General features: G+C 73.6%; 57 protein-coding genes, 1 tRNA gene and 1 pseudogene (2 of these 59 only partly in view). 27 read left to right on the forward strand and 32 right to left on the reverse strand.

Annotated elements, in window-relative coordinates:
* The 5 genes from JE024_RS27845 to JE024_RS27865 all read right to left on the reverse strand — a co-directional run.
* Positions 1–1,021: the 5' portion of an MATE family efflux transporter gene (locus tag JE024_RS27845; RefSeq protein ID WP_205376216.1), read on the reverse strand. It extends 305 nt beyond the left edge of the window; only the first 1,021 of its 1,326 coding nucleotides appear in the window; its start codon is at positions 1,019–1,021; its stop codon lies beyond the left edge, outside the window.
* Positions 1,006–1,548, reverse strand: a complete 543-nt coding sequence (locus tag JE024_RS27850; RefSeq protein WP_205376217.1) for a hypothetical protein — start codon at positions 1,546–1,548, stop codon at positions 1,006–1,008. Before JE024_RS27850 ends, JE024_RS27845 begins: the two co-directional genes overlap by 16 nt.
* The gene (locus JE024_RS27855) at positions 1,487–2,305 is read right to left on the reverse strand and encodes a multinuclear nonheme iron-dependent oxidase (RefSeq protein WP_205376218.1); all 819 of its coding nucleotides are present in this window, start codon (positions 2,303–2,305) and stop codon (positions 1,487–1,489) included. Before JE024_RS27855 ends, JE024_RS27850 begins: the two co-directional genes overlap by 62 nt.
* Positions 2,299–3,204: a multinuclear nonheme iron-dependent oxidase gene (locus JE024_RS27860; protein ID WP_205376219.1), complete on the reverse strand. Its 906-nt coding sequence runs from the start codon at positions 3,202–3,204 to the stop codon at positions 2,299–2,301. The genes JE024_RS27855 and JE024_RS27860 overlap by 7 nt, the downstream gene beginning before the upstream one ends.
* Before the next feature lie 341 nt (positions 3,205–3,545).
* The gene (locus JE024_RS27865) at positions 3,546–3,836 is read right to left on the reverse strand and encodes a hypothetical protein (RefSeq protein ID WP_205376220.1); all 291 of its coding nucleotides are present in this window, start codon (positions 3,834–3,836) and stop codon (positions 3,546–3,548) included.
* A 199-nt stretch (positions 3,837–4,035) separates the two neighbouring features.
* On the opposite strand from JE024_RS27865, the gene JE024_RS27870 reads away from it, so the two are divergent.
* The 3 genes from JE024_RS27870 (at position 4,036) to JE024_RS27880 (ending at position 6,339) form a co-directional block, all read left to right on the forward strand.
* Positions 4,036–4,278, forward strand: a complete 243-nt coding sequence (locus JE024_RS27870; RefSeq protein WP_205376221.1) for a hypothetical protein — start codon at positions 4,036–4,038, stop codon at positions 4,276–4,278.
* A gap of 50 nt (positions 4,279–4,328) precedes the next feature.
* Positions 4,329–5,147, forward strand: a complete 819-nt coding sequence (locus JE024_RS27875; RefSeq protein WP_205376222.1) for a S8 family serine peptidase — start codon at positions 4,329–4,331, stop codon at positions 5,145–5,147.
* A 250-nt stretch (positions 5,148–5,397) separates the two neighbouring features.
* Complete coding sequence (locus JE024_RS27880) at positions 5,398–6,339, forward strand: cyanobactin maturation protease PatG family protein (protein ID WP_205376223.1); 942 nt, start codon at positions 5,398–5,400, stop codon at positions 6,337–6,339.
* 52 nt (positions 6,340–6,391) lie between these two features.
* Here JE024_RS27880 and JE024_RS27885 read toward each other — a convergent pair whose 3' ends face one another.
* The 3 genes from JE024_RS27885 to JE024_RS27895 all read right to left on the reverse strand — a co-directional run bounded on the left by JE024_RS27885 (position 6,392) and on the right by JE024_RS27895 (position 8,906).
* Positions 6,392–7,360: a DMT family transporter gene (locus JE024_RS27885; protein ID WP_205376224.1), complete on the reverse strand. Its 969-nt coding sequence runs from the start codon at positions 7,358–7,360 to the stop codon at positions 6,392–6,394.
* 32 nt (positions 7,361–7,392) lie between these two features.
* Positions 7,393–8,091, reverse strand: coding sequence for an ArsR/SmtB family transcription factor (locus tag JE024_RS27890; protein ID WP_205376225.1), 699 nt, complete (start codon positions 8,089–8,091; stop codon positions 7,393–7,395).
* Between the two features lie 149 nt (positions 8,092–8,240).
* Positions 8,241–8,906 carry a TetR/AcrR family transcriptional regulator gene (locus tag JE024_RS27895; protein WP_205376226.1) on the reverse strand — a complete coding sequence of 222 codons (666 nt, stop codon included), beginning with the start codon at positions 8,904–8,906 and terminating at the stop codon, positions 8,241–8,243.
* 63 nt (positions 8,907–8,969) lie between these two features.
* Between JE024_RS27895 and JE024_RS27900 the strand changes: the two genes are divergently transcribed.
* From JE024_RS27900 to JE024_RS27910, 3 genes are all read left to right on the forward strand, one after another.
* Complete coding sequence (locus JE024_RS27900) at positions 8,970–10,121, forward strand: acyl-CoA dehydrogenase family protein (protein WP_205376227.1); 1,152 nt, start codon at positions 8,970–8,972, stop codon at positions 10,119–10,121.
* 115 nt (positions 10,122–10,236) lie between these two features.
* A complete protein-coding gene (locus JE024_RS27905) occupies positions 10,237–10,524 on the forward strand; it encodes a YiaA/YiaB family inner membrane protein (RefSeq protein ID WP_205376228.1) in 288 nt (95 codons plus the stop codon).
* A 117-nt stretch (positions 10,525–10,641) separates the two neighbouring features.
* Positions 10,642–11,289 (forward strand): TetR/AcrR family transcriptional regulator, encoded by a 648-nt coding sequence (locus tag JE024_RS27910; RefSeq protein WP_205376229.1) that lies wholly within the window; start codon positions 10,642–10,644, stop codon positions 11,287–11,289.
* A gap of 169 nt (positions 11,290–11,458) precedes the next feature.
* Here the strand turns inward: JE024_RS27910 and JE024_RS27915 are convergent, their stop codons facing one another.
* A complete protein-coding gene (locus tag JE024_RS27915; protein ID WP_205376230.1) occupies positions 11,459–11,920 on the reverse strand; it encodes a MaoC family dehydratase in 462 nt (153 codons plus the stop codon).
* Positions 11,921–12,071: 151 nt separating this feature from the next.
* Between JE024_RS27915 and soxR the strand changes: the two genes are divergently transcribed.
* Entirely contained in the window at positions 12,072–12,551 is a 480-nt protein-coding gene (gene soxR, locus JE024_RS27920; protein WP_205376231.1) for a redox-sensitive transcriptional activator SoxR, read from the forward strand.
* Positions 12,552–12,608: 57 nt separating this feature from the next.
* Here soxR and JE024_RS27925 read toward each other — a convergent pair whose 3' ends face one another.
* The 5 genes from JE024_RS27925 to JE024_RS27945 all read right to left on the reverse strand — a co-directional run bounded on the left by JE024_RS27925 (position 12,609) and on the right by JE024_RS27945 (position 18,934).
* The gene (locus tag JE024_RS27925; protein ID WP_205376232.1) at positions 12,609–13,682 is read right to left on the reverse strand and encodes an RNA ligase (ATP); all 1,074 of its coding nucleotides are present in this window, start codon (positions 13,680–13,682) and stop codon (positions 12,609–12,611) included.
* Between the two features lie 395 nt (positions 13,683–14,077).
* Positions 14,078–14,689 carry a hypothetical protein gene (locus JE024_RS27930; RefSeq protein WP_205376233.1) on the reverse strand — a complete coding sequence of 204 codons (612 nt, stop codon included), beginning with the start codon at positions 14,687–14,689 and terminating at the stop codon, positions 14,078–14,080.
* 116 nt (positions 14,690–14,805) lie between these two features.
* A complete protein-coding gene (locus tag JE024_RS27935) occupies positions 14,806–16,191 on the reverse strand; it encodes a serine-threonine protein kinase (RefSeq protein ID WP_205376234.1) in 1,386 nt (461 codons plus the stop codon).
* Positions 16,192–16,261: 70 nt separating this feature from the next.
* Positions 16,262–17,593: an erythromycin esterase family protein gene (locus tag JE024_RS27940; RefSeq protein ID WP_205376235.1), complete on the reverse strand. Its 1,332-nt coding sequence runs from the start codon at positions 17,591–17,593 to the stop codon at positions 16,262–16,264.
* A gap of 96 nt (positions 17,594–17,689) precedes the next feature.
* Positions 17,690–18,934: an exo-beta-N-acetylmuramidase NamZ family protein gene (locus JE024_RS27945; RefSeq protein WP_205376236.1), complete on the reverse strand. Its 1,245-nt coding sequence runs from the start codon at positions 18,932–18,934 to the stop codon at positions 17,690–17,692.
* Between the two features lie 165 nt (positions 18,935–19,099).
* Between JE024_RS27945 and JE024_RS27950 the strand changes: the two genes are divergently transcribed.
* The 5 genes from JE024_RS27950 to JE024_RS27970 all read left to right on the forward strand — a co-directional run bounded on the left by JE024_RS27950 (position 19,100) and on the right by JE024_RS27970 (position 24,784).
* Complete coding sequence (locus JE024_RS27950; RefSeq protein ID WP_205376237.1) at positions 19,100–19,864, forward strand: SDR family oxidoreductase; 765 nt, start codon at positions 19,100–19,102, stop codon at positions 19,862–19,864.
* Positions 19,861–21,513 carry an AMP-binding protein gene (locus JE024_RS27955; protein ID WP_244883098.1) on the forward strand — a complete coding sequence of 551 codons (1,653 nt, stop codon included), beginning with the start codon at positions 19,861–19,863 and terminating at the stop codon, positions 21,511–21,513. The genes JE024_RS27950 and JE024_RS27955 overlap by 4 nt, the downstream gene beginning before the upstream one ends.
* Before the next feature lie 48 nt (positions 21,514–21,561).
* On the forward strand, positions 21,562–22,155 hold the full coding sequence (locus tag JE024_RS27960) for a TetR/AcrR family transcriptional regulator (RefSeq protein WP_205376239.1): 594 nt from the start codon (positions 21,562–21,564) through the stop codon (positions 22,153–22,155).
* Between the two features lie 137 nt (positions 22,156–22,292).
* Positions 22,293–22,442 carry a hypothetical protein gene (locus JE024_RS27965; protein ID WP_205376240.1) on the forward strand — a complete coding sequence of 50 codons (150 nt, stop codon included), beginning with the start codon at positions 22,293–22,295 and terminating at the stop codon, positions 22,440–22,442.
* A 125-nt stretch (positions 22,443–22,567) separates the two neighbouring features.
* Positions 22,568–24,784: an FG-GAP repeat domain-containing protein gene (locus JE024_RS27970; protein ID WP_205376241.1), complete on the forward strand. Its 2,217-nt coding sequence runs from the start codon at positions 22,568–22,570 to the stop codon at positions 24,782–24,784.
* Between the two features lie 129 nt (positions 24,785–24,913).
* On the opposite strand, the gene JE024_RS27975 is transcribed toward JE024_RS27970, so the two are convergent.
* The 11 genes and pseudogenes from JE024_RS27975 to JE024_RS28025 all read right to left on the reverse strand — a co-directional run bounded on the left by JE024_RS27975 (position 24,914) and on the right by JE024_RS28025 (position 33,496).
* Positions 24,914–26,128: an acyl-CoA dehydrogenase family protein gene (locus JE024_RS27975; protein WP_205376242.1), complete on the reverse strand. Its 1,215-nt coding sequence runs from the start codon at positions 26,126–26,128 to the stop codon at positions 24,914–24,916.
* Positions 26,129–26,136: 8 nt separating this feature from the next.
* Entirely contained in the window at positions 26,137–27,156 is a 1,020-nt protein-coding gene (locus tag JE024_RS27980) for a phosphotransferase family protein (protein WP_205376243.1), read from the reverse strand.
* Positions 27,157–27,327: 171 nt separating this feature from the next.
* Positions 27,328–28,242 (reverse strand): MBL fold metallo-hydrolase, encoded by a 915-nt coding sequence (locus JE024_RS27985; RefSeq protein WP_205376244.1) that lies wholly within the window; start codon positions 28,240–28,242, stop codon positions 27,328–27,330.
* Positions 28,243–28,469: 227 nt separating this feature from the next.
* A complete protein-coding gene (locus tag JE024_RS27990; protein WP_205376245.1) occupies positions 28,470–28,766 on the reverse strand; it encodes a hypothetical protein in 297 nt (98 codons plus the stop codon).
* Positions 28,767–28,988: 222 nt separating this feature from the next.
* Positions 28,989–29,306 (reverse strand): DUF202 domain-containing protein, encoded by a 318-nt coding sequence (locus tag JE024_RS27995; RefSeq protein WP_205376246.1) that lies wholly within the window; start codon positions 29,304–29,306, stop codon positions 28,989–28,991.
* 58 nt (positions 29,307–29,364) lie between these two features.
* Positions 29,365–29,754, reverse strand: a complete 390-nt coding sequence (locus JE024_RS28000; RefSeq protein WP_205376247.1) for a YidH family protein — start codon at positions 29,752–29,754, stop codon at positions 29,365–29,367.
* 109 nt (positions 29,755–29,863) lie between these two features.
* Positions 29,864–30,364, reverse strand: a complete 501-nt coding sequence (locus tag JE024_RS28005) for an NUDIX hydrolase (RefSeq protein WP_244883243.1) — start codon at positions 30,362–30,364, stop codon at positions 29,864–29,866.
* Between the two features lie 228 nt (positions 30,365–30,592).
* Positions 30,593–30,994 (reverse strand): annotated as a pseudogene (locus JE024_RS28010) (ASCH domain-containing protein); the annotation flags it as partial.
* Between the two features lie 54 nt (positions 30,995–31,048).
* Positions 31,049–31,408, reverse strand: coding sequence for a hypothetical protein (locus tag JE024_RS28015; RefSeq protein WP_205376248.1), 360 nt, complete (start codon positions 31,406–31,408; stop codon positions 31,049–31,051).
* A gap of 159 nt (positions 31,409–31,567) precedes the next feature.
* Positions 31,568–32,965, reverse strand: a complete 1,398-nt coding sequence (locus JE024_RS28020) for a GntT/GntP/DsdX family permease (RefSeq protein ID WP_205376249.1) — start codon at positions 32,963–32,965, stop codon at positions 31,568–31,570.
* Between the two features lie 9 nt (positions 32,966–32,974).
* The gene (locus JE024_RS28025; protein ID WP_205376250.1) at positions 32,975–33,496 is read right to left on the reverse strand and encodes a gluconokinase; all 522 of its coding nucleotides are present in this window, start codon (positions 33,494–33,496) and stop codon (positions 32,975–32,977) included.
* 229 nt (positions 33,497–33,725) lie between these two features.
* Between JE024_RS28025 and JE024_RS28030 the strand changes: the two genes are divergently transcribed.
* The 4 genes from JE024_RS28030 to JE024_RS28045 all read left to right on the forward strand — a co-directional run bounded on the left by JE024_RS28030 (position 33,726) and on the right by JE024_RS28045 (position 37,999).
* On the forward strand, positions 33,726–34,427 hold the full coding sequence (locus JE024_RS28030) for a FadR/GntR family transcriptional regulator (protein WP_205376251.1): 702 nt from the start codon (positions 33,726–33,728) through the stop codon (positions 34,425–34,427).
* A gap of 242 nt (positions 34,428–34,669) precedes the next feature.
* Positions 34,670–36,124, forward strand: a complete 1,455-nt coding sequence (locus JE024_RS28035) for an amino acid permease (RefSeq protein ID WP_205376252.1) — start codon at positions 34,670–34,672, stop codon at positions 36,122–36,124.
* 163 nt (positions 36,125–36,287) lie between these two features.
* Complete coding sequence (locus JE024_RS28040; RefSeq protein WP_205376253.1) at positions 36,288–37,373, forward strand: S-(hydroxymethyl)mycothiol dehydrogenase; 1,086 nt, start codon at positions 36,288–36,290, stop codon at positions 37,371–37,373.
* On the forward strand, positions 37,370–37,999 hold the full coding sequence (locus JE024_RS28045; protein ID WP_205376254.1) for an MBL fold metallo-hydrolase: 630 nt from the start codon (positions 37,370–37,372) through the stop codon (positions 37,997–37,999). The genes JE024_RS28040 and JE024_RS28045 overlap by 4 nt, the downstream gene beginning before the upstream one ends.
* Here the strand turns inward: JE024_RS28045 and JE024_RS28050 are convergent.
* The 3 genes from JE024_RS28050 to JE024_RS28060 form a co-directional block, all read right to left on the reverse strand.
* Positions 37,972–38,910 carry a pseudouridine synthase gene (locus JE024_RS28050; RefSeq protein ID WP_205376255.1) on the reverse strand — a complete coding sequence of 313 codons (939 nt, stop codon included), beginning with the start codon at positions 38,908–38,910 and terminating at the stop codon, positions 37,972–37,974. The two genes, JE024_RS28045 and JE024_RS28050, sit on opposite strands and share 28 nt — an antisense overlap.
* 90 nt (positions 38,911–39,000) lie before the next feature.
* Complete coding sequence (locus tag JE024_RS42370; RefSeq protein WP_372449850.1) at positions 39,001–40,272, reverse strand: pectate lyase; 1,272 nt, start codon at positions 40,270–40,272, stop codon at positions 39,001–39,003.
* A gap of 249 nt (positions 40,273–40,521) precedes the next feature.
* Positions 40,522–40,609 (reverse strand) — tRNA-Leu (locus tag JE024_RS28060).
* A 188-nt stretch (positions 40,610–40,797) separates the two neighbouring features.
* Here JE024_RS28060 and JE024_RS28065 point away from each other — a divergent pair.
* From JE024_RS28065 to JE024_RS28075, 3 genes are all read left to right on the forward strand, one after another.
* The gene (locus JE024_RS28065; protein WP_205376257.1) at positions 40,798–42,123 is read left to right on the forward strand and encodes a M20/M25/M40 family metallo-hydrolase; all 1,326 of its coding nucleotides are present in this window, start codon (positions 40,798–40,800) and stop codon (positions 42,121–42,123) included.
* 164 nt (positions 42,124–42,287) lie between these two features.
* The gene (locus JE024_RS28070) at positions 42,288–42,521 is read left to right on the forward strand and encodes a chaplin (protein WP_147990618.1); all 234 of its coding nucleotides are present in this window, start codon (positions 42,288–42,290) and stop codon (positions 42,519–42,521) included.
* Positions 42,522–42,675: 154 nt separating this feature from the next.
* On the forward strand, positions 42,676–43,452 hold the full coding sequence (locus JE024_RS28075; RefSeq protein WP_205376258.1) for a chaplin: 777 nt from the start codon (positions 42,676–42,678) through the stop codon (positions 43,450–43,452).
* A 94-nt stretch (positions 43,453–43,546) separates the two neighbouring features.
* On the opposite strand, the gene JE024_RS28080 is transcribed toward JE024_RS28075, so the two are convergent.
* Positions 43,547–43,735, reverse strand: coding sequence for a DUF5703 family protein (locus JE024_RS28080; RefSeq protein WP_100106356.1), 189 nt, complete (start codon positions 43,733–43,735; stop codon positions 43,547–43,549).
* A gap of 47 nt (positions 43,736–43,782) precedes the next feature.
* Here JE024_RS28080 and JE024_RS28085 point away from each other — a divergent pair, with 47 nt between their 5' ends.
* Complete coding sequence (locus JE024_RS28085) at positions 43,783–44,442, forward strand: hypothetical protein (RefSeq protein ID WP_205376259.1); 660 nt, start codon at positions 43,783–43,785, stop codon at positions 44,440–44,442.
* 168 nt (positions 44,443–44,610) lie between these two features.
* Here the strand turns inward: JE024_RS28085 and JE024_RS28090 are convergent, their stop codons facing one another.
* Together JE024_RS28090 and JE024_RS28095 are read right to left on the reverse strand one after the other, a co-directional pair.
* The gene (locus tag JE024_RS28090; protein WP_205376762.1) at positions 44,611–46,962 is read right to left on the reverse strand and encodes a helix-hairpin-helix domain-containing protein; all 2,352 of its coding nucleotides are present in this window, start codon (positions 46,960–46,962) and stop codon (positions 44,611–44,613) included.
* 143 nt (positions 46,963–47,105) lie between these two features.
* A complete protein-coding gene (locus tag JE024_RS28095) occupies positions 47,106–48,089 on the reverse strand; it encodes an aldo/keto reductase (RefSeq protein WP_205376260.1) in 984 nt (327 codons plus the stop codon).
* A gap of 129 nt (positions 48,090–48,218) precedes the next feature.
* Between JE024_RS28095 and JE024_RS28100 the strand changes: the two genes are divergently transcribed.
* Positions 48,219–49,268: an LLM class F420-dependent oxidoreductase gene (locus tag JE024_RS28100; RefSeq protein WP_205376261.1), complete on the forward strand. Its 1,050-nt coding sequence runs from the start codon at positions 48,219–48,221 to the stop codon at positions 49,266–49,268.
* Positions 49,269–49,481: 213 nt separating this feature from the next.
* Positions 49,482–50,267: a ferritin-like domain-containing protein gene (locus JE024_RS28105; RefSeq protein ID WP_205376262.1), complete on the forward strand. Its 786-nt coding sequence runs from the start codon at positions 49,482–49,484 to the stop codon at positions 50,265–50,267.
* Between the two features lie 37 nt (positions 50,268–50,304).
* Here the strand turns inward: JE024_RS28105 and corA are convergent, their stop codons facing one another.
* On the reverse strand, positions 50,305–51,297 hold the full coding sequence (gene corA, locus JE024_RS28110; protein ID WP_205376763.1) for a magnesium/cobalt transporter CorA: 993 nt from the start codon (positions 51,295–51,297) through the stop codon (positions 50,305–50,307).
* A 201-nt stretch (positions 51,298–51,498) separates the two neighbouring features.
* On the opposite strand from corA, the gene JE024_RS28115 reads away from it, so the two are divergent.
* The 5 genes from JE024_RS28115 to JE024_RS28135 form a co-directional block, all read left to right on the forward strand.
* Positions 51,499–52,983: a sensor histidine kinase gene (locus JE024_RS28115; RefSeq protein ID WP_205376263.1), complete on the forward strand. Its 1,485-nt coding sequence runs from the start codon at positions 51,499–51,501 to the stop codon at positions 52,981–52,983.
* On the forward strand, positions 52,980–53,396 hold the full coding sequence (locus JE024_RS28120; protein WP_147986481.1) for a roadblock/LC7 domain-containing protein: 417 nt from the start codon (positions 52,980–52,982) through the stop codon (positions 53,394–53,396). The genes JE024_RS28115 and JE024_RS28120 overlap by 4 nt, the downstream gene beginning before the upstream one ends.
* Positions 53,393–53,752, forward strand: coding sequence for a DUF742 domain-containing protein (locus tag JE024_RS28125; protein ID WP_205375408.1), 360 nt, complete (start codon positions 53,393–53,395; stop codon positions 53,750–53,752). The genes JE024_RS28120 and JE024_RS28125 overlap by 4 nt, the downstream gene beginning before the upstream one ends.
* Positions 53,733–54,350 carry a GTP-binding protein gene (locus JE024_RS28130; RefSeq protein ID WP_205376264.1) on the forward strand — a complete coding sequence of 206 codons (618 nt, stop codon included), beginning with the start codon at positions 53,733–53,735 and terminating at the stop codon, positions 54,348–54,350. The genes JE024_RS28125 and JE024_RS28130 overlap by 20 nt, the downstream gene beginning before the upstream one ends.
* A 180-nt stretch (positions 54,351–54,530) precedes the next feature.
* On the forward strand, positions 54,531–55,644 hold the 5' portion of the coding sequence (locus tag JE024_RS28135) for a selina-4(15),7(11)-diene synthase (RefSeq protein WP_417842524.1). Its footprint extends 35 nt past the window's final position; 1,114 of the gene's 1,149 nt are visible here — the first part of the coding sequence; it begins with the start codon at positions 54,531–54,533; its stop codon lies beyond the right edge, outside the window.

The following is a 55,644-nucleotide window of genomic DNA, read 5'->3' on the forward strand; positions in this document are numbered from 1 at the left end:
GCGCGGCCTCGCCCCGCAGGCCGTACAGCCAGGCGCCGGGGCCGAAGGCGGCCACCAGCAGGGCGCCCGCGACGGCCGAGGAGATCAGCGCGAACCGGCGGCGCAGCGCCGCCCACTCCCGCGCGGACGCCTCGTCCGCCGCCGCGACCATGCCGGTGGCGTTGGCCAGCGCCCCCACCGGCAGCAGCATCGCGGCCACCAGGACCAGCCCGGCGGAGAAGCCCGCGAGCTGTCCGGACCAGGCGGCCCGTGCGGCCAGCAGGACGACCAGGACGAGTTCGAAGCCGAAGCGGGAGAGGGCGTTCAGCCACTCCGTGGCCATGTTCCGCGCGGCCTGCCGCAGCCACCGCAGGATCTCGGCGGCCCGGGTGCGCACCGCCAGGTGGTCCCGCAGCAGCCACAGCGTGACCACCCACTCCAGGACGGCGATGGCGCAGGTGGACGCGTACCCGCCCGCGAACCCGAGCCCGAGGCCGTACACGAACCACACGTCCAGCGCCGCGTTCAGCACCACGGCGGCCGCGTACAGCCGCAGCAGGGGCCGCCCGCGCCGCAGCGCGAACAGCACCATGGCCCCCACGAACTGCGCCAGCCGGAACGGCGTGGCGACCAGCAGCCAGAACAGCGCGGCTCCCGCGTGCTCCCGGACGGCCGGCGCGGCGATCAGGGCGTCGGCCACCCACGGCATCAGCACCAGCCCGAGCGCACCGATCACGGCGCCCAGCAGTGTCGCGCCGGCCAGCCCGCCCTGCACCGCGCGCCGGCGGGCGTGCGCGGTGGCGGCGCCCGCGACGAGCAGGCCCACCACGGGGCCCATGGCCATCGCGGTGAGCGAGTCCACCAGCAGCAGCCGTGCCGGAAGCGCGGCCGCGGCGACGGCCTCCTCGCCGAGCCGGCTGACGACCCACAGATCGGTCTGCGCGATCGTCTGGCCCATGACCGACGCGAGCATGATCGGTCCCATCAGGGACAGCACCCGGCGGCCGAGCGGGACGCCGGAGGCGTTCACCCCGTCCGCCACACGAACTCCCCGAAGTCGCCGCGGGGCGACAGGCACCAGCGCACCCCCTGCTCCGGTTCGAGCCCGGGGACACGGGCCAGCTTGACCCGGGCCCGGTCCAGCGGGCCCGCGCCCTTGACGCCGACCACCACCTTGGGGGCGAGCAGCGAACTGGTCAGCGCCAGCCCGCGCTCGCCGTACCCCGACGCGGCGAACCACCGCGCCGCCGCGGCGGCGAGCAGCTCGGTGTGGTCGGCCTCGTCGAGCGGCACCTCGCGCTCCGTGAGGTGGTCGAGGAAGTGCAGGTGCATCCGCCAGTCCAGCACCCTGTCCCCGGCGTCGGCCCACTCCAGGAAGGCGTCGTACACCCGCACGGTGTCGCCCAGGCGGGCCGTGAGCGCGGGGACGCGGTCGAAGAGCTGGTGCCACCGGATGCGCAGGGCCTCCTGGGCGATCAGACGGGCCCGGCCGCCCGCCGGCAGCGCGTCACGCGCCGCTGGGCTGAGGTACGCGTCCAGCAGCGCGGACGGCCGCACGTGCTCGCTCAATGTCCGCTCTCCATTCGTCCGGCACATGGTTGGCGTCCCGTTCGACCACCAGCGTGGCGTCCGGTCGCGCGTGCGCGGCCGCCCGGGTGAGCAGGTCGAGGGTGCGTGCGCTCAGTTCCACGTCGTGGCTGTCGATGATCAGCGAGGGGTCGACCGGGGAGGGGCGGTAGCCGGCCAGGTGGTACCGCCGCCCGACACCGGGCAGGGCCGGCCACGCGTCCGCGGGTTCGCCGGTGTTCAGCTCGGCGACGACGGCGTTGGAGAGGTCCAGCAGCACCTCGCACCCCGACCGCTCGACCAGTTCGGCGTACGCCTCGGCCTGCGGGCGGGCGCCGGGGGCCTTGGAGGGGAAGTTCTCCAGCGCCAGCGTGCAGCCCAGCCGCTCGCGCCACTCCCGCGCGCGGGTGACCACCGGCTCCCAGTCGCCGTAGTCGGCCTCGTGCGAGGTCGGCAGCGGACGTCCGCGGTGGACGAAGTGTGCGATGTGGTCGCTGACGTAGAGGAAGCCGCACTCGCGCTGCCAGCGGTCGACCAGCCCGGCGTAGAACTCCAGGCGCTCCGGCTCGGGGTCGAGGAAGCGCGACAGCATGATGTGGCAGCCCACCGGGAGATCGCCGATCACCTCCCGGAACGCCGCCGGATCGATGTGGGCGAAGCCGTCCACCAGGACCTCGACGAAGTCGACGTGGCCCGAGTCCCGCAGGGAGCAGGCCAGTTCGAGGGTCTCCGGTGAGGTGACGTTGACGCCGATCAGCATGAGGCCAGTCTCTCCTTCGCGAAGCGGAGCAGGTCGTACTTGGCCACCACCACGCCGTCCCGCTCGGACACGGGGACCTCTTCGAGGCTGAGCACGATGCGCTTGCCCTGCTCCCGTACGTCGGCGACCCATGCGTCGAACAGCACGGCGTAGGGCAGTCCGCGCTGTTCGCTCGCCTCCGGGAGCTTGGGGATCCAGGTGCGGCACAGCTGGCGCAGATAGCCGCGGCAGTGCTCGGCGCCGTAGTCGTGGGGACCGCCGGGGACGCCGCCCGGCGCGGAGGCGCTCGCGGCGACGGCGGCGGCGCGGGCGAAGTCGGCGTAGTACAGGTCCTGCTGGTCGGTCCAGCGGGCGTCGGCGTGCTCGACCACGATCTGCACCGGGCGGTCATCGGGGAGCAGCCGCTGGTGCACCACGGTGTCCAGCAGGGCCCAGACGCCTTCGTGGACGGCCTCCGCATGGCCGTCGTGCAGGGTGCCGTCGCGGCCGGTGCGCACGCCGGAGAGATGCACTTCGGCGACCTCGCTCCAGGGCACGGCGCCGAGCAGAAGTTCCTCCGGCATATGGCAGTTGACCGCGTCGATGTACAGGTGGGCCAGATCGACGATGAGTCCGGCTCCGGTGGTCTCGCAGATGCGTGAGACGCAGCGCCAGGTGTCGAGGATTCCGCGGGCGCCGGCGGAATAGCAGTTCGCGTTCTCGATCCAGACCGGGAGCCCGGATTCGCGCCCGAGGCGGGTCAGGAAGCGGACGGCGCGGCTCTCCTCCTCCGCCGTCCCCGTGAAATGCGAGTGCAGTCCGAAGGAGCCGCCGCCGACGGCCCGGTCGCCGGTGACGTGCACGCCGACCGACACCGGGGCGGTCGTCCGGGCGGCTGCCTCGTCGAGGAGATGGCCCACGAAAGCGTCCTGCCGGGAATGGCTCTCGCAGATCGCCGTGCGGCTCAGATGCAAGGAGAAATCGGGAACGGCGGGTGCGTCGTCGAGCGATTCCCATCGCCGCCACTCGGGAAATCCGAATTCGACATAGGGATTCCCGCCGTGCAGGGAAAGCCTGCGATCGGCATCGGGATGCAGGAGCCCGGGAGTAAAAGCACCACCGACGCGAATGTCTGCCGTACCGGCCAATCCGTTCACGGAATCCGCCCCTTCACGCCGTAGTGCCGCCCGGTCATTCCCTCGGCATTCCGAAGAAATGGGAACGTGGATGCGCCGGTTGTGGCCGGCGCATCCCACACCCTTTAGCGGATGTAGTCGCCGCAGGTGAGAGCCTCGGCAACAACCTCGATCTCTTCAATGTCAATCATTACGACCTCCTTGGAGTGATCTTCTCGGGCGGCATCACCATAGCTGAGGTGATCTGCCGCACACAAGGCATTCACAAAGAAGCTGAAGACGTATTTCTGGTATTGCCAAAATGGGCCAGTGGGGCGGAGGCGATACATCGGGCCATTCGCCCGCTCGTCTCTCCAGTCGGACTTTTCGGCCATGTGGACGCCGTGTAAAGCGGGCTGTTCGGTCGAAGTCGGCACGGGAGCGCTCCTGTGCGGTGTCCCGCGTCCGGAACCCGTGCGTGCCGCCCCCGGGCGTCAGCGCCCGGCCGCGCGTAGCGTGGAAGGAGAACGTCAACCGGAGCGGCACGCTCCGCGCCGAACCTCCGAGTCCGCGCCGCACGCCCGATTCCGGGCCGTACCGTGTCGCCCCTCCTCCGGACAGGAGGCCCGACTCACCATGACCATGCCCCCGTTGACCGCGCACGCCGCCCTGGGCGGTGCCGCGGAGCACTACCGAAGGCCGGCCGCCGGACCGGTGGCCACCGGGGGCCTGATCGTCCCCCAGGGCGACCAGGCCTGCATCAACATCCTCGTCGAATGCATGTCCTCCTGCCACGACGACAACTGCCAGTGCTACTGCGCGCACCTGGCGTCCGCGTGCGGTGGATGGCCCTCGCCGCCGTGCCACATGAGCGAGTAGCGCCGCAGGCCGGCCCCACCTGGCGGCAGGCCCTGCGGATCGACCCGCTCATGACACGGACGGACGGCAGCGGTGCCGTGCCCATCGGCGTCCTGGACGGCCCCGTGGCGGCGCTGCGGGCGGACCGGCTGGCCGCCGCGGTCGAACCGGTGCCCCGCGAGCCGGGTGCCGGGTCCGGACCGGTCCGGGACAGTGCGGCGCTGCGCCACGGCACGGCCGTGGCCGGTGTTCTGGGTGCCGCTCGCGGCAGCGGGGCGCCGGGGGTCTGCCCGGGGTGTCCGCTGCTCCTGCGCCCCGTGTTCACCGAGGACCGCTTCTGGACGTCCGCCTCCGAACTGGCCCGCGGCATCGACGAGTGCCGGCTGCGCGGCGCCCGGCTGATCAACGTCAGCGCGGCATTCGCCACCGCCACCGCCACCGCCACCGCGGCCGCGGCCTCGGCCGAGCTGACCGAGGCACTCGATCTGGCGGGCCGTCACGGAGTCGTCGTGGTCGCGGCGGGCGGGCAGCGGGGGCGCGTGGCGTCGTCGCCCCTCGTCTCGCACCCGGCCGTCCTGCCCGTCGTACCCGGTGACCTCGGCGGACAGCCCCTTCCCCGGGCGGACCTGAGCCCGTCCGCCGGACGGCGCGGGCTGCTCGCGCCCGGTGCGCCGCTCTCCTCCCTGGCACCGGACGGGGGACTCCGGGAATTCGGCGGGAGCAGTCTCGCCGCCGCACTGGTCACGGGCGCGCTCGCGCTCGTCTGGTCCCTCGCTCCCGGTCTGCCCTCCGCGCACCTGCTGTGGGCGGCACGCGGGGCGGGCCGCCCGCGACGCCGTCTGGTGCCGCCCCTGCTGGACGCCCACCGTCTCGTCGAGGAAGTGATCTGATGCCCGGCACACCCGATCGGGACGGGCCGCCGCCCGGCGGCCGGCCGGACCCGCCGGCACCGGCACGCCACCGGGTCCGGCTGCCCGACTTCCTGGTGCAGCGGGAGACGGGCCTCGGGGACACCGTCTCCCGGGCCACCGCGTTCGCACGCATCCGCCCCTGCGGAGGGTGCCGGCGGCGGGCGGCGGCTCTCAACGGCTGGCTCAGCATCGCCCCCCGCGGGCGCCGGACGACAACACACGGAGAACCATGAACGAGAACGAGAACGTCCCCGTGCCCGAACCGGTCCTCCCGCCGACCGAGTCCGGCCCGGCCGGCCCGGCGGACGCGGTTGCCCCGGCCGCATCCCCCGCCGACCCGCCACCGGAGGTCTCCGGCGGATGCGGATGCGGATGCGGTGGTGCGGGCGGTCCGCGGGGCGCCGGCGGCCACGTGTACGCCGTCGGCCGGGTCGAGGCCCGCTTCCCCGACCTCGGGGTGGAGAAGGAGCTCGAACAGGCCGTCGGCAGGACGGACACGCGCGGCATGACCGACGGCCAGGCCGTCCACACGGTGCTGAACGAACCGGCCAACCGCTATCTGGCACGTCAGATGTGCTGGGTGCTGACGATCGGGGGCATCGACGCCTATCTCCTCGTCCCGCGGGACAGCGCCGAGGTGGACCTGCTCGTGGAGACCGTCCGCCCGACGCCCGGGGCCGGGGACGTCGACGTGGTGATCGGCACGCTCGGCGGCCTGGCGCCCCCCGACCGCTGCAACGGCCTCACCCTGCCGCAGGTCGGCTTCGAGCAGCTCTACTCCTTCGACACCGCGAGCTTCCTCGACCGGCTGCCGCCCCCGGACGGGATCGAGGACGACGCCTTCCGGGCGTCCGCCGAAGAGGTGCTGAGCAGGGTCACCGAACTGACGGACAACACCGGCTCGACGGACCGGCACCGCGCGGTCAACTACCTCGCGCTGCGCTATCCCCGGATCTACTCGGCCGCCGCCGCCCAGTACGCGAAGAACTGCGCGCTCACCGGCGTGGACACCTCCCGGTCGGAGGTCTCCCGGACCCGGACGCTGATCGACGTGGTGTTCACCTACACCGACCGGACCACCAACGTGGCCGACCGGCTGGCGGCCCGCGTCGACGTCACCGGGATGTTCCCCTTCCTCGCCGCCCCGCTCTCGCCGTACTGCGCCCACTGACGGCCGGTCCCCGCACTGCCGCGCGGCACCGGCCGGGACCGCCGCCGCCCGGTCAGCGCGAGGGCTCCCCGCGCCGGGAGGCCGCCTCGGCCCCCGCCTCGCCGCCCGTCCCGGCGGCCGCGGTCCGGGCCCGGGAGCGGGAGACGGCGACCCCCGCCAGGCAGAGCGCGCCGCCCGCCAGCGTGAGCGGTGCCGGGACCTCGTCCAGGGCGAGCCAGGACATCAGCACCACGAGAGCGGGGGCCGCGTACGTGGTCGCGCCCATCCGGCCCGCCGTCGTGCGCGCCAGCGCGTACGCCCAGGTCGTGAAGGCGAGGGCGGTCGGGAAGACGCCGAGGTAGACCATGTTGAGGGTCGCCGAGAGCGGCGCGTCGGACGCCTGCCCGACGAGCTGCCCCGCGAACGGCAGGCAGGCCACCGTGCCCACCAGGCAGCCGAAGGTCGTCACCTGGAGCGCGCTGGCGTGGGCCAGGGCGGGCTTCTGCGCCACCACACCGGCCGCGTAGCCCACGGCCGCCACCAGGCACAGCACCACGCCCAGGGTGGAGGAACCGCCCTCGCCGGACATGGACAGGCCCACCACCACGGCGCCCGCGAAGGAGACCGCCATGCCCGCGACCAGCCGGGGCGGCAGCCCCTCGCCGAGCAGCCGGGCGCCGAGCAGCGCGATCAGGATCGGTCCGATGTTGACGACCATCGCCGCCGTGCCCGCGTCGACCTGCTGCTCGCCCCAGTTGAGCACCACCATGTAGACGCCGAACCACAGCAGGCCCGACACCGCGATCCCCGGCCACGCGGCCCGCGGCGGCAGGCCCTCGCGGCGGATCAGCAGGACGCACCCCAGGGCGAGGGAGCCCGCGAGCAGCCGGCCGAGGGCGAGCGCGCCGGGGGAGTAGGCGTCGCCCGCGCTGCGGATGGACACGAAGGCCGAGGCCCACAGGACGACGGTCACGGCGGCGGCCGCGAGGGCGGGCCAGGCGGCCCGGGGCGAGTGCGGGAGGAGGTTCGGCTCGTTCGTCATGCAGGGACCGTACGGCCGCGACGCTTCGGCGCTCACCGCAATTTCCCGGGCTCGATGCCGAGCAGCTCGTGCAGCGCCCGCTCGCCGTCCCCGGTGACCTTCACGGCCCGCTCCGAGCCGATCCGCACGCACCAGCCCGACTCCAGCGCGTGGGCGCACAGCCGGGCACCGGCGACCCCCGCGAGGTGGGGGCGGCGCTCGGTCCAGTCCAGGCAGCCGCGGGCCAGCGGCCGGCGCCCGGTGCGCGCGAGCGGGATGCCGGCCTCGCCGAACCAGGCGACGCCCCGCTCGGTGAGCGCGAAGCCGGAGTCCTGGGTGAGCAGCCCGCGCGCCGTCATGGCCGCGGCGACGGTGATGCCGAGGCGCCCGGCGAGGTGGTCGTAGCAGGTGCGGCCCCGGGCCATGGCGTGGGCGGCGCTCGACTCGCGCAGGGAGCGCGGCCGGGGCGCCGCGCCCGGTGCGGCGTACGCGGCCAGCTCCTCGACCAGGTGCGCCACCCGGTCGTCGGCGAGGCGCACATAGCGGTGGCGCCCTTGGCGCTCCTCGGCGAGCAGACCCCCCGCGACCAGCTTGCCGAGGTGCTCGCTCGCGGTCGAGGGGGCGACCCCGCCGTGCCGCGCCAGCTCGCCGGCCGTCCAGGCGCGCCCGTCGAGCAGGGCCAGCGCGAACCCGGCGCGGGTCTCGTCGGCGAGCAGCGAGGCGAAGGCGGCGAGGTCCCGGGAGGAGGTCATGCCCCCAGCATGCGGCAGCCATGTTTCGGCGACGGCCGAAGGGTCGCGGACGGAAGCGGGCCGTGTCGGGGTGCGTGACGGGAAGCGGGCCGTGTCGGGGGGCGTGACGGGAGGCGGGCCGCACGGCCGCCCACGGGCCGGGGCGGCCCTCAGGAGCCCGAGACCGCCCAGTCGCGCCGGGCGCCCGACTCGTACTGCAGGGCCAGCCCGTCCAGCAGCGCGCGCAGCCCCGTCGCGAACGCCCCCTCGTCGACCTGCTCCTGGCGGTCGGCCAGCAGGTGGGCCTGGCCCAGGTGCGGGTAGTCGGCCGGGTCGTAGGCGTCCGCGTCGTCGACGAAGCCGCGGGCGAAGGAACCGAGCGCCGAGCCGGTGATGAAGTAGCGCATCAGCGCGCCGATGTACGTCGCCTGGGCGGGCGGCCAGCCCGCGCGGACCATGGCGCCGAAGACCGCGTCGGCGACCTTGAGGCCGGCGGGGCGGCGGCCCGGCCCCCTCGCCAGCACGGGGACGGTGTTGGGGTGGGCGCGCAGCGCGGAGCGGTAGGAGAGCGCCCAGTCGTGCAGCGCGGTGCGCCAGTCCCGCGGGTCGTCCTCGTCGAACATCGACAGGTCGACACGGGCGCTGACGGCGTCGGCCACGGCGTCCAGGATCTCGTCCTTGTTGCGGAAGTGGTTGTAGAGCGAGGGGCCGCTGACCCCCAGCTCGGCCGCGAGCCTGCGGGTGGAGACCGCGTCCAGCCCCTCCGCGTCGACGAGCGCGCCGGCCGCCTCGACGATGCGGTCACGGCTGAGGAGGGGCTTGCGCGGTCGGGCCATGCGGCACATAGTAGGGCCTGGCAAAATAAACTAGCAGTGGTAGTTAAAGTGGGGTGCCCGCGTATGAACCTGGAGCTCACCGAGGAGCAGACGGCCGTCCGCCGGCTCGCCGCGGACTTCGTCGCCCGTGAGATCGCCCCCCATGTCGTCGACTGGGACCGGGCCGAGAGCGTCGACCGCGGGATCGTGAAGAAGCTCGGCGCCGTCGGCTTCCTCGGCCTCACCGTCGACGAGGAGTACGGCGGCTCCGGCGGCGACCACCTCGCCTACTGCCTGGTCACCGAGGAGCTCGGCCGCGGCGACTCCTCGGTGCGCGGCATCGTCTCCGTCTCCCTCGGGCTGGTCGCCAAGACCGTCGCCGCGTACGGCACCGAGGAGCAGAAGCGGGCCTGGCTGCCCCGGCTGACCTCGGGCGACGCCGTCGGCTGCTTCGGGCTCACCGAGCCGGGGACCGGCTCGGACGCGGGCAGCCTGGCCACCCGGGCCGTCCCCGACGGCGGCGACTACGTCGTCAACGGCTCGAAGATGTTCATCACCAACGGGACCTGGGCCGATGTGGTGCTGCTGTTCGCCCGCACCAACGACACCCCCGGCCACCGGGGCGTCTCCGCCTTCCTCGTCCCGACCGACACCCCCGGGCTGACCCGCCGCACCATCCACGGCAAGCTCGGCCTGCGCGGCCAGGCCACCGCCGAACTGGTCCTCGAAGACGTGCGGATCCCCGCCTCCGCCATGCTCGGCCAGGAGGGCAGGGGCTTCTCCGTCGCCATGTCGGCGCTGGCCAAGGGCCGGATGTCGGTGGCGGCCGGCTGCGTCGGCATCGCCCAGGCCGCGCTGGACGCGGCGGTCGGGTACGCGGGGGAGCGCGAGCAGTTCGGCCGCCCCATCGCCCGGTACCAGCTCGTCCAGGAGCTGATCAGCGACATCGCGGTGGACGTCGACGCCGCCCGCCTGCTCACCTGGCGGGTGGCCGACCTCGTCGACCGGGGCGAGGAGTTCGCCACGGCGGCCTCCAAGGCCAAGCTCTTCGCCTCCGAGGCGGCGGTGCGCGCGGCCAACAACGCCCTCCAGGTCTTCGGCGGATACGGCTACATCGACGAGTACCCGGTCGGCAAGCTGCTCCGCGACGCCCGGGTGATGACCCTCTACGAGGGCACCAGCCAGATCCAGAAGCTGATCATCGGCCGTGCCCTCACGGGGGTCAGCGCCTTCTGAGCCCGGGGCGCCCCGGGCCCGCAGCGCGGGGCCGCGGCGCACGGGCGCCGGCCTGAGTACACGGATGAGTAGCAGCGCCCATGTGACGCCCGCCACGGCCCGCGATGCTGGGGCCATGAGTGAGACACAGGTCAAGCAGCAGAACACCGCGGCCTACTACAGCCAGGCCGTGATCTCCTTCGCCGTCGCGCTCGGCGCCGTGGCCGTCGGGATCTACCACATGGACGCGGACGCCTGGGTGCGCGCCTTCCTCGCCGTCGCCGTGCTGTACCTGACGACATCGGCCTTCACGCTCGCCAAGGTGGTCCGGGACCGCCAGGAGGCCGGGCAGATCGTCAGCCGGGTCGACCAGGCCCGGCTGGAGAAGCTGCTGGCCGAGCACGACCCCTTCCAGAAGCTGTAGGCACGCGCCGGGGGCCGCCCCGGCGCCCGGCGCGCCCGCACCCTCCCGCCGCGCGGCCCTAAGCGGGCGCTCATGCGCGGGGTATGGTGTCGTCCTGTGCCAGGGAAGGGGCGAGTGATGACTGCGGCGGACCAGACGGCGGCCGGCGAGGACGTGCCCGGCGAGGAGAAGCCGTGGGACCAGGTCACCCCGGAGGCGGCCAGGAAACTGCTCGTCGCCGCGGTCGAGGCGTTCGCCGAGCGCGGGTACCACGCGACCACCACGCGTGACATCGCCGGCCGGGCGGGCATGAGCCCCGCGGCCCTGTACATCCACTACAAGACCAAGGAAGAGCTGCTCCACCGGATCAGCCGCATCGGGCACGACAAGGCCCTCGACATCCTGACGGCCGCCTACGACCGGCCCGGCACCCCGCGCGAGCGGCTCGCCGAGGCCGTGCGCTCCTTCGTGCGCTGGCACGCCGGGCGGCACACCACGGCCCGGGTGGTCCAGTACGAGCTGGACGCCCTCTCCGACGACCACCGCGCGGAGATCATCGAGCTGCGCCGCGAGAGCGACGCGGTGGTGCGCAGGCTGCTCGACGAGGGCGTCGCCGCCGGCGAGTTCACGGTGCCCGACGTGCCCGGCACCGCGGTCGCCATCCTCTCGCTCTGCATCGACGTGGCGCGCTGGTTCAACACCCAGGGACGCCGGACGCCCGACGAGGTCGGCGCGTTCTACGCCGACCTCGTGCTGCGCATGGTGGGAGCCCCGCAGGACCGCTGAGCGGGTGCGCGCCGCCGGAGCCGGGCGGCTCCGGCGGCCGCGCGAGCGGGTCGACGGCCCGTGGAGCGGACCGCCGGTCCGGGGGAGCGGCTCACCGGCCCGGGAGCTGCTCACCGGTCCGGGAGTGGACCACCGGTCCGGGAGTGGACCGCCGGTCCGGGGGAGCGGATCAGAAGAAGTAGCGGGAGACCGACTCCGCCACGCACACCGGCTTGTCGCCGCCCTCGCGCTCGATCGTGACGAGGGCGGTCATCTGCACACCGCCGCCCGCCTCCTCGACCTCCTTCAGCACGGCCGTGGCGCGCAGCCGCGAGCCGACCGGGACGGGCGAGGGGAAACGCACCTTGTTGGTGCCGTAGTTGATGCCCATCTTCATGCCCTCGACCCGCAGCACCTGGGGCACCAGGACCGGCAGCAGCGACAGCGTCAGATAGCCGTGGGCGATGGTCGTGCCGAAGGGGCCCTCGGCCGCCCGCCCGGCGTCCACGTGGATCCACTGGTGGTCGCCCGTCGCGTCGGCGAAGAGGTCGATCCGCTTCTGGTCGATCTCCAGCCAGTCGCTGTGCCCCAACTGCTCGCCCACGCCGGCGCGCAGCTCCTCGGGGGAGGTGAAGATCCTCGGTTCGGCCATGTCCCTGGTCCCTGCCTCTCGCACTCTCGTAGCGCATGTCGCGACACATCTGTCCCAGACGATGTCTAAGCGCTTGCTCAGCATGCTCGGGCGGGGGCGCCCTGTCAACGGACGGCCCCGACGAGTCCGGCGCGGACGTAGGGTTCGCCGGGTGCCCCAGATTCCCGAGACGATCCACGAACTCACGGTCGGCCAGCTCGCCGCGCGCAGCGGCGCGGCCGTGTCCGCCCTGCACTTCTACGAGTCCAAGGGCCTCATCTCCAGCCGGCGCACCAGCGGCAACCAGCGGCGCTACAGCAGGGACACCCTGCGCCGCGTGGCGTTCGTCCGCGCGGCCCAGCGCGTCGGCATCCCGCTGGCCACCATCCGCGAGGCGCTCGCCGAACTGCCCGAGGAGCGCACGCCCGACCGCGAGGACTGGGCGCGGCTGTCCGAGGCGTGGCGGGGTGTGCTCGACGAGCGCATCCGGCAGCTCGGCAGGCTCCGGGACCATCTCACCGACTGCATCGGCTGCGGCTGCCTCTCCCTGGAGACCTGTGTGCTCTCCAACCCGGACGACGTGTTCGGCGAACGGCTCACCGGCTCGCGCCTGCTGGGCGAACGCCGCAGGCCCGCGGGCGACTCCCGCTGACCCGGGCACGCGGGGGCCGGTCCCCGGAGGAACCGGCCCCGCGCCGTGCCGTGGGCGTCACTCGTACTCGGTGCCGCCCTTGCGGGTCAGATACGCCGGGCTGACCGCCTTCGCGATGGCCCGCCCGCCGGTCACCGGGCTGTAGCGCTCGACCGCGGGGCGGATCACGACACCCTCCCGCAGATGCAGGGCCCGCCCCGAGACCGTCTCCGTGCCGGTGGCCAGCTCCAGCACCGTGGCGGCGTCGTACGGGCCCTCGTACAGCCGTGGCACCAGGGGGAGTTCACCGTCGAGCAGGGCGGCCGCGTCCAGCCAGCGGACCTGCCCGTCGATCTCCGCCGACACGTCGAACACGGCGTATCCGAGGCCCTCGGCGCTGCGGGCGTCCGCCCCGTACACGAGGTCCTGCACGCCCGCGCCGTACACCTCGCCGAAGATGCCCACCCGGCTCGCCCCGAGCGCGGCGGCGAGCCGCTCGGCGGCGGCGGGGACGCCGTGGCCCAGCACCGCGCGCCAGTAGAGGTTCGCCGGGTCCTCGGTGAGGGCGAGGCCCTTGGCGCCGAAGCCCTTCGAGGACACCCGCACGCTGCCGCCGTCCGCGGCCGAGTACGTCAGCAGGCAGGCCGAGCCGTGCAGCTTCTCGGTCAGCACCACCGGCTCGCCGGGCTCGAAGATGTCCGGGTAGCGCTGGAGGTTCTCGATGTCCACCCACCCCAGCAGCTCGGGGGCCGCCTCCACCGCGCCGCTCATCCCGACCGGGACGGGCGGCACCCACTTGGTGATCGCGAGCAGCTCAGCGAAGTCGGTGCCCTCCTCGGCCGCCCGGGCGAGGTCGACGTCCGCCACGGCGCGCGGCCGGCACACGATGCCCTGCGACAGCTCGCCGCGCAGCCGCACCGCCTTGACCCGGTTGCGGTCGCCGCCGGACAGCCTTCCCGTCAGGCCCAGTTCGTCGATCAGCGCCTCGGGGAGCACCGCCTGCTCCGGGATGTACAGCGCGACATCACCGGTGCGGTAGGCGCCCTTGGCGACGACGGCGCGGTAGAGGCCCACCTGGGCCAGCTCCAGCGCGTCGGCGTCGGGGTGTTCGTGCACGGTCAGCGTCTCGGCGGTGACGCGCAGCGTCGACATGTCGGGGACTCCTTGCTCGTGGCATCCGTCTCCCGACACTCTCGCGCGCCCGATTCCCGCTGGCCCACGGGATTTCCGCTCTGCTATGGGCGGGCGGACCCCGGCGCGGGGCCGTGCCGCCCGGCCCCGGGCCCCCGTGACCCGGGCCCCCGTACCCGGTTTCCCGCACCGGACCGGCCGGCCCCCGGACCGCCGGCCCGCGGACGCACCGCATCCGACGCACGGCACCCACCGGGCTCCGTACCCCGACCGGACCCACCGGGCTCCCGTACTCCGGCCGGCACCCGTATCCCGACCGGACCCGCCGGGCTCCTGTGCCCCGGCCGGACCCGCCGGGCTCCCGTGCCCCGGCCGGACCCGCCGGGCTCCCGTACTCCGGCCGGACCCGCCGGCCGTCAGGCCACCGACGCGAGTTCGCGGCGGCCCGCCCTGCGGGCCGCGGTCACGGCGTCCGCGGTCAGCACCGGCTCGGGGACCACGATCCCGCAGCCCTCGCAGACCGGGCCGGCCCACGGCTCGTCGTCGAGGTCCCGGCGCCACACGATGTGCGTTCCCCGGCACACCGGACAGGCCGACCCCGGTTCCTCGTCCAGCGCGCCGATGAGCCGGCGCAGCACCTCGCCCAGGGGCTGGGTGGGGTGGGCGTGCGGGATGTCGCACCGCGCGACCCCGTTCCCGCCCCGGCTCCTGCGGTGCCAGTCGTCGATGTGACCGGGCCGCCGCAGCCCTTCCTGCTTCTCCCGTTTGCGGCGGTCCGCGAAGTCCTCCTCGTACGCGAGCCACACCGCCCGCGCGTCCTCCAGTTCGTCGAGGGCGGCCATCAGCCGCGCCGGATCCGGATCCCGGTCCTCGGGCTCGATCCCGTGGCGGGCGCACAGGTGGTCCCAGGTGGCCCGGTGGCCGTACGGCGCGAACCTCTCCAGGCACTTGCGCAGCGAATAGCGGCGCAGCGCCAGGTCGCATCGCGCGTCGCGCACCTGTCTCGCAAGACTCCGGAAACCTGCCATCGTGTCGGCACCTCCGTCACTCTCGTACATCGGCGTTGAGGAATGGACGTAGGAGTGCCCGTTTAGGCTCCATCGAAAATCGCCGGACGCCGATTCGTCCGGAACCTGTCGTCCGCTCAGCGCCCGACGCGGCCCGCCGCCAGCACCAGCCGGGCCAGTTCCTCGTGGCAGATGTCACTGTGGGCACCGGCCGGCGGGCCGCCGCGGCGCACCACCTGGGCCGCGTCCACGCTGACGCACCCGCTGCCCGGCAGCCCGTCGCGCAGCGCCTCGCCGAGGCTCATGCGCACCGCCCCCGGCACGGCCCGGATGCCCTCGGCGCCCATCGCGCGCCAGCGCGGGTCGTCGCCGGCCGCCGCGGGATCACCGGCGAGCCCGAAGGCCAGCGGGTAGAAGACGCCCAGCGCGCTGTCGTGCCGCGAGTACGACGCCACCACCGGGCCGTCCACCCGGTCCTGGAGCGCGGCGAGCGCGCCCCCGCCGCGCGGCGCGTGCGGCAGGCCGCAGGCGAAGGAGTAGTGGGACAGCGTGCCCTGGAGCAGCGTCAGCGACTTGACGTTGTGCGCCCCGTGCGGCAGCCCGCGGAGCGCGAAGGCCACCAGCCGGGCCCCGTGGCCGTGCCCGACCAGATGGACCCGCACGTCGGGCGCGGTCCGGGCCAGCCGCCCGAGCAGCGGGCCGAGCCCCAGCTCCCCGACGGTCCCGGCCCGGCGCTTCAGCGCGTAGTACGTGGTCTGCCGCAGCAGTTCCTTCGCGCCCCGCCACGGCCAGGGCACCACGGCGGGCACCATGACCGGCGGCCCGCCGGGCGGTGTGCCAGCCGCCGGACCCCGGGCACCGGGTATCGCCGCGCCCGGACCCCAGGCGCCGGGTATCGCCCCGCCGGGCGGGCCCCAGGCGTCCGGCGCCGGGCCGGCGTCCAGGGCCTCCGACAGCCGTCGGCACAGCGTCGGGACGCTCTCGTAGAGCACGGCGGGCGGCCCCTGCTCGTCCTGCGGCAGGTCCTCGGCGAAGCCCGACTCCAGGCCGCCGGCCGGGACGGCCGCCAACTGCCGTGCCAGCGAGCCGAACTCCTCGAACGCCGCCCAGGAGGCCGGCTGCTCGTCGAGGAGCACCGCCAGCCGCCGCACCGCGGCGTGCCGGCCGGGGTGCAGCGCGGCCAGCCCGTCACGGGTCGCCCGGTCGAGGCCCGGCCCCGTCGGCTGCGCTCCCGGTGCGGGCGGCTCCACATCGGGGATCGACTCGTCCGTGAACCGCATCGACGGCCAGGCGACCGTCGCGCAGGCGAGCCGCGCCTGCGGGGTCTGGGCGACGAGTTTGCCGAACGGGGCGAAGAACGCCGTGTCCAGCGCCCGCGCCGTGGCGGGGGAGTTGTGCCACCCGTGCGCGAACAGGAGCAGATCGGTGACGCCCGGCTCCACCAGGCCGTCGCACGGTCCGAGCGGATCGCCGTCCGCTCCGAAGACCGCCTCCCGGTACGGCTGCCCACCTGTGTCGGCCATGGCGCCCCTCCCCTTGTCCCCTCACCCCAGCATCCTGCGCAAGGGAGGAAACAGCCATACCCGCGGAGGATCAGAGACGTTCGGCCGCCCGGACCTCATGCAGATGGATGAGGACGTCGTACGACGTGAGCAGGCGCACCTGCTCGGGCTCGTCCGGCCAGGCATTGCCGATGTCCCAGGTGGGACGGGCGACTCCCAGCCACTGGCGGGCCGTCCGCGGGGCCGTGCGCAGATCGGCGTACCAGTCGTGCGCGGCGACCCGTTCCAGGGTGTGCTCGGCCCGGCCGGGGCCGGGCGCCGGGACGGAGAAGGTGCCGAGCCGCTCCCCGGGGTCCGTCAGGTCCAGGGCGTTGAACGACCCCCGGCCGAAGGTGAAGCCGACGCTCACATAGGAGTCGCCGATCAGGTCCCGCAGGAACGCGCCCTGCACCTTGGGATAGTTCTCGGGGTCGGTGGTCTCGTAGCGGACGTGACCGTTGTGGGCGGAGAGCAGCATCCGGTGCCCGGTGTGCCGCTGCCACCAGACGGTGTTCTCGGCCATCATCCGGTCCCGGTGGCGCATGGCCGCGCCGACCTGTGCCGGGTCCTCGAAGTCGAAGGCGAACTCGGCGCCCGTCTGCGCGATGGCGCGGGCGTGCTGGAGGACCCAGGCGCGCCGCTCGCGGTCCGGTCCGGGCCGCTGCCGCTCCAGCAGCGCGAGGGCGGCCCGCACGTCGGCGGCCATGGCCCGGCGCTCGGCGAGCGGCCGCCGCATCGAGCGCTCGATGGTCTCCCGGACCCCGCCGGCCGGCCGGGACGCCGCGTAGAGCCGCTCGAACTCGGGGAGCAGCCGGGGATGGCGGGCCGCCACGTAGGAGGTGACCTCGTCGAACAGCCGCGGCCCCGCGTAGGCGATGTCGTTGCCCATGAACTGCACCGGCCGGTCGGGGTGCCGGACGTTGTGCCGCCGCATCCACTCCAGGAGGTCCAGGTACTCGCGGGTGTGCCAGATCAGGTACGACTCCTGGAACTCCTCGCGCATGATCGTGCGGGGATCGCCCTCGCCGCGCAGCACGTACGCGTTCAGCCGCAGCCCCGCGCTCCAGTTGGCCTCCAGGGCGTACGTGGTGAAGTCCTCGTGCTCGACGAGGTGCCGGAACAGCCGGTGCTTGGTGGTGAAGAACTCGGACGAGCCGTGGGTCGCCTCGCCGACGCCCACGACGGTGGCCGAGCCCGCCATGGCGGCCAGTGGACGCAGGTCGGAGAGCGGCTCGGCGTGCCGGGCGAGGGCGCGCACCGGGTCGTCGGTCTGCTGCTGCGCCCGCGCGGGCGCCATCAGGGCGATGGCGGCCAGTGCCGCGAGGAACAGCACGGCGTGCCGGAGCAGGGGATGCCTTCTGAGGTCTCGCAGCCGGGGGCGCATGGCCCCCACCCTCCCCGCGCGCCCGGGGGCGGGGCCAGGGTGCGGCCACCCGGAGCGGGGGTGGGGACAGCCTCACCCCCGCCCGGGCCGGCCGGGTCAGTAGCGCAGATACCTCCTGCGCACGGCGCGGAACGCGGCCAGATCGGCCGCCCAGGCCCCGACGACCTCGTCGGTGTCCGCGCCGGCGTCGATCAGCGTGCGCACCGAGGTGGTGCCGGTGAGCTTGTCGATCCAGTTGTCCGGCCGCCAGGCGAATCCGCTCCAGCTCGCCTTGGCCGTCACCAGCAGCCCGATGCCGGCGCGCACCGGGTCGAAGGACGCGCGGTCGTGCACGTGCACCTGGACGCCGCCCACGGTCCTGCCCTGGAACTTGGAGAACGTGGGCGCGAAGTAGGCCTCGCGGAAGCGGACTCCGGGCAGTTCCAGCGCGTTCGCCGCCTCGGCCCAGTGCCGGTCGACGCCCTCGGCGCCCAGCAGTTCGAACGGCCGGGTGGTGCCGCGCCCCTCGGAGAGGTTGGTGCCCTCGAAGAGGCAGGTGCCGGAGTAGACGACGGCGGTCTCCGGGGTGGGCATGTTGGGGCTCGGCGGCACCCAGGGCAGCCCGGTCTCGTCGAAGAAGTCGGTGCGCCGCCAGCCCTTCATGGTGACCACGGACAGGTCCACCGGCTGCGTCAGGAACTCGCCGTTGAACAGCAGCGCCAGCTCGGCGACGGTCATGCCGTGCGCCTGCGCGATGGGCTCCCGGCCGACGAAGGTGGCGAACCGCTTGTCGAGGACCGGGCCGAGGGCGGCCCGCCCGGTCACCGGGTTCGGCCGGTCCAGCACCACGAACCGCTTGCCGGCCAGCGCGGCGGCCTCCATGCAGTCGAACAGCGTCCAGATGTAGGTGTAGAAGCGGGCGCCGGCGTCCTGGATGTCGAAGACGACGGTGTCCACGCCCGAGGCGGTGAAGACGTCCGCCAGCGGCCGGCCGCTCTTCAGGTACGTGTCGTAGACCGGCAGTCCGGTGGCCGGGTCGTCGTAGCGGCCCTCGGAGCCGCCGGCCTGCGCGGTGCCGCGGAACCCGTGCTCGGGGCCGAAGACCGCGATCAGGTCCACCCGCTCGTCGGCGTGCATCACGTCCACGATGTGGCGCACGTCGCGGGTGATGCCCGTCGGGTTGGTCACCACCCCGACGCGCTCGCCCGCCAGGGCCGCGTAGCCGTCCGCCGCGAGCCGCTCGAATCCCGTGCGCACCGCGCGGCCCCGGTCGCCGTGGGCGGCGGCGGTCGGGGCGGCGGCCGCGAGGGCCCCCACCGCACCGCCGCCCGCGGCCAGCAAACCCCGTCTGGACAGGCTCATCGGGCTACCTCCGTGATCGCCGTCTGTCATGGCCACGCAGGCTAGCGCTCCTGACGCCCGCCGGGAACGACCTCGGCGGCACCCGTGTGCCCGACCCCTTCCCCCGGCACATACCGACCGGTTAGTCTGCCCGCAGAGCCGAGGACCTGCGAAGGGCGGAGTGTGATGAGTACGGTGCGGGGCGCGGGAGTTGTGGTCACGGGCGCGGGCGGCGGCATAGGCGCCGCGCTCGCCCGGCGGTTCGCCGCCGAGGGCGCCCGGGTCGTGGTCAACGACATCGACGCCGCCAAGGCCGAGGCCGTCGCCGCCGACGTCGGCGGCACCGCCGTCCCCGGCGACGCCTCCGGCATCGTGGAAGCCGCCCGCGAGGCGCTCGGCGGCACCGTCGACGTCTACTGCGCCAACGCCGGCCTGGGCTCCGGCGGGGACGCCTTCGCCGACGAGGACGTGTGGGCCGCCGCCTGGGACGTCAACGTCATGGCGCACGTCCGCGCGAGCCGCGCCCTGCTCCCCGACTGGCTGGAGCGCGGCAGCGGGACCTTCGTCTCCACCGTCTCCGCCGCCGGACTGCTGACCATGATCGGCGCCGCCCCGTACAGCGTCACCAAGCACGGCGCCCTCGCCTACGCCGAGTGGCTCTCCCTCACCTACCGCCACCGCGGCCTCAAGGTCCACGCCATCTGCCCCCAGGGCGTGCGCACCGACATGCTCGCCGCCACCGGATCGGCCGGCGACATCGTCCTGAAGCCCACCGCGATCGAGCCCGAGGACGTCGCCGACGCCCTCTTCGACGCGATGGCCGAGGACCGCTTCCTGGTCCTGCCGCACCCCGAGGTGGCGGGCTACTACCGGGCCAGGGCCGCCGAGACGGACAAGTGGCTCGGCGGCATGAACCACCTCCAGCGCAAGTGGGAGGAGGTCTCCCGGTGAGCTCCGTCTACGCCGCGCGCCCCTGGCTCGGCCGCCTGAGCGAGGCCCAGCGCGCCCCCGTCGACCCGCCCCCGAGCGTGCTGGGCGCCTTCCGCGCCGCCGCCGCCCGCGCCCCCGGCAGGACCGCGCTCGCCTACTTCGACGGCCGCCTCACCTACGGGGAGACCGACACGCTCTCCGACTCCGTCGCCGGGCACCTCGCCGCCCGCGGCATCGCCCCCGGCGACCGGGTCGCGCTCATGCTCCAGAACACCCCGCACTTCGTGATCGCCCTGCTCGGCGCGTGGAAGGCCGGCGCCACCGTCGTCCCGCTGAACCCGATGTACAAGAGCGGCGAGGTCTCCCACGTCCTCGCCGACGCCGGGGCCGCGGCCCTCGTCTGCTCCGACCGGGCCTGGGAGGCGTATCTGCGCGACTGCGCCGCCGCCTCCCCGGTGCGCGTCGTCCTCACCGCCTGCGAACTCGACCTCCAGACCCGCGGCGACACCCGGGTCCTCGGCTTCGCCCGCGAGACGCCCGCCGCCGACGCCGACGACCTGCTCGACGCCGCCCGCGGCGGCCTGCCCGCACCCGGAGTCCCCGAGCCCGCCGCCGGCGACACGGCCCTCATCAGCTACACCTCCGGCACCAGCGGCACCCCCAAGGGCGCGATGAACCCGCACGGCGCCCTCGCCTACAACGCCGAACGCCAGCGCACCGGCCACCCCGTGCCCGAGGGCGCCTGCTACTACGCGCTCGCGCCGCTGTTCCACATCACCGGCATGGTCTGCCAGCTCGCCGCCTGCTTCGCGAACGCCGGCACCCTCGCGCTCACCTACCGCTTCGACGCCGGGGTCGTCCTCGACGCCTTCGCCGAGCACCGGCCCGCCTACACCGTCGGCCCCTCCACCGCCTTCATGGCGCTGGCCGCCCACCCGGCCGTCACCCCGGACCACTTCGCCTCCTTCGCCGTGATCTCCTCGGGCGGCGCGCCGCTGCCGCCCGCGCTGGTCGAGGGCTTCCGCGAGCGCTTCGGCCCCTACATCCGCAACGGCTACGGCCTCACCGAGTGCACCGCGCCCTGCGCCGCCGTGCCCCCGGAGCACGAGGCCCCGGTCGACCCCGCCTCCGGCACGCTCTCCGTCGGCGTCCCCGGCCCCGACACGATCGTGCGCATCCTCGACGAGCTGGGCGACGAGGTCCCCCTCGGCGAGCAGGGCGAGATCGCCGTCCGCGGACCGCAGGTCGTCCCCGGCTACTGGGGACTGCCCGAGGCGAGCGCCCAGGCCTTCCCCGGCGGCGAACTGCGCACCGGCGACATCGGGTTCATGGACACCGACGGCTGGCTGTACGTCGTCGACCGCAAGAAGGACATGATCAACGCCTCCGGCTTCAAGGTGTGGCCGCGCGAGGTGGAGGACGTCCTGTACACCCACCCCGCCGTGCGGGAGGCGGCCGTCGTCGGCGTGCCCGACGCCTACCGGGGCGAGACGGTCCGGGCCTACGTCAGCCTGCGCCCCGGCGCGGAGGTGGCGCCCGGCGAGCTCTCCGCCTACTGCGAGCAGCGGCTCGCGGCGTACAAGTACCCCCGTGACGTGACGGTCCTGCCGGAACTCCCGAAGACCACGAGTGGGAAGATCCTCAGGCGGGAACTGCGTTCGCAAGCGTAGAGACCGGCCCGGCACCAGAGGAAATCAAGACGAAAGGCGGGTGGCGCGATGGCCAGGACCACGGACGGGGAGGGGACCCCCGTACCGCAGAGACTGCTGGCCACCGCCACCCGCCTGTTCGCGGAGCAGGGGTACGACCGCACCTCGGTCCAGGAGATCGTGGAGAAGGCCGGCGTCACCAAGGGCGCCCTCTACCACTACTTCGGCTCCAAGGAGGACCTCCTCCAGGAGGTCTACGCCCGCGTCCTGCGCGTCCAGCAGGAACGCCTCGACGCCTACGCGGACGCCGACGAACCGATCGAGGACCGGCTGCGGGGCGCCGCGGCCGACGTCGTCGTCACCACCATCGACAACCTCGACGACGCGGCGATCTTCTTCCGCTCCATGCACCACCTGAGCCCCGAGAAGCACAAGCAGGTCCGCGCCGAGCGCCGCCGCTACCACGAGCGCTTCCGGGCCCTGGTGGAGGAGGGGCAGCGCAGCGGCGTCTTCTCCACGGCCACCCCCGCCGACCTCGTCGTCGACTACCACTTCGGCTCGGTCCACCACCTCTCGACGTGGTACCGCCCCGACGGCCCCCTCACCAAGCAGCAGGTCGCCGACCACCTCGCCGACCTCCTCCTGCGCGCGCTGCGCCCGTAGGGCGCAGCGCGGAAGTCCCTCCTGGCCCGCGTCCCTCCTGGCCCGCGGGCGGACGGAGCTGCTTCGGCAGCACGCCCCGGACCGGCCGCGGCCGCCCAGCGGTGGCCCGGTCCGCCCGGCCGGGCCACGCTGGATTCATGGCCACCCGCCTGCCGGCGCTGTGGAGCACGGCCTACGGCTCCACCCCCCACCGGCTCCGCCGGGCCCTCGCCCGGGCCGCGCTCCGCGTCGCGCGCTTCGCCCGCGAGCTGGCCCTGGCGGACCACACACCGGGCGGCGGGTACTGACCCGAGGGCTCACCGCGGGCCATCCGCCTCCGCGTACAACCCTCGCGCCCGCGTACAACCCTCGCGCCCGCCCGGAGGTCTGATCCTGCGCGCGCAGCGTGCGCGCCCGGTCTCCTGGGGGAAATGTGCCTCGCACCCGTACGGCCCGGCGGCTCGCCGCGGCCGTCTCCACCGTCCTCGCCGTCACGCTCGGAGCCGGCGGCATGAGCGCCCCGGCCCTGGCCGCGTCCCCCGTGTCCGCGGTCGCCGCGCCGGCGGAGGCGGGGGCGCGCGCCACGGCCGACGAGGGCGTGTCGCCGTTCCCCGCCGGCTTCAGGCTCACCGGGGCGACCGCGACGGGGTACCTGGTCAGGTCCGAGACGTCACTGGAGCACCGCTGGGTCAGCGCCGCGGACGGCGAGCACACGACCCTGGCGTCCTCCTCGGCGGCCAACGCCACAGGCATCGGGGACCTGGTGGTGGACCGCGCGCCGAACGCGGCCGTGCTGCGCGACATGGCCGCCGGCACCCAACTGCTGCGTGTGGCCTTCCCCGTGGGCTCGGGCATCTCCTACGCGGGTGGGGCGGGCCGGACGATCTTCACCACCGTCGTCGACGAGGGCGGCCGGACCGTCCTGCGCGGGCACGGCGTGGACGGCGTGGTCACCCCGCTCACCGGGCTGCCCGCCGGCGCCACCGCGATCGCCGTCGGCGCCGCCACCCCGGAACACGCCCTCGTCACCTTCACCGCGGCGTCGGGGGAGCGCACCTGGGGCTTCGTGGACCTGGCCGCGTCCACCGTCTCCGTCCACGGGCCGATTCCCCCGGCGGGCCTCAAGGGGGACGTGGCCGTCTCCCGCACCCACCTCGCCTGGGTCGAGGAGGAGGGCTCGAAGGGATCGGTGGTCGTCGTGACCCGCGCCACCGGAACGACCCAGCGGATCCCGCTCGGCGCCTCGGCGTACGGCGTCGAGATCGGTTTGGCCGGCGACTGGCTGACCTACGGCGAGCGCGGCGGGCACACCTCCGGGACCCCGGACCCGATGCACGCGCTGACCGCGCGCCACCTGACGAACGGGACCGTCCGCCGGCTGCTCGACCACGTGAACTCGGCGGCCACGGGCCCCGACGGCTCCCTGTACGTGCGCGGCGGCACGGTGGCGAAGGGCGAGGGCGTCTACCGCGTCGCGCCGCCGGCGGCCGGCGGGGCCCCGTCCGCGGAACTCGTGGCGACGACGGGCGAGTCCACGGCGCTCAGCCTGCGCGGCCACGACATCGGGTCCGTGATCGACCTCGACGCACCGCACGGGCAGCGCGCGCTGACCTGGCGGCTGTCACGTCACAACGCGGACCTCACGGGGACGCTGCGGCACGTGCGCACCGGGAAGACCATGCGCTTCTCCGTCACCCACCCGTACACGCCCGACTACACCTTCCCGTGGCAGGGCGACCTGGGCTTCGACGAAAGGGTGTCCGCCTACAACGGCGAGTACACCTGGGAGTTCACCGCCCGTCCGCTGAACGGCATCGGCCCCGACCTGAAGGCGTCCGGCCGCTTCACCGTCACGCGCGCCCCCTCCGCGCACGACTTCACGGACAACGGCGCCCCCGACCTCCTCGCCCGGGACGCCGGCGGCCGGCTCTGGCGGCTCGACACCGACTACTGGGCCTACGCCGACCAGCTCGACGGCACGGACCGGGCGCTCGTCGGCGGCGGATGGAACACCTACGACCTGATCGAGTCCGCCGGGGACCTCGCCGGGGCACGCACCGACGACCTGGTGGCCCGGGACCGCTCGGGCGTGCTGTGGCTGTACCTCGGCAAGGGCGACGGCACCTTCACCGCCCGCACCCGGGTCGGCGGCGGCTGGGGCGGCTACACCTCCGTCGCCGCGGGCGGCGACCTCACCGGCGACGGCCGCGCCGACCTCGTCGCGTCCGACGCGTCCGGTGTCCTGTGGCTCCACCGGGGCACCGGCGACCGGAGCGCGCCGTTCGCCGCCCGCACCCGGGTCGGCGGCGGCTGGGGGATCTACGACAGCCTCACCCTGGCGGGCGACCTGGCCGGGGCGAAGGCCGGCGACCTGCTGGCCCGGGACCACTCGGGCGTGCTCTGGCTGTACCTCGGCAAGGGGGACGGCACCTTCACCGCCCGGACCCGGGTCGGCGGCGGCTGGGGAGCGATGCCGCAGCTCGTCGCCATCGGCGACGCCGACCGCGACGGACGGGCGGACCTGCTGACCGTCGGCTCGGACGGCCTCAAGTGGCTGTACAAGGGCACCGGCGACCGCGCCGTGCCCTTCCGGCAGCGCAGCCTCGCCAACCTGGTCCTCCCGGAGTGGGACGGCAACCACCTGGTCTGAGCCGGCGCGCGACGGACGGACGCGCTCGGACGGAGGCGCGCGACGGACGGACGCGCTCGGACGGACGCGCGGAGGGGCAGACGGACGCGCGGACGGACGGACCGCGTCCGCCCGTCCGCGCAGAGGGCCTCAGAGGTAGCGCTTCAGCTCCCGGCGGGCCAGGGAGCGCTGGTGCACCTCGTCGGGGCCGTCCGCCAGCTTCAGGGTGCGGGCCGACGCCCACAGCTCCGCCAGCGGGAAGTCCTGGCTGACGCCGCCCGCGCCGTGCACCTGGACCGCCTTGTCGAGGATGTCCACCACGGCACGCGGCGTCGCGATCTTGATGGCCTGGATCTCGGTGTGCGCCCCGCGGTTGCCCACGGTGTCCATCAGCCAGGCGGTCTTCAGCACCAGCAGCCGGAGCTGCTCCACGGTGACCCGGGCGTCGGCGATCCAGTTCTGGACCACGCCCTGCTGGGCGAGCGCCTTGCCGAACGCCTCACGGGAGACCGCGCGCCGGCACATCAGCTCGATCGCCCGCTCGGCCATGCCGATCAGGCGCATGCAGTGGTGGATGCGGCCGGGCCCGAGGCGGGCCTGGGCGATGGCGAAGCCGCCGCCCTCCTCGCCGATCAGGTTGGAGGCGGGGACCCGGGCGTCGGTGAAGACGACCTCGGCGTGGCCGCCGTGGGAGTGGTCCTCGTAGCCGTACACCTGCATCGCGCGCCGGATCTCGACGCCCGGGGTGTCGCGCGGCACCAGGATCATCGACTGCTGGCGCCGGATGTCCTCGCCGTCCGGGTCGGTCTTGCCCATCACGATGAAGATCTCGCACTTGGGGTTCATCGCCCCGGAGATGTACCACTTGCGGCCGTTGACGACGTAGTCGTCGCCGTCCCGGTCGATCCGGGTGCGGATGTTCGTCGCGTCGGAGGAGGCGACCTCCGGCTCGGTCATCGCGAAGGCGGAACGGATCTCCCCGGCGAGCAGCGGCTCCAGCCACTGCTTCTTCTGCTCCGCGCTGCCGAACTGCGACAGCACCTCCATGTTCCCGGTGTCCGGGGCGGCGCAGTTCAGCGCGGTGGGCGCGAGATGGGGGCTGCGGCCGGTGATCTCGGCGAGCGGCGCGTACTGGAGGTTGGTCAGACCGGCGCCGTACTCGGAGTCGGGGAGGAAGAGGTTCCACAGGCCCTGCCTGCGGGCCTCCGCCTTGAGCTCCTCGACGATCGCGGGGGTGTCCCACGGGGAGGCGAGACGGGCGCGCTGCTCGTGCTCGATCTCCTCGGCCGGGTGGACGTGCTCGTCCATGAAGGCCAGCAGCCGGGCGCGGAGTTCCTCGGTGCGGGCGTCGAATGCGAAGTCCATGGGGGCGCTCAGCCTTCCTGGAGGGTGGTGAGACCGTGCTCGATGAAGACGGGGACGAGATCGCCGATCCGGTCGAAGCCGGCGCCGACGGTCTGGCCGAGGGTGTAGCGGTAGTGGATGCCCTCCAGGATCACGGCGAGCTTGAACCAGGCGAAGGCGGTGTACCAGGAGATCGCGGACGCGTCCCGGCCGGAGCGGGCGGCGTACCGCTCGATCAGTTCGGCCGGGGCGGGGTGTCCGAGGGCGCCCGCGGTGGTGCTGATGGGAGAGCCGGGCAGTTCGAGCCGGCGGCTGTACATCACCAGCAGACCGAGGTCGGTCAGCGGGTCGCCGAGGGTCGACATCTCCCAGTCGAGCACCGCCTTGATGCGGTCGTCCTCGCCGATGAGCACGTTGTCGAGGCGGTAGTCGCCGTGCACCACGGTGGGCGCGGGGGAGACGGGCAGCTCGCGCCCGAGCGCCGCGTGCAGCTCGTCGATGCCGGCCAGCTCCCGGCCGCGCGAGGCGGCGAGCTGCTTGCCCCAGCGGCGGAGCTGCCGGTCGAGGAAGCCCTCCGGCCGGCCGAAGTCCCCGAGGCCGACGGCCTCCGGATCGACGGCGTGCAGGTCGACGAGGGTGTCGACGAGACCGAGCACCGCCTCCCGGGTGCGCTCCGGGCCGAGCGGGGCCAGCTCCTCGGCGGTGCGGTACGGGGTGCCCTCGACGAACTCCATGACGTAGAACGGCGCCCCCAGCACGGAGTCGTCCTCGCACAGCAGCACAGGCTCCGGCACCGGCACGGCGGTCCCGGCGAGCGCGCTGATGACCCGGTGCTCGCGCTTCATGTCGTGCGCGGTCGCGAGGACATGTCCCAGCGGCGGGCGCCGGACGACCCACCGGTTCGTCCCGTCGGTGACGGCGTAGGTGAGGTTGGAGCGGCCGCCCTGGATGAGCCGCGCGCTGAGCGGTCCGCTCACCAGCCCCGGTCGTTCGCGGTCGAGATGGCCGCGCAACTGCTCGGGGTCGAGGCCCTGTGGGGCTGGGCTCATGGGGGGCACCTCCGGGGGCGGTTCCGGTCGTCGGTCCTGGACGCGACCATGATGACCGACCAGTCGGTATGTCGTCCAGCCCGTGAACCGCACCGGGAACGCACATCACAGGGAGGGCCGGACGGCGCCGCCCCGGGAGGGGCGCCGTCCGGCCCGTGTGCGCGGCCGCCGTCAGGCGTGGCAGGCGATCGGGGTGCCGCCGTTCATCAGGGTCATGTCGCCGACGACCGCCGCCATGTCCAGCGGCGAGCCCTCGGGAAGCCCCGCCAGCTCCGCGTAGGCGCGGTGCACGTTCGCCACCAGGCGCTCGCTCTCCCGGAGCTCGGCGAACTCGCCGAGCTCCGCCGCCATGGCCGTCTCCAGCGGAGTGCGCCCTGCGGCGTGACCCCGCTCGGCGAGTTCGGCCACGAAGAGGAGGTAGCGCTCCGTCGCGTCGTACGCCGACGGGTCCGTCACCGGCCCGTGGCCGGGCACCACGATCTCCGCGTCGAGCGAGCGCAGCACGCCGAGCGCCCGCAGCGAACCGCTGAGCGAACCCGCCATCAGGAACGGCGTCCCGCCGGCGAAGATCAGGTCACCGGTGAGGACGATGCCCTCGGACGGCAGATGCACGACCGTGTCGCCGAGGGTGTGGGCGGCACCGCCCGGATGCAGGAGACGCACCTCGCTGCCGCCCGCGTGCAGCGTCATCCGGTCGTTGTAGGTCACGTCCGGCGGGGTTATCCGCACGTCCCCGAAGTCTGTTTCCGGCCACAGCGCGTGCAGCTGCCTCCCGGCGGACAGCACTTCCTCGCGGCATGCGTCGTGACCGGCGATCACCGCCTCCGGCAGGAAGACGCCGTTGCCGTACGTGTGGTCGCCGTGGTGATGGGTGTTGACGACGATGCGCGGCGGCGGGGCGCCGGTGCCGGTGAGCGCCGCCAGGAGGGCGCGCGCACGGTGCTCCGTGGCGGCGGTGTCGACGAGCAGGGTGGATTCCCCGTCGCTGACGAACCCGGCGTTGTTCAGGCACCAGCCGCCGTCCGGCTGGACGTAGGCGTGCACGTTCGGCGTCAGCCGGACGAGGTACGGATCCGTGGCAGGCACTGTGGTCCCCCTGACGGGCAGCTCCGGTCGATTCCAGGCCCGGTGCAACGGGCGCTCAGAGCCTGCCAGTTGCCGCGGTCAGGAGGAAATCGGCGCGGCGGTCACGGGTGGCCGCCACCCGGCGGGGGCGCCGTTCGCGCGCGCGTGCGGCCCGGGGGGCCGGGGGCCGGCCCGGAGGCCGGTGCCGGCGTCCACGTGTCGTCCCGGAGGCCGTTGCCGGGGGACCGTCAGTGGTCGTCCCAGTGCCCGTCGTGCGGGGCGTGGCGGTGACCGTCGTGGACGTAGTCGACGTGGTCGCCGTGCGCGACGGCCGGGTGGCCGCAGCCGTCGCCGTGCTGGTGGGCGTGACCGCTGTGCGAGACGTGCTCACCGGCCTCGCACTCGTCCCAGTGCCCGTCGTGGGCGCGGTGGAGGTGCCCGTCGTGGGCGTAGTCGAGATGGTCGCCGTGGCGGATCTCGGTGTGGCCGCAGGTGGGGCCGTGGGCGTGGGAGTGGCCGGTGTGCTCGTGGTGCAGGACGGTCATGGCGCTCACCTCGTGATGGACATGCGGACAAATGCCGCATTCCAGGCTAGTGGGCTCATCGTCGACCGCCGGGGCGCCGGACCGGGCCACCGGGAAAGGCTGATGATCGCACCGCGTCGCCGTGCGGGCGGCGCCCCGCCGTCACACCACGATGGCGACGGCGGACCCTCACACCACGATGGCGACGGCGGACCCTCACACCACGATGGCGACGGCGGACCCTCACACCACGATGGCGACGGCGAACGCCGCCAGCACCAGGGTGCAGACCACCGCCGCCACCGCACCGCCCGTGGTGAGGGCGGCGGGCCGCGCGGCGGCCATCGCCAGCATCCGCCGGTTGGCCACGGAGGCGAACCCCAGCAGCGCCAGCACGCACATCCCCATCGCGAGCACATCCGTCCAGACCGGCTCCCCGCCGGCCACCTGCCGCACGGCGAGCACGGCCACCACCGTCCAGCTCAGCACGGTGCGACGCCAGGCCAGCCTGGTCCGCTCGGGCTGGAGACCCGGATCGCGCTCCGGCGGGGACGCCGTCACCCGTCGCCCCGCCGTGCCGCGGACCGCCGCCGGGCCGGGGCAGGCCCCGTCCCGGCCGTCATACGTCGCCCCAGGCCACGACCAGCACCATCGCGACCGCCACCACCGCCACCAGCACGGCCAGCAGCGCGGGGAAGCGCGACACCGGCAGGTCCTCGCCCCGGCGCATGGCGCGCTCGCACCGCACCCAGTGGTTCACGGCGCGCACCGCGCACGCCGCCCCCGTGCCGATCAGCGCGAGCGCCAGCCCGGCGCGGACGCCCCACCGGAGATCGGGCAGGAACTGGTCGACGGCGAAACCGCCGCCGATCAGGGCGAGCGCGGTGCGGATCCAGGCGAGGAAGGTCCGTTCGTTGGCGAGCGAGAACCGGTAGTCAGGGGTCTCGCCCTCGTCCCGGATGCGGGCCGGCGCGAACCACAGCCGCAGGCTCTGCACGAAATCGCTCACGCAGCGCACCCTACCCGCGGGTCCGGCCGCCGCCTCGTGCCGGGGCGCTCATGCGTCCCCGCCCTCCTGCGGGGGGTGCGGCCGCCCCTTGCCGCCCCCGGCGCCTGCGTCACTCCGCCGCGCGCGCGAGCAGGCGGCGGTACGCCTCCAGCCCGTCGGGCACCCACTCCCACTCGTCCAGGCGCGCCGACAGTTCCGCCCCGTCGAGGAAGGAGTGCCAGGCGACCTCCTCGGGCTGCGGCTGCACGGGCAGGGTGCAGCGGACCTCGTAGACCCGCGACCACCAGCTCCGCGCGGGGTCGCCGCCGCCGTCGTAGAGGAAGCCGAACAGCGGGGTGGGCGCGGGGAGTCCGCTGACCCCGAGCTCCTCCTCGGCCTCCCGCAGCGCCGCGTCGTCGTAGCTCTCGCCCGCGCCGACGACCCCGCCGACGAACATGTCGTACAGGGAGGGGAAGACCAGCTTGCCGGGGGTGCGCCGGTGCACGAAGACCCGGTCCTGGGCGTCCCGGGCGAGGACGAACACGCAGCGGTGCCGCAGCCCGCGCGCGTACGCCTCGGCGCGCGGGGCCCGGCCGATCACCCGGTCGTGCTCGTCCACGATGTCGAGCACCTCCGCCGCGGACGCCGCGGCGGCGTCGTCCGCCCCCGGTACGTCCGCCCCGTGCGCTCCGGCACCGGATCCGGCCCCGCCCGCGCCGCCGGCCGCCGTGCCGGAGCCCCTGGCGGAATCGGCCCCCGGGCCCGGCCCCACCACGGCGCCCGTGCCGGACACACCGGTGCCGGCGCCGGCCCCCGTGCCGGAAACGTCCCCCGCCCCGTCCAGCCGCTCCACCACGCGGAACCGCTCCGCCACCACCATCGTGCTGTCGTCCACGGTGAACTCCGGGTCGCCGAGCGCCTCGCGCATCTCCTCGGAGTGCCAGAAGCGTTCGTGGCCCGCCCGCCACTCGGCCACCGAGGCGTACCCCTCGCCCTCGTCCAGGGCGTGGCACAGATCGACCTCGCCGAGCGGGAGCACCCGCACCTCGGTCACCTCCAGCACGGCGACCTCGCGCCCCGCCGAGTCGATCAGCGCCGAGCGCTCCCCGACCGGGGGCAGTTCCTCCGCCTCCGCCTCGTACTCGGCGAGCAGCCCGGTCGTCGAGACCTTCTCCCCGCCGAGCACCGCGGCCACGAGCCGGTCGCGCAGCGGTCCGGGGAAGGCCAGCAGATACGGCTTGAGCGCTTCACGGTTCTCCATGCAGCCGCATTCTGGCAGCCCGGCGCCCCGCGGACGGGCGCGTGCCCCGGGGGCTCAGCCGTCGGAGTAGCTGAAGTCGCCCACGGTCCAGGCGCCGACGTCCCCGATCGGGACGCGGTACATCCCGCCGGTCTCCGGGATCCCCACGGTGCCCTGGAGGATCCGGGCGACATGGAAGTGCAGATGCGTCGGCGGGCCGTCGTGCGGTGCCGAGGCGGTGAAGACGCCGGCGAACTCGCCGAGGCGCTCCGAGTCCGCGAGGACCTCGGACACCCGCTGGCGCCACACGGCCTCGGGTGCCAGCCGGCCGGTGATGACGGCGCCGTGGGTGACCACGGTCAGGGACATCTGATTGCTGTGTCCGGACTCGACCCTGGCGGCGATGTCGACGAGCAGCTCATCGGGTTTGGCCATGGGGCCGATCCTATGCACCCGGCGGCGTGTGCCCCAGGCCCGCGGCGGCGGTGGCGCGAACGCAGCGCCCCCTGGGCGCACGGCGAAGGGCCGGTCCCGGACGGGTCTCCCCGTCCGGGACCGGCCCCTGGTCCCTCGCCCAGCCGTCCGTCCGGGCGGCTACAGCACCAGCGAGAGCAGCAGGACGAACACGATGCCGACGACCGAGATGATGGTCTCCATCACCGACCAGGTCTTGATCGTCTGGCCGACGCTCATGCCGAAGTACTCCTTCACCAGCCAGAAGCCGGCGTCGTTGACATGGCTGAAGAAGAGCGAGCCCGCACCGATCGCGAGCACCAGCAGGGCGGCGTGCGAGGTGGACATGTCGGCCGCCAGCGGCGCGACGAGTCCGGCGGCGGAGATCGTCGCCACCGTCGCGGAGCCGGTCGCGAGCCGGATCGCCACGGCGATCAGCCAGGCGAGCAGCAGCGTCGGGATGGCCCAGTTCTCGGAGAAGTCCAGGATCATCTGGCCGACGCCGATGTCGATCAGGGTCTGCTTGAAGCCGCCGCCGGCGCCGACGATGAGCAGCACACCGGCGATCGGGGCGAGCGACTTCTCGACGGTGGTGGAGAGGCGGTCCTTGGTGAACCCGGCGGCACGGCCGAGGGTGAACAGGCCGACTATCACGGCGGCGAGCAGGGCGATCAGCGGCGAGCCGATGACGTCGGTGACGCGCTGGACGCCGTTCTCCGGGTTGTCGACGACGATGTCCACGAGGGCCTTGGCCATCATCAGGACGACCGGCAGCAGCACGGTGGCGACGGTCGCGCCGAAGCTCGGGCGCTTCTCCAGCTCGTCGGAGGCGCGCTGGGGGATCATCTTCTCCGGCGCCGGGATGTCGACCCAGCGGGCGGCGTACTTGGAGAAGAGCGGGCCCGCGATGATCACCGTGGGCACGGCGACGACGAGGCCGAGCGCCAGCGTGACACCGAGGTTGGCGCCGATGGCGTCGATCGCCACCAGCGGGCCGGGGTGCGGCGGGATGAGGCCGTGCATCACGGAGAGGCCGGCGAGCGCCGGGATGCCGATGCGCATCAGCGAGTAGTTGCCGCGCTTGGCGACCATCAGCACGACCGGGATCAGCAGCACGATGCCGACCTCGAAGAAGAGCGGCAGACCGATGATCGAGGCGATGAGCACCATCGCCCACGGCATGGCGCGGCCACTGGCCTTGGCGAGGATCGTGTCGACGATCTGGTCGGCGCCGCCGGAGTCGGCGAGCAGCTTGCCCAGGATCGCGCCGAGGGCGATCAGCACACCGACACCGGCGACGGTGGCGCCGAGGCCCGCGGTGAACGAGGTGATCGCCTTGTCGAGCGGCGCGCCGGCGAACGCGCCGAGTGCGAGCGACCCGATGGTGAGGGCGAGGAAGGCGTGCAGCTTGAACCTGGTGATGAGCACGACGATGACGGCGATGCCCGCCAGGACGGCGAAGCCGAGCTGCGCGTTGCCCGCCGAGGTGATCGGCTCGACGGCGTCCGCTGCCAGCGTCTCGACGCTGAGACTGGTCACGGTGGGTCCTTAGTCTTCGGGGAGGTCTTCGAGCCCGCGCAGCGCGGCGACGGCCCGTCGGGTGATCTCTTCTGGGGTGCCGGACACGTCGACGGCGACGCCCGCCTCGTCATCCTCCAGGGGCTGGAGGGTGGCGAACTGGGAGTCCAGCAGCGCGGTGGGCATGAAGTGGCCCTTGCGCCCCGTCATCCGCTGCTCGATGAGCTCGCGGCTGCCGGTGAGGTGGAGGAAGACGGCGTCGGGCGCGGAGGCCCGCAGCCGGTCGCGGTACTCGCGCTTGAGCGCGGAGCTGGAGACGACTCCGCCCCGGCCCGCCCTGCCGTGCGCCCATGAGCCGATCGCGTCGAGCCAGGGGCGGCGGTCCTCGTCGTCCAGCGGGGTGCCGGCCGACATCTTGGCGATGTTGGCCGGGGGGTGGAAGTCGTCGCCCTCGGCGTAGGGAACGCCCAGTGCGGCGGCGAGCAGGGGACCGACGGTGGTCTTGCCGGTTCCTGCCACGCCCATCACCACAACGACGTGGGGGGTGCTCATCACGTGCCTCGCTGTCCGTCTTCGTCGACTCACGACATCGGTCCGTCGCGCTACTGAAACCCATTAGGTACGACTTATTCAAGAGGTTGAGACATAAACGTCATACTTTTTGTTCCCGGGTGCCGCCGTCCGCCCCGCCGGAGGTGTCCGCGCCCGGGACCGCGCCCGGGCGCGTCCCCCGCGCCTTCCCCGCGGCGGCGGCGTGACCCCCGCCCCGTACGCTTTGTCCATGACCACAGATGGCCGAGGGCTCCACACCCACGTGCTCGACACCCTCGGTCTCGCCATCGCGGCCGGCGAGTATCCGCCGGGCAGTGTGCTGCGCACCGACGAGGTCGCCCAGCGCTTCGACGTCTCGCGCACCGTCGTGCGGGAGGTGGTCCGGGTGCTGGAGTCGATGCACCTCGTGGAGTCCCGCCGCCGGGTCGGGGTGACCGTCCGGCCCGCCGACGAGTGGAACGTCTACGACCCGCGCGTCATCCGCTGGCGCCTCGCGGGCACCGACCGGCCCCGGCAGCTCCGCTCGCTGACCGTGCTGCGGTCCGCGATCGAACCGGTCGCCGCCTCGCTCGCCGCCGTCCACGCCACCCCCGAGCAGTGCGCCGCCCTCACCGAGTGCGCGCTGGGCATGGTCGCCACCTCGCGCGGCCAGCAGCTCGAGGGCTATCTGAAGCACGACATCGCCTTCCACCGCATCGTGCTGTGCGCCTCGGGCAACGAGATGTTCGCCCGGCTCGGCGACGTCGTCGCCGAGGTGCTCGCCGGCCGCACCCATCACCACGTGATGTTCGAGGACCCCGACCCGGCCGCCGTCACCCTCCATGTGCAGGTCGCCGAAGCCGTTCGCGAAGGCGACGCCGCGCGGGCGGAACGGCTCACCCGGGAGATCGCCGTCGGGGCCCTGGAAGAGCTGGACGTCCTCGCTCCCTGAGCGGCCGGGGGGCCGCCCCGCACCGTGCGGCCTTTCAACACCCTGCTGAAACCTCTGAAATTCCTCAGATGTCTACCTGGGTGAGGTTGCTCACTGCCAAAATCCCAGGGTTGCCTCGACGATGAGGCCCGGGCCGACGTGCCCCTGGGCCACACCGCGGCGACCACCCTCCGCCGCCGGGAAGGCCGCCGGCGGACGGCCGGGTACCGCACATCCCCCCTCACGAAGGCGAACATCCCTCTATGAGCGACCGCACCATGGCTGCGGCCGGCACCTCCGCCGCCACCACGGGCACCCCCCACACCGATGCCGGAGACGCCGGGTACCGCAAGGACCTCAAGTCGCGGCACATCAACATGATCGCCATCGGCGGTGCCATCGGCACCGGACTCTTCCTCGGGGCGGGCGGCCGCATGGCCGAGGCCGGCCCCTCGCTGTTCATCGCCTACGCGGTCTGCGGCGTCTTCGCCTTCTTCGTCGTCCGCGCCCTCGGCGAGCTGGTCCTGTACCGCCCCTCGTCCGGCGCTTTCGTCAGCTACGCCCGTGAGTTCATGGGGGAGAAGGGCGCCTACACCGCGGGCTGGCTCTACTTCCTCAACTGGTCGACCACCGCCATCGCCGACATCACCGCCGCGGCCACCTACGCCCACTTCTGGGCCATGTTCAGCGACGTCCCCCAGTGGGTCCTCGCCCTGATCGCGCTCGCGGTGGTGCTGGCCGCCAACCTCATCTCGGTGAAGTACTTCGGCGAGATGGAGTTCTGGTTCGCGATCGTCAAGGTGGCGGCCCTGGTCGTCTTCATGCTGATCGGCATCTTCCTGATCGTCACCTCCCACGACATCGGCGGCCACACCCCGGGCCTCGCCACCATCGGCGACAACGGCGGCGTCTTCCCCAGCGGCGTCATGCCGATGCTGCTGCTGATCCAGGGCGTCGTCTTCGCCTACGCCTCCGTCGAGCTGTGCGGCGTCGCCGCCGGCGAGACCGAGAACCCCGGCAAGATCATGCCGAAGGCGATCAACTCGATCATGTGGCGCGTCGGCCTGTTCTACGTCGGCTCGGTCGTCCTGCTCGCCCTGCTGCTCCCGTACACCGCGTACACCGGCGACGAGAGCCCCTTCGTCACCGTCTTCGACCGCCTCGGCGTCCCGGGCGCGGCCGGTGTGATGAACCTCGTCGTGCTCACCGCGGCGCTCTCCAGCCTGAACTCGGGCCTCTACTCCACCGGCCGCATCCTGCGCTCGATGTCGGTGGCCGGCTCGGCGCCCCGCTTCACCGGGGTGATGAACCGGGGCGGCGTCCCCTACGGCGGCATCCTGCTGACCGCGGGCTTCGGTGTCCTCGGTGTCGTCCTCAACTACGTCATGCCGGGCGAGGCCTTCGAGCTGGTGCTCAACTTCGCCTCGGTCGGCATCATCGGCACCTGGGCCATGATCATGGTCTGCTCGCTGCTGTTCTGGAACCGCTCGCAGGACGGCCGGGTCACCCGCCCCGGATACCGGCTCCCCTGGGCCCCGTACACCCAGATCGTGACCCTGTTCTTCCTCGGTTCCGTCCTCGTCCTGATGTGGATGGACGGCGGCATCAGCCGCACCACCGTCAACTGCCTGCCGCTCATCGCCGCCGCCCTCGTCGGCGGCTGGTTCCTGGTGCGCGGCCGGGTCCGCGCCGTCGCCGCCGGCCGCACCAGCCCCTGACCGGGCCGCGCCGGCCGCCCCGAGCCCCCCACGGCCCCCCACCCGGAGCCCCGCGGGTCCCTGCGACCCGCGGGGCTCCGGCCTGTGCGGGGCGGCGCGGCACGCGCCCTGAACAGGTCATAGTGTGGAGCCACATCACGTGTGACGAAGGGCAGGTTCTGCGATGCCGCAGCAGGTGAACGGTGTGATCGCACCCGGGAGGAACGAGCCGGTACGGGTGGAGACCATCACCATCCCCGACCCGGGACCGGGGGAGGCGGTGGTGGCGATCCAGGCGTGCGGCGTGTGCCACACCGACCTGCACTACAAGCAGGGCGGGATCAACGACGAGTTCCCCTTCCTCCTCGGCCACGAGGCCGCCGGAGTCGTGGAGTCCGTCGGCGAGGGCGTCACCGAGGTTGCCCCGGGCGACTTCGTGATCCTCAACTGGCGCGCCGTCTGCGGCCGCTGCCGCGCCTGTCGCCGCGGACGCCCCTGGTACTGCTTCGACACCCACAACGCCAAGCAGAGGATGACCCTCGCCGACGGCACCGAGCTGTCGCCCGCCCTCGGTATCGGCGCCTTCGCCGAGAAGACCCTCGTCGCCGCGGGCCAGTGCACCAAGGTCGACCCGGCCGTCTCCCCGGCCGTCGCCGGACTGCTCGGCTGCGGCGTCATGGCCGGCATCGGGGCCGCCGTCAACACCGGTGAGGTCGGCCGCGGCGACACCGTCGCCGTCATCGGCTGCGGCGGAGTCGGCGACGCGGCCGTCGTGGGCGCCCGCCTCGCCGGGGCCGCGAAGATCATCGCCGTCGACATCGACGACCGCAAGCTGGAGACCGCCCGCTCGATGGGCGCCACCCACACCGTCAACTCCCGCTCCACCGACGCCGTCGAGGCCGTGCGCGAGCTCACCGGCGGCTTCGGCGCCGACGTCGTCATCGAGGCCGTCGGCCGTCCCGAGACGTACGCCCAGGCGTTCTACGCCCGCGATCTCGCCGGCACCGTGGTCCTGGTCGGCGTGCCCACGCCCGACATGAAGCTGGAACTGCCCCTGCTGGACGTCTTCGGCCGCGGCGGCTCCCTGAAGTCCTCCTGGTACGGCGACTGCCTGCCCTCCCGCGACTTCCCGATGCTGATCGACCTGCACCAGCAGGGCCGCATCGACCTCGGCGCCTTCGTCACCGAGACCATCGGCCTCGGCGATGTCGAGAAGGCGTTCGCGCGGATGCACGAGGGCGACGTGCTGCGTTCGGTGGTGGTCCTGTGACCGCCCGCGTCGACCACCTGGTCACCTCCGGCACCTTCTCCCTCGACGGCGGCACCTGGGACGTCGACAACAACGTCTGGATCGTCGGCGACGACACCGAGGCGATCGTCGTCGACGCCGCCCACGACGCCGACGCGATCCTCGCCGCCCTCGGCGGGCGCACCCTGCGCGCGATCGTCTGCACCCACGCGCACAACGACCACATCGACGCCGCCCCGGCCCTCGCCGCGGCGACCGGCGCCCCCGTCCTGCTCCACCCGGACGACCTGCCGCTGTGGAAGCAGACCCACCCCGACCGGGCCCCCGACGGCGAACTCGCCGACGGGCAGACGATCACCGTCGCCGGCACCGCGCTGACCGTGCTGCACACCCCCGGCCACGCGCCCGGCGCCGTCTGCCTCCACGCCCCGGAGCTCGGCACCGTCTTCACCGGCGACACCCTCTTCCAGGGCGGCCCCGGCGCGACCGGACGGTCCTTCTCCCACTTCCCGACCATCGTCGAGTCGATCCGCGAGCGGCTGCTCACCCTCCCGCCCGAGACCGTCGTGCGCACCGGTCACGGCGACTCCACCACCGTCGGCGACGAGGCGCTGCACGTTCAGGAGTGGCTCGACCGCGGCCACTGATCCAGCGAGCGCCGGCTGGTGAACCGGCGCTCCTCCCCGGTGACGGGGTCGGTGAACTCCAGTGCCCGCGCCAGCAGTTGCAGCGGACGCCCGAAGTCCTCCGGCCCCTCGTCCCGCACCACCGGGTACAGCGGGTCGCCCAGGATCGGCAGGCCGAGGGCGTTCATGTGCACCCGCAGCTGATGGGTCCGGCCGGTACGCGGCAGCAGCCGGTACCGGCCGGTCCCCTCCCGCACCCCGGCGAGCTCCACCCGGCTCTCGCTGTTCGGCTCGCCCGGCACCTCGTACGCGGCGAGCACCCCCCGCTCCTTCACGATCCGGCTGCGCACGGTGCGCGGCAGCGCCACGTCCGGATCGTGCGCGGCGAGCGCCTCGTACTCCTTGCGCACCGCCCGGTCGCGGAACATCGTCTGATACGCCCCCCGGTCCGCGGGCCGCACCACGAACAGCACCAGGCCGGCCGTGAGCCGGTCCAGCCGGTGCGCCGGCTGGAGCAGCGGCAGCCCGAGGTCCCTCCGCAGCCGCGCCAGCGCGGTGTCGGTGACATGGCTGCCCCGGGGCATCGTGGCGAGGAAGTGCGGCTTGTCCGCGACCACCAGCCGCTCGTCGCGGAAGACGACTCCGACGGTGAACGGCACCGGCTCCTCCGGCGGGAAGTCCCGGTGGAACCAGAGGGTCCGTCCCGCCGTGTACGGCTCGGCGCCGCCCACCGGCCCGTCCCGGTCGACGAAGCGCCCCGCCGCGAGCATCGCGTCCACCCGCTCCGTCCCGATCGCCCGGCCGTAGCGCGCCACCAGGTGGTCGCGGACGGTCGGCCAGGCCCCGGACGGATCCTCGGGCAGCCGCACCCGCGCCGGGTCGATGCCGTCGCGCTGGGGCAGCGGCGCGGGGGTGGTGTGTCGTCGCCTCACCGACGGGACTCTACGGCCCCGTGACGGCACGGACCGCGCCCCGGGCCCCACAGCGGGCCCGGGGCGCGGCCCGGTCGGCGGGCGCCGGAATCAGTCGACGTAGGTGATGTCCGACTCGCGGTAGAGGCAGTTGGTGCTGTCGGGCCCACTGCCGATCTTGCTGGGCTCACCGCTGGTGGTGCCCTTGTACTTCGTGCAGATCTCGATGTCCCGGCCGGCGTCGTCGTACACGGTGACACCGCTCAGGCGCGCGGTGTCGCCGTAGTTGGTGTTGATGCCGACGAGCGAGTCGGCCGGGGCCGTCAGCCAGACGTTCTGCACCTGGATGTGCCGGGCGTACTGCGTGGAGCAGTTGCCGCAGGAGCGGACCAGCTTGCCGATGTCGTCGGCCTGGAAGTTCTTGACCACCAGGGTGCCGGCGCCGTTGTGCTGGAACACCTTGTCGGAGGCGAGCCTGGCGCCGCCGCCGTCGACCGTGCGCAGCAGCGAGGCGGAGCTGCCGCGGAAGGTGGCCGCGTCCTCGCCCACGTCCTCCCACCAGACGTTCTTGAGCGTGCAGGTGCCCTTGCAGTGGACGCCGTCCGCGGCGGGCGAGCCGAGGATCACGTTCTGCAGGGTGGCGCCGTCGGCCAGCTCGAACAGGGCGGGCAGGTCCTCGCTCTGGCCGTCGTCGCCGAGGTCGCCGGTGCCGTAGTAGCGCTTCATGTTGCCGTCGAGGGTGCCGGAGACGGCGATGGTCGAGCCCACGGCCTGCTGGCCGTTGGCGGAGGGCCAGGCCGGCCGGTCGCCCGGGTTCGTCGGCGGCGGCGTGGTGGGCGGCGGGGTCGTGGGCGGCGGCGTGGAACCGGCGGGGGTGAAGGTCCAGTGCTTGCTCTTCACCGAGTCGCAGGAGTTCTGCTGGATCAGGGCGCCGGACGCCGTCGAGCTGTCCTTGACGTTGAGGCACTTGCCGCCGTTGCCGTTGACGACCTGGAAGCCGCTGCCGGTCTCGGTCAGCTTCCACACCTGCGTCGCGGCGCCGGAGCAGGACTGCTGCTCGACGGGCTTGCCCGCGCTGGTGGACGCGTCCCGTACGCCGGCGCACCTGCCGCTGTGGGCGGCGGTCAGCGTGTAGCCGCCGCCGGACGCGGCGAGCGTGAAGGTCTGCTCGGCGGCGCCGTTGCACGACGACTGGGCGAGCTGGACGCCGCTGCCGGTCGAGGCGCCCGGCACCTGGAGACACAGTCCGCTGCCGGCGTTCTTCAGGCTGTACGAGCCCGGTGCGGGGGCGGCGGACGCCGAGGTGGCGGTCGCCAGGGCCGCGATGCCCACGGCGATGACCGAGCCGGCTGTGGCGAAAACGGCCGCTGTGCGGCCCCTCACCCTTCTGACATGCTTGTTCTTCGTGCGCACAAGGATTCCTTTCCTCACCTGCGGCTTCGTGGCAGGCGTCGGCGGGGGTGCTGGTGCGGTGCGGTGGCGATGCCGCAGCCCAACGCGCGAGGAACCATGGTTCTGGACTGCGTTCTCATATATGAACATCGCAGAACGTAGAACCACCGCGGTCCCGGGTCAAGGGCCGCGGCAGGGGCAACGAAAAAATCCCCACAGCCGAAGCTGTGGGGATCTCTCTGGTGTCCGAGGGGGGACTTGAACCCCCACGCCCGATAAAGGGCACTAGCACCTCAAGCTAGCGCGTCTGCCATTCCGCCACCCGGACAAGGTGTCTGTCTCGCGGCCCCGGGCCGTTCCGACGTGGAAAACCATAGCAAACATTCGGCCCTGCCCGATCACACCCCCGGCCGCCGTGAACACCGTGCGACGACCGGGAGCCGCCCTTGGGGAACCGGCGGCGATGGCGAGAGGATGGCGGCAGGACCACCAGCAGCGACATCGGGAGGAATCAGCGTGAGCGAGTCCCATGCGACCAGGACCGTCTCCGGGGAGGACGAGGTCGTCGACCTCTGCAGCGAGCTGATCCGGATCGACACCAGCAACTACGGCGACCACTCGGGCCCCGGCGAGCGCGCCGCGGCCGAGTACGTCGCCGAGAAGCTCGCCGAGGTGGGCCTCGAACCCCGGATCATCGAGTCCCACAAGGGCCGTGCCTCCACCGTGGCCCGCATCGAGGGCGAGGACCCCTCCCGGCCGGCGCTGCTCATCCACGGGCACACGGACGTCGTCCCGGCCAACGCCGAGGACTGGACCCACCACCCGTTCTCCGGCGAGATCGCCGACGGCTGCGTGTGGGGCCGCGGCGCGGTGGACATGAAGGACATGGACGCGATGACCCTCGCCGTCGTCCGCGACCGGCTGCGCAGCGGCCGCAAGCCCCCGCGCGACATCGTGCTCGCCTTCCTCGCGGACGAGGAGGCCGGCGGCACCTACGGCGCCCGGTACCTCGTCGACAAGCACCCCGACCTCTTCGAGGGCGTGACCGAGGCCATCGGCGAGGTCGGCGGATTCTCCTTCACCGTCAACGAGAACCTGCGCCTGTACCTGGTCGAGACCGCCCAGAAGGGCATGCACTGGATGCGGCTGACGGTCGAGGGCACCGCCGGCCACGGCTCGATGACCAACAACGACAACGCGATCACCGAGCTGTGCGAGGCCGTCGGCCGCCTCGGCCGGCACACCTGGCCGGTCCGGGTCACCAAGACCGTGCGCTCGTTCCTCGACGAGCTCTCCGACGCCCTCGGCACCCCGCTCGACCCCGAGGACATGGACGCCACCCTCGCCAAGCTCGGCGGCATCGCCAAGATGGTCGGCGCGACCCTGCGCAACTCCGCCGCCCCCACCATGCTCGGCGCCGGCTACAAGGTGAACGTCATCCCCGGCCAGGCCACCGCCCACGTCGACGGCCGCTTCCTGCCCGGCTACGAGCAGGAGTTCCTGGCCGACCTGGACCGGCTGCTCGGCCCCCGGGTCAAGCGCGAGGACGTCCACGGCGACAAGGCGCTGGAGACGAGCTTCGACGGCGCGCTGGTCGACGCCATGCAGAGCGCCCTCAAGGCCGAGGACCCCATCGCCCGGGCCGTCCCGTACATGCTCTCCGGCGGCACCGACGCCAAGTCCTTCGACGACCTCGGCATCCGCTGCTTCGGCTTCGCGCCGCTCAAGCTGCCCCCGGAGCTGGACTTCGCGGGCATGTTCCACGGCGTGGACGAGCGCGTCCCGGTCGACGGGCTGACCTTCGGGGTGCGGGTCCTCGACCGCTTCATCGACCAGTGCTGATCCGCCGGGCACCGGGGACGGGCTCAGCCGACGCCAATCGACCGTCTGTCCCCGTCCCACCGGAAAGAGTGAATGGGGGTTTCGCCTCGTAGCCCCCGTGCGCCCTCCTCGTTACAGGTGGTGCGGTCCGCGGCTGGGACCGCTTGTGCCAACTAGGAGGAATAATGATCAAGAAGGTCGTCGCTGCTGCGGCTGCCACCGGTGGTCTGGTGCTCGCTGGCGCGGGTGTGGCCATGGCCGACGCCGGCGCCCAGGGTGCCGCTGTCGGTTCCCCCGGCGTGCTCTCGGGCAACGTCGTCCAGGCGCCGATCCACATCCCGGTGAACGTGTGCGGCAACACGGTCAACGTGATCGGCCTGCTGAACCCCGCCTTCGGCAACACCTGCGTCAACGCCTGACGTTCATGTGACGTGCCGACCCGGTCCCCAGGGACCGGGTCGGACATCCGGGCGGTTCCGGAGTGCGTGCCATGCACTCCGGGGCCGCCCGGTTCTTCCTTTCCCCGGGCAGTGGACCGGGGCAACCTGACAGCTGGAAGGCAGGGCATCACACATGCGACAGGTCACGCGGAAGGGCCTGATCTCCGTTGCGGCGGCAGGCGGGGTCATCGCGCTCGGCGGGGGGTACGCACAGGCGGACTCGGTGGCGGCCGGCGGAGCGTCCAACTCCCCGGGCGTACTGTCCGGGAACTCGGTCCAGGCGCCCGTCCACGTCCCCGTGAACGCCTGCGGCAACACCGTGGACGTCGTGGGACTCCTCAACCCGGCCATGGGCAACTCGTGTGCCAACGTGTCCGCTCCGGGCGGCGGCTCGCACGGCGGGGGCGGTTCGCACGGCGGCGGCTCGGGCGGCGGCGGTTCGCACGGGGGCGGTTCGCACGGCGGCGGTGGCGGCCAGGGCGGCGGTTCGCACGCCGGGGGCGGCTCGCACGCGGGCGGCGGCACCAGCAACTCGCCGGGCGTCGGCTCGGGCAACAACGTGCAGGCCCCGGTCGACGTGCCGGTCAACGCCTGCGGGAACAGCATCACCATCGGCGGGCTGCTCAACCCCTCGTTCGGCAACGACTGCGCGAACGCCCCCGAGGTCCCGGAGACCCCCGTGACCCCGGAGACACCGCAGACGCCGAAGCCCGAGCAGCCGCGGACGCCGCACACCCCGGGCGCCTCGCAGGAGCCGAACACCCCCGGCGCCCAGACGGTCACGCCGCCCAAGGGCGACGAGCAGCTCGCGGAGACCGGCATGGGCGCGCTCGACGTCCTCGCCCCGGCGGGCGTCGGCATGCTCCTGGCCGGTGCGGTGCTCTACCGCCGGGCGCGCGCGGCCGCGTAGCCGGGCCCCCTCGCACGCCGACCGGAGCGTGACGGCGTGCGTACGCCGGGGAGCGGATCCCTCGACGAGGGGTCCGCTCCCCGGCGGTCGGCGATCACCAGGTGGCGCGTACCTGGCGGATGATCCGCCGGCGCAGACGCACCCGGCGGCTTCCGTCCCGGTGCAGCGTCAGTCGGTCCAACTCCCAGTGTCCGTACTCGGCGTGGTCGGTCAGCAGTCGTGTCGCCTCCTTGCGGGAGACCCCGCGCGGTACGTACACGTCGACAAATTCGTATTCCGGCATCGCATCTATTGTGCGGGCACCGGCCCGGTACGGATAGCGTCTGCACTATGTCTGATGCTGCGCAGCCCACCGCTGCCGAGGTACGTGCCGCCGCCGAGGCGGTCAAAGCCGCACTGGACCGTCACCTGGCGGCGGTCGAGAACCGCTCGGGCGAGGACGACCCGGCCGTCTACGAGGCCTTCAACGCCCTCGCCACGGCGGCCGAGGCCTACGACGAGAGGCTCTACGACCGCTACGACGAGGTGACCCCCTTCGAGATCCCGGGCGCGGACGACTCGCTGCCGCCGTACGCGGGGCCCGAGGAACCGAACGCCCTCAGCGTGCTGATCCGGCGCGACTACGCGGTGGTCGAACCGCAGCGGCTGCTCGCCCAGACGCAGCGCATCGCCGACCTCGACCGGGGCGCGCAGGAGCTCCCCGGGAGTGCGCCGGTGGTGGGAGCCAGCGTGCACGCGGCGCTCGGTGTCCTCTTCGGGGAGTACGAACCGGACGAGATCGCCTCCCGGCACAAGGAGTTCGGCCTGGAGGAGGGCGACTCCACGCTCTGGGTCGCCGCCGCCGACGAGCTGCCCGAGCCGGGGGAGTGGCTGAGCATGCCGTTCGACCAGGCCGACCCCCAGCGCGTGGTCTGCCGGTTCGACGTCAGCTCCGTCTTCGACGAGGACGACCTCGGGGACTTCGAGGAGACCGGCGACCTGGAGGAGTGACCCGGGGCGGCGCCCCGCCGCCGGGTGGGTGCCGTACCCGGCGCCGCCGGGCGGGACGGGCCCCGGGCGGCCAGGGCCCCGGTGGGGGCGGCGTCACGCCGCCCGCACCGGGGCCGCGGCGTGTGCGGCCCGGCCCGGGGCCCGTGGCGTGTGCGGGGCCCCGGGGGCTCACTCCGTGCCGGCCAGCAGCCCTTCCAGCAGCCCGCGCAGCCGGGTGGTGCGCGGCTCGCCCGGGACCTCGGCCACGGCGCGGGGGAGCGCCTGGTCGACACCGTGGACGACCGAGACGTGGCGCTCGCCCCGGCCGAAGGCCGTGTACACCCAGGGCCTGCTCAGCCCCTGCGCGGCGTCGCCGGGCAGCACCACGACGACCGCGGGCCACCGCGCCCCGGCGGCCTGGTGGGCCGTCAGCGCCCAGCCGTGGCGCACCGCGGACTCCACGCGCGCCCGGGGCACCACCGTCGCGGTGCCGTCGCAGTCCAGGTGGAGGCCGTCGGCACCGGCGGACACCACCGTGCCCGTGACCGTCCGGCCGAGCCCCTGCGCGTAGGCGACCCGGTCGCCCGGGTCGAAGCCGCCGAAGCGGCCGGGGCCCGGATTGAGCCGCTGCTTCAGGGCCGCGTTGAGCGCCCGGGTGCCGGCGGAGCCGCCGTGCCCGACGGTGATCACCTGCGTCTGCCCGGCGGGTACGCCGATGGCCCGGGGCACCGAGTCGGCCACGAGCTGCACCGCCCGGTGCACCGCCTCCCCGGCGTCCCGCACCGGCACGATCACGATCTCCTTGCCGGGCGCCTCGACCTGGTTCAGCTCCCCGATGCCGATGCCGGAGACCAGCTCCCCGAGAGGGCCCGGGTCCGGTGTCCGGGAGGCGACCTGCGGGCACACCCGGGCGGCGAGCAGATCCCCGAGCACCTGGCCGGCGCCCGCGGACGGCAGCACACCCGGGTCGCCGCCGAGCACCAGACGGCTGCCGTCCGGCATCGACTCGACCAGCACGGCGGCCGTCTCCACGTCGAGCTGCGGGGCGTCCAGCACCACCAGCAGATCCAGGGCGAACGCCCCGTCCTCGTCGCGGCCCGGCCCGGCCGAGCCGTCCAGCAGCGACGCGACGGTGACGGCCCCCGCCCCGGCGCCGAGCCTGCGGATCCCGTCGGCGCCGTGCACGGCCAGCAGGGCGCGCACACCGCGCGCCCGGGCACCGGCCACCAGGGCGGCTGGCTCGGCGCGTGCCGCCTCGCCGCCGGTGTGCAGCACGACCCCGTTCGCGCCGGCGGCCCGCACCAGCTCGGTGCCCTCCCACTCGGCGGGCGCGCACGTCCGGATCAGCCGGGCCAGGCCCTCGGCGAGGCTCTCCTCGGCCATCGCGTACCGGTCGAGCCCCAGCAGCACCGTCACCGGCCCCACGTCCTCCCCGGCGCCTTCCCCGTCGTCCCCGCCTTCCGCGGCCTCCTCCAGTCCTTCCTGGAACACGAGCGCGACGCCCGACTCGACCGCCTGCTGCACGGCCTTGTCCGGGTCGGGCACCTGCCGTTCGGCGAGCGCCGCGCGCACGGCGGACGCGTCCTGCGCGGTGTGGCCGCGGAGCGCGGCCCGCTCCAGGACCCAGCCCACCAGCGCCGCCGCCCGCCGCTCGTCGTCGGGCCCGCACGCGGCCCCCAGCAGCGCCCGCGCGAACCCGTCCGCCTGCTCGGGCCGCACGCCCGGCACGGCGAGAAGCTGCCACGGGTCCTCGGCGAGCCGCTCCCCGGCCGCCTCCCCGAGCACCTCGACCACCTGCCCGGCGAGCGCCCCGGGCGCCCCGCCCCGTTCGAGGACCGCACGCACCGCGTCCACCGTCTCCGCAGCCGCCTCCCGGTCCGGTGCGGGGGCCGCCACCGCCCTGACGGGGGCGGGTGCGGGAACCGGATCGGGGCGGCGGGGCACGGCCGGGGCCTCGTCGAAGTACGCGGTCGCCGGCGCCCCGCCCTCGACGGCCCGCACGGCGGCCAGCAGATCGGCGGCCGTCCCGCTGAGCCCGGCCCCACTCGCGACCGGCCCGCCCCGCTCTGCCTTCCGCCGCTCGATCCGCGCCCTCAACTCCCGCTGCGCCGCGAGCTCGGCCTCCGCCTCACTGACCCCACCCTCCTGCGCGCCGTCGGCGGCTGCGCCGGCCTCGGAGCCTGCCTCGGCCTCGGGGCGCTCGCCGCCGTCGGCCGGTGCGGTGTCCGTGCCGGCCTCATCCTCTGCGGCGGCTGGGGCTTCCGCCGCGCCTGCCTGTCCCGCCGCCTGGGAGGCGTCGCCCTCGGCCTCGCCCGCCTGCGTGGCGTCAGCCGACGCGTCGGGCTCGGGCCCGCCCGCCTCGGAGGCGGAGCCTGCCTCGGGCTGCTCGCCGCCGTCGGCCGGTGTGGTGTCCGTGCCGGCCTCATCCTCTGCGGCGGCTGGGGCTTCCGCCGCGCCTGCCTGTCCCGCCGCCTGGGAGGCGTCGCCCTCGGCCTCGCCCGCCTGCGTGGCGTCAGCCGACGCGTCGGCCCCGGGCCCCACCTCGGCGGCCTCGCCCTCAAGACCGCCCGCCCGGGCAACCCCCGCCTCACTCGTCCCGCCGCCTCCGGCGGCCTCCCCCGTGGCGGGGTCCTCGGGGGGCGAGTCGGGGGAGGGGCCGGAGAGGGGGCCCGGGGTGCGCGCGGTCACAGCGTGCTCCAGTCCTGGTCGGGATAGCGGTGCACGGGCGCCGAGACATCGTCCAGCGCCCGGCAGATCTCGTCAGGAAGACTAAGGGCCTCCACCGACAACGCCGCCATGAGCTGCTTCGCGTTGCGCGCGCCGACGATCGGCGCCACCACCCCCGGCCGGTCGCGCACCCATGCGAGCGCCACCTCCAGCGGGGTGGTCGCCAGACCGTCCGCCGCCGTCGCCAGGGCGTCCACGATCCGGCTCGCGTCCTCGTCGAGGTACGGCTCGACGAACGGCGCCATGTGGTCCGACGCCCCGCGCGACCCGGTCGGCACACCCGAGCGGTACTTGCCGGTCAGCACACCCCGGCCCAGCGGGGAGGACGGCAGCAGCCCCACCCCGAGGTCCAGCGCCGCGGGCAGCACCTCGCGCTCGATGCCCCGCTGGAGCAGCGAGTACTCCATCTGCGTGCTCGCCAGCCGGGTCCGTACGCCCGGTGCCGCGAGCTGCCAGGTGGCCGCCTTGGCCAGCTGCCAGCCGCAGAAGTTCGACACGCCGGCGTACCGCGCCCGCCCGCTGGAGACCGCGATGTCGAGCGCCTGGAGCGTCTCGTCGAGCGGCGTGTCCGGATCGAAGGCGTGGACCTGCCACAGGTCCACGTGGTCGGTGCCGAGCCGCGCCAGCGAGGCGTCCAGCGCGGCAAGCAGATGCCCGCGCGAGCCGTCGAAGCGGCGGTCCGGGTGGGCCACGCTGCCGGCCTTGGTCGCGATGACGAGGTCCCGCCGGGGCACCAGCCGCTCCACGAGCTGGCCGAGCACGTACTCGGCCTCCCCGCCGCCGTAGACGTCGGCGGTGTCGACGAGGGTCCCGCCCGCCTCCCAGAACGCCTTCAACTGCTCGGCAGCGTCGTGTTCGTCGGTGTCCCGGCCCCAGGTGAGGGTGCCGAGCCCGATCCGGGACACGCGCAGGCCGGTACGGCCGAGATGCCTCTGCTCCATGGGCGCTGAGATTACTGGCCAGGGGCATACGCGGAGAGAGGCTGTGGACAACCTTCCCCTGCCGCTCGCGGCGCCCGGACGCTAGAGTCGCCGGAAAGGAACGTTACTGATCAGTAAGAGGGAGCGCTCATGCGGCTCGGCATCAACCTCGGTTACTGGGGTGCGGGGATGGACGGCGACAACCTCGCCGTCGCGCAGGAGGCCGACAGGCTCGGCTACGACGTCTGCTGGGCCGCGGAGGCGTACGGCTCCGACGCGCCCACCGTGCTCAGCTGGGTCGCCGCCCAGACCGAGCGGATCGACGTCGGCTCCGCGATCCTCCAGATCCCCGCGCGTCAGCCGGCCATGACGGCCATGACCGCGGCCACGCTCGACTCGCTGTCCGGCGGCCGTTTCCGCCTCGGCCTCGGCGTGTCCGGCCCCCAGGTCTCCGAGGGCTGGTACGGGGTCAAGTTCGACAAGCCCCTCGCCCGCACCCGCGAGTACGTGGAGATCGTCCGCAAGGCGATGACCCGCGAGCGGCTGTCCTACGAGGGCGAGCACTGGACGCTGCCGCTCCCCGACGGCCCCGGCAAGCCGGTCAAGCTCACCGTGCACCCGCAGCGCGAGCACATCCCGCTCTACATCGCGGCCATCGGGCCGAAGAACCTCGAACAGACCGGTGAGATCGCCGACGGCGCCCTGCTGATCTTCCCCTCCGCCGACCACCTGGAGGAGACCGCGATCCGCCACATCCGCGCGGGCCGCGAGAAGGCCGGCCTGACGATGGACGGCTTCGACGTCTGCCCGACCCTGCCGCTCGCCGTCGGCGACGACGTCGCCGGTCTCGCCGACATGTTCCGCCCGTACACCGCGCTGTACGTGGGCGGCATGGGCAGCCGCAAGCAGAACTTCTACAACCAGCTCGCCCAGCGCATGGGGTACGAGAAGGAGGCCGCCGAGATCCAGGACAAGTACCTGTCCGGCGACAAGGCGGGCGCCGCCGCGGCCGTCCCGCACCAGCTCATCGACCAGACCGCGCTGCTCGGGCCGGTGGCCCGGATCGCCGACCGGATGACGGCCTACGCGGCGGCCGGGGTCACGACCCTGACCCTCGCCCCGGCCGGCTTCACCCTCGACGAGCGGCTGGCGGCCCTGCGCGCCGGCACCGAGGCGATGGAGCTCGCGGGCCTCGCCTGAGCGCGGAAAGCTCTGCGGCCGTGGTGGGGGCTCGGGGGTCTTCCCCGCCACGGCCGTCACCCCGTACAACGCGTGAGGCGGCCATCGGTCACTCCCCGGCCACCACCGGACACATCCCCCGTTCGGGTGAGCCGTTCCCCCTCCCGTGTTGCCCCCCGGGGCGTCCCGCATTTGACTCGTTGGCGGCGGACGCCCTGTGAGGAGGTGGCAGAGATGCTCTCGGCACGCAGTCTTTTCCAGGAGATCATCGACAGCGACGACAGCTACCGGCTGTTCTGCTCGATCGCGGCCAGCGGCGAGGCCCAGGGCGGCTGGGAGAACGCCCGCATCGCCGCCCTCGTGCCCGGGAGCATGCGGGGTCTCGTCCCCAAGATCACACGGCACGGCGCCGACGAGGACAAGCACGGGCGGATCTTCAACGGTCTGCTGCGCAAGCGGCACCTCGACCCCGTCCCCGTCCCGCCGGAGACCGACTACACGATGCTCCTGGAGCGGGAGGGCATCGGACTCGCGCACGACAAGCTGCGCGGCGACGAGCCCCTCACCGAGGAGGACATCGTCGTCTACCTGTCCCACAGCCGGGTCACCGAGCAGCGGGCCGCCGACCAGATGGACATGCTGGTCACCTACTTCGGCGACCACCCCGAGGTCGGCAACGCGATCCGGCAGATCTCCGGCGACGAGGACAACCACCTGGCCTACTGCCACGAGGAGTTGCTCCGGCTCGCCGCCGAGGGGCACGGCCGCACCATCCAGCGGGTGCTGCGCGAGAGCGCCCTCGCCGAGATCCGGGTCTACCGCGACGTCAGCCTCGCCGTCATGAGCCACATGGGACGGCTGCTGCACTGGCCGAAGGCCAAGTCAGCCGTCCTGGCCGCCGGCATCCACGCGATGTACGCGTACGAGCGGTTCGGCGGCTGGCACCGCATGGTCTCCCTCACCATGCCCGAGCGCCGCGGCGCGCTCGACGGGCCGCCCACCCCCGCCCCCGCGCTCTGACGGCGGTGACCCCGCCCGGCTCCGGGCACCGCGGCGGTCACAGCCAGCCGCGGTGCTTGAACAGCCGGTACAGCCCCACCACGGCGCCGGCCATCAGCAGCACCACCGCCGGATAGGCCCACGGCCACCGCAGCTCCGGCATGTGCTCGAAGTTCATCCCGTAGACGCCCGCGACCATCGTGGGCACCGCGGCCATCGCCGCCCAGGCCGAGATCTTGCGCATGTCGTCGTTCTGCCGCACCCCGGTCTGGGCGAGATGGGCGGACAGGATGTCCGAGACCAGCCGGTCGAGCCCCTCCACCTGCTCGTTCGCCCGGGTCAGATGGTCGCTCACGTCCCGGAAGAACGGCTGCGAGTGCTCGTGCACGAACGGCACCCCGGTGCCCGTGAGCCGGGCCATCGGCGCGGCCAGCGGACCGGCCGCCCGGCGGAACTCCAGCACCTGCCGCTTGAAGGTGTAGATCCGGGCTGCCATGTTCCTGGTGTCCCGCGCCCCCGGCGCGAACACCTCCGTCTCCATCTCCTCCAGGTCCACCTGGAGTTCGGCGGCGATCTCGATGTAGTGGTCGACCACCGCGTCGCTGATCGCGTACAGCACGGACGTCGGGCCGTGGCGCAGCACCGCGGGCTCCGCCTCCAGGCGCTGCCGCACGTCGTGCAGCGGGGCCCCCACGCCGTGGCGCACGGTCACGACGAACGAGTCGCCTATGAAGACCATCAGTTCACCGGCGCTGACGGTGTCGCTGCGCGGCTCGTAGACCACCGGCTTGAGCACCACGAAGAGCGAGTCGTCGTAGACCTCCAGCTTGGGCCGCTGGTGGGCCTTCAGGGCGTCCTCGACCGCGAGGGGGTGCAGCCCGAACTCCTCGGAGACGTGCGCGAACTCGTCCTCGGTCGGCTCGTGCAGCCCGATCCAGAGGAACGCGTCACCCGACGCCCGGGCCTGGCCGAGGGCGTCCGAGAAGTCCGACGGGCCCTCGGTGCGGCGCCCGTCGCGGTAGATGGCACAGTCCACGATCACGGCCAGCATCTTCCCTGAGGTCAGGGCGCCCACACCACCCGTCGCGGGGGGGGGGGCCGGGCGCCCCCCCCCCCCCCCCCGCGCCTCCTTGTGTTTTCGGCCGCCGACATCGCGCCACCGGCTCGCCCCGGCGTCAACAGCCCGTCTCTGACCGGGATATGCTCCCGCCCGTCGTCATATGATCTTTCCCGTTCGATTCTGAGGATGCTGATGGTTCGACAGGGAACGTCGACCGGAAGTCCGCGGCCGAGGTCCGGCCTCGTGTGGCAACTGCCCGTTGCCGCGACCGTCGCCGCCGCGATCGTGGCCGTCTTCCTGGTCTCCGCATCGGCCCGCACGCCCGTCGTGATCGTCTCCGCGGTGACCGTGGTCGCCGTCGGTCTGGCCTGCGCGGAGGTGGTGCGGCGCGGCCAGGTGATCGCCGAGCTCCGCGACCGGCTCGCCGCGCAGGAGGCGGAGAACGCCCGCCAGTCGGCCGAGACCAGCCGTCTCGCCGGCGAACTGCTGCCCCATGTGGTGGGTGAACTCCGCAAGGGCGCCTTCCCCGAGGACGTGCTCGCCTCGCTCGACGTCTCGGCCGAGCACCGCGCGGTGCTGCGCTCCGTGGTCGACGCGGTGAGCGCCGAGGAGGACCTGCGCGGATCCGCGCAGCGCGCCTTCGTGAACATCGCCCGCCGCGTGCAGGCCATCGTCCACCAGCAGGCCCAGGAGCTGCGGGAGATGGAGGACCGGCACGGCCGGACCCCCGAGGTCTTCGGCGACCTGCTGCGCATCGACCACGGCACCGCGCTGATCGGCCGGCTGGCCGACTCCATCGCCGTGCTCGGCGGCGCGCGCCCCGGGCGCCAGTGGAGCAAGTCCGTCCCGCTGTACAGCGTCATGCGCGGCGCGATGTCCCGCATCATCGACTACCAGCGCGTCGAGCTGCACACCGTGTCGGAGGTGGCCGTCGTCGGCTCCGCCGTCGAGCCGCTCATCCACGCCCTGTCGGAGCTGCTGGACAACGCCACCCGCTACTCGCCGCCGCAGACCCGGGTCCATCTCACCGCGGTGGACGTCCAGTCGGGCATCGCCATCGAGATCGAGGACGGCGGCGTCAGCATGAGCGAGGAGGCCCGCCAGCGGGCCGAGCGGATGCTCCGCCAGGCCCAGCAGGGCATCGACGTCAACGACCTGGGCGAGACCCCCCGCCTGGGCCTCGCGGTGGTCGGCCGGCTGGCGCAGGCGTACGGCTTCCAGGTCTCGCTGCGCTCGTCCGCCTACGGCGGCGTGCGTGCCGTCCTCGTCGTGCCGCAGGACCTGATCACCACCTCCGCGTCGGCCACCGGTCTGGCGCACGGCATCGGCACGGCGTCCGGCCCCCGGGCCACCGGTTCCGCCCCCGCCCCGGCCCCCCTGCCGCCCCGGGCGCCCGCCCCCGCGCGGCCGCAGCGGGAGGCCACGGGCCCGAGCCAGCCACTCCCCCGGGACGAGGAGGCACTCACGGTGACGGAGCGGACGGCGGGCGGGCTGCCCCAGCGGCGCCGCAAGTCACGTGTCAGTGCCCCTGCCGAAGCATTCGCAGCCCACCCGACCGCACCGGAGCCCGAGCCGGAAGCCGAACCGGCGGTGCAGCCCGGCATGTGGCTCGCCGCCTTCCAGAACGGCCTGTCCGGTGACACCTCCAAGACGAACAACGGAAACGAGCAGCCATGATTCAGCGGCAGTCCCACCAGACCAACATGGACTGGATGCTCAAGGACCTGGCAGAGGGCGTACCGCAGACCCGGAACGTCGTCGTCCTTTCCGCCGACGGACTGCGGATGGCGCAGTACGGCTCGGACACCGACACCGCGGACCGGCTGGCCGCCGCCTGTGCGGGCCTGCAGAGCCTGGCGGGCGCCGTGGCCGCGGAACTCCCGCACGGTGACGGCCAGATGCGCCTCGTGGTGATCGAGATGAACGGCGGCTTCTTCTATCTGATGGCGGCCGGCGCGGGTGCCTACCTCGCCGTGCTCGCCGACGAGGGCGTCGACGCGGGGCTGATGGGCCAGCGCATGCGGGACCTCGTACTGCGGATCGGAGAGCACCTGAGCACGCCGCCGCGGCATGAAGGACCGACCGCGTGAGCGACGCGGGCGCGGACTGGGAGGACGCCAGCCCGGAACGTCTGTACGTGATTACGGGCGGCCGGAGCGGCTCCTCCTCGCCCACCGCCTTAGACCTGGTCACCCTCATCGTGGCCAGGTCGGGGCCCAAGCCCGGAATGCAGCCGGAGCACGCGGCGATCATCAGGATCTGCCAGGCGCCGTTGTCGGTGGCCGAGATCTCCGCCTATCTGAGCCTGCCGGTGAGTGTGGTCACCGTGCTGCTCAGCGACCTGTTGGCCGACGACAAGGTGCTGGCCCGTGCACCCGTCCGCGCGGCCGTACTCCCCGACCGCGCTTTGATTGAGGCAGTGATCGATGGACTTCGAAAGCTCTGAGCAGGCTCTTGGGCCGCGGAGCGAGGATGTGCTGCCGGCGACCGCGACGGCCGCCGTCAAGGTGGTCATCGTGGGCGGCTTCGGCGTCGGCAAGACGACCCTGGTCGGCTCGGTGAGCGAGATCAGGCCCCTGACGACCGAGGAGACGATGACCCAGGCCGGGGTCGGCGTCGACGACACGGCGGGCGTGGAGCGCAAGACCTCGACGACCGTCGCGATGGACTTCGGACGCATCAGCATCAACGAGGAGCTGGTGCTCTACCTGTTCGGCACCCCGGGCCAGGAGCGCTTCTGGTTCCTGTGGCGCGGCCTGTTCGAGGGCGCGCTGGGCGCCGTCGTGCTGGTCGACACCCGCCGGCTGGAGGTCAGTTTCGACGTGATCGGCCGACTGGAGGAGCGGGGGGTGCCCTTCGTGGTGGCCGTCAACTCCTTCCCGGAGGCGCCCGCCTACCCGGTGGACGAGCTGCGGGGGGCGCTCGACCTGCCGGCGAACGTGCCGATCGTGCTGTGCGACGCGCGTTCGCGGGCGTCCAGCCGGGACGTGCTGATGGCGCTGATGCGGTATCTCCAGACGCTGGCGAGCGCCCACCAGGGCTGAAGCTCACCACAGCGGGCGGCATGGCCGGAATCCCTTGGTGCTCCAGGCAAGGATTCCGGCCAATTGCCGCCCGCTTCGTGCTGTTCTGCCGGGGGATCGTCCTATTGGATCGGCCAAGATGGCTGAGTACGATGCGCAATAGTTGATCACTCTGTGGTGCACGTTGCGCATGTGACAACGCTGTTGACGCGACGCACCCGCATCGAGAGGCAGGCCGCCGTGACCCCCGAGACGGGCCCCACCATCCCGCCGATCTTCACGCCCATACCGCCGGCCATCCACCCACGGCACGCGGACATCGATGTCCAGACCGCGGCGTGGGCGGAGACCTTCCGCATCGGCTCGGACGGGCTGCGCGCCAAGCTCGTGGTCCAGGACATCGGCACCTTCTCGGCGCGGATCCTGCCCGAGGGGCGCGAGGAGGTCGTCTCCCTCCTCGCCGACTTCGTGCTGTGGCTGTTCGGCGTCGACGACGGCCACTGCGAGGAGGGCGAACTGGGGCACCGGCCCGGCGACCTGGCGGGGCTGCTGCACCGCCTGATCCGCGTGGCGCAGAACCCCGAGGCGCCGATGATGACGGAGGACCCGCTCGCCGCCGGACTGCGCGACCTGCGTCTGCGCGTCGACCGCTACGGCACCGCCGGGCAGACCGCCCGCTGGATCGACGCCCTGCGCGAGTACTTCTTCTCCGTGGTCTGGGAGGCCGCCCACCGCCGCGCGGGCACCGTGCCCGACCTCAACGACTACACCCTGATGCGGCTGTACGACGGGGCGACCTCGGTGGTGCTGCCGATGCTGGAGATGGGCCACGGCTACGAGCTCCAGCCGCACGAGCGCGACCGCACCGCGGTGCGCGCCGCCGCCGAGATGGCCTCGTTCATCATCACCTGGGACAACGACATCTTCTCCCACCACAAGGAGCGCCGGTCCTCCGGCTACTACCTCAACGCCCTGCGCGTGCTGGAGGAGGAGGGCCTGTCCCCGAAGAAGGCGCTGCGGACCGCGATCGCCCAGCGCGACCGGGTGATGTGCCTCTACGTACGGCTGGCGGAGCAGCTCTCCCGCGAGGGCAGCCCGCAGTTGCGCCGGTACCTCGCGAGCCTGTCCAGCTTCATCCGCGGCGCCCAGGACTGGGGCATCACCTCGGTGCGCTACACCACGCCGGACGACCCGGCGAACCTGCCGCCGGTCTTCAGCGACGCCCCGACCGACGGCCGTCACGAGCCCCTCGGGATACCGGCGGTCGACTGGTGGTGGGACCTGGTGCCCGCGCCCGACGCCGATCCGGCCGCCT

This window comes from Streptomyces zhihengii, from assembly GCF_016919245.1.
GTDB classification, from domain to species: Bacteria; Actinomycetota; Actinomycetes; order Streptomycetales; family Streptomycetaceae; genus Streptomyces; species Streptomyces zhihengii.

Coding starts and splice junctions, on each gene's coding strand:
- JE024_RS27880 (WP_205376223.1), top strand. CDS start 5,398: ATGAACGAGAACGAGAACGTCCCCGTGCCCGAACCGGTCCTCCCGCCG.
- JE024_RS27890 (WP_205376225.1), bottom strand. CDS start 8,091: ATGACCTCCTCCCGGGACCTCGCCGCCTTCGCCTCGCTGCTCGCCGAC.
- JE024_RS28025 (WP_205376250.1), bottom strand. CDS start 33,496: ATGAGCACCCCCCACGTCGTTGTGGTGATGGGCGTGGCAGGAACCGGC.
- JE024_RS28100 (WP_205376261.1), top strand. CDS start 48,219: ATGCGGCTCGGCATCAACCTCGGTTACTGGGGTGCGGGGATGGACGGC.
- JE024_RS27870 (WP_205376221.1), top strand. CDS start 4,036: ATGACCATGCCCCCGTTGACCGCGCACGCCGCCCTGGGCGGTGCCGCG.
- JE024_RS27855 (WP_205376218.1), bottom strand. CDS start 2,305: ATGCTGATCGGCGTCAACGTCACCTCACCGGAGACCCTCGAACTGGCC.
- JE024_RS27875 (WP_205376222.1), top strand. CDS start 4,329: ATGACACGGACGGACGGCAGCGGTGCCGTGCCCATCGGCGTCCTGGAC.
- JE024_RS27885 (WP_205376224.1), bottom strand. CDS start 7,360: ATGACGAACGAGCCGAACCTCCTCCCGCACTCGCCCCGGGCCGCCTGG.
- JE024_RS27945 (WP_205376236.1), bottom strand. CDS start 18,934: ATGAGCCTGTCCAGACGGGGTTTGCTGGCCGCGGGCGGCGGTGCGGTG.
- JE024_RS27900 (WP_205376227.1), top strand. CDS start 8,970: ATGAACCTGGAGCTCACCGAGGAGCAGACGGCCGTCCGCCGGCTCGCC.
- JE024_RS28095 (WP_205376260.1), bottom strand. CDS start 48,089: ATGGAGCAGAGGCATCTCGGCCGTACCGGCCTGCGCGTGTCCCGGATC.
- JE024_RS27925 (WP_205376232.1), bottom strand. CDS start 13,682: ATGTCGACGCTGCGCGTCACCGCCGAGACGCTGACCGTGCACGAACAC.
- JE024_RS28080 (WP_100106356.1), bottom strand. CDS start 43,735: ATGCCGGAATACGAATTTGTCGACGTGTACGTACCGCGCGGGGTCTCC.
- JE024_RS27895 (WP_205376226.1), bottom strand. CDS start 8,906: ATGGCCCGACCGCGCAAGCCCCTCCTCAGCCGTGACCGCATCGTCGAG.
- JE024_RS28030 (WP_205376251.1), top strand. CDS start 33,726: ATGACCACAGATGGCCGAGGGCTCCACACCCACGTGCTCGACACCCTC.
- JE024_RS27965 (WP_205376240.1), top strand. CDS start 22,293: ATGGCCACCCGCCTGCCGGCGCTGTGGAGCACGGCCTACGGCTCCACC.
- JE024_RS27910 (WP_205376229.1), top strand. CDS start 10,642: ATGACTGCGGCGGACCAGACGGCGGCCGGCGAGGACGTGCCCGGCGAG.
- JE024_RS27935 (WP_205376234.1), bottom strand. CDS start 16,191: ATGGCCGACACAGGTGGGCAGCCGTACCGGGAGGCGGTCTTCGGAGCG.
- JE024_RS27980 (WP_205376243.1), bottom strand. CDS start 27,156: ATGAGCCCAGCCCCACAGGGCCTCGACCCCGAGCAGTTGCGCGGCCAT.
- JE024_RS27940 (WP_205376235.1), bottom strand. CDS start 17,593: ATGCGCCCCCGGCTGCGAGACCTCAGAAGGCATCCCCTGCTCCGGCAC.
- JE024_RS27990 (WP_205376245.1), bottom strand. CDS start 28,766: ATGACCGTCCTGCACCACGAGCACACCGGCCACTCCCACGCCCACGGC.
- JE024_RS27975 (WP_205376242.1), bottom strand. CDS start 26,128: ATGGACTTCGCATTCGACGCCCGCACCGAGGAACTCCGCGCCCGGCTG.
- JE024_RS27915 (WP_205376230.1), bottom strand. CDS start 11,920: ATGGCCGAACCGAGGATCTTCACCTCCCCCGAGGAGCTGCGCGCCGGC.
- JE024_RS28105 (WP_205376262.1), top strand. CDS start 49,482: ATGCTCTCGGCACGCAGTCTTTTCCAGGAGATCATCGACAGCGACGAC.
- JE024_RS27960 (WP_205376239.1), top strand. CDS start 21,562: ATGGCCAGGACCACGGACGGGGAGGGGACCCCCGTACCGCAGAGACTG.
- corA (WP_205376763.1), bottom strand. CDS start 51,297: ATGCTGGCCGTGATCGTGGACTGTGCCATCTACCGCGACGGGCGCCGC.
- JE024_RS27950 (WP_205376237.1), top strand. CDS start 19,100: ATGAGTACGGTGCGGGGCGCGGGAGTTGTGGTCACGGGCGCGGGCGGC.
- JE024_RS27905 (WP_205376228.1), top strand. CDS start 10,237: ATGAGTGAGACACAGGTCAAGCAGCAGAACACCGCGGCCTACTACAGC.
- JE024_RS28115 (WP_205376263.1), top strand. CDS start 51,499: ATGGTTCGACAGGGAACGTCGACCGGAAGTCCGCGGCCGAGGTCCGGC.
- JE024_RS28085 (WP_205376259.1), top strand. CDS start 43,783: ATGTCTGATGCTGCGCAGCCCACCGCTGCCGAGGTACGTGCCGCCGCC.
- JE024_RS28070 (WP_147990618.1), top strand. CDS start 42,288: ATGATCAAGAAGGTCGTCGCTGCTGCGGCTGCCACCGGTGGTCTGGTG.
- JE024_RS27930 (WP_205376233.1), bottom strand. CDS start 14,689: ATGGCAGGTTTCCGGAGTCTTGCGAGACAGGTGCGCGACGCGCGATGC.
- JE024_RS28035 (WP_205376252.1), top strand. CDS start 34,670: ATGAGCGACCGCACCATGGCTGCGGCCGGCACCTCCGCCGCCACCACG.
- JE024_RS28075 (WP_205376258.1), top strand. CDS start 42,676: ATGCGACAGGTCACGCGGAAGGGCCTGATCTCCGTTGCGGCGGCAGGC.
- JE024_RS28130 (WP_205376264.1), top strand. CDS start 53,733: ATGGACTTCGAAAGCTCTGAGCAGGCTCTTGGGCCGCGGAGCGAGGAT.
- JE024_RS28040 (WP_205376253.1), top strand. CDS start 36,288: ATGCCGCAGCAGGTGAACGGTGTGATCGCACCCGGGAGGAACGAGCCG.
- JE024_RS28120 (WP_147986481.1), top strand. CDS start 52,980: ATGATTCAGCGGCAGTCCCACCAGACCAACATGGACTGGATGCTCAAG.
- JE024_RS28015 (WP_205376248.1), bottom strand. CDS start 31,408: ATGGCCAAACCCGATGAGCTGCTCGTCGACATCGCCGCCAGGGTCGAG.